The sequence below is a fragment of the Streptomyces fungicidicus genome (assembly GCF_003665435.1).
Taxonomy (GTDB): domain Bacteria; phylum Actinomycetota; class Actinomycetes; order Streptomycetales; family Streptomycetaceae; genus Streptomyces; species Streptomyces fungicidicus.
The window spans coordinates 2034757-2091495 of sequence record NZ_CP023407.1; the positions used below are offsets into that span (position 1 = coordinate 2034757).

The following is a 56739-nucleotide window of genomic DNA, read 5'->3' on the forward strand; positions in this document are numbered from 1 at the left end:
GGGCGACACCGCCACCCACGAGGTCGGCCACTGGATGGGCCTGTACCACACCTTCCAGGGGGGCTGTAACGGCAGCGGCGACTACGTCGACGACACCCCGGCCGAGAAGAGCGCCGCCTACGAGTGCCCCGAAGGCCGCGACACCTGCACCCGCAAGGCGGGCGCCGACCCGATCCACAACTTCATGGACTACACGTACGACGCGTGCATGTACCAGTTCACCGCGGGCCAGGTGACGCGCATGCAGCAGAGCTGGACCGCCTACCGCGCCGGCTGATCCCCTTCCAGCGAGTCGAGGAAGCCGAGCGCCACCCGCCAGGTGGCCTCGGCGGCCTCCTCGTCCCAGTCCGGGAGGTCGGGGTCGGTGTAGAGGTGACCGGCGCCGGCGTACCGGTACACCTCGACGTCGGCGCCGGCCCGGCCCATCTGCAGGTACCAGGCGCTGAGCCAGTCGTCGGTCTCGAACGCGTCCGGCTCGGCGACGTGCAGCTGCACCGGCAGTCCGTCCACCGAGGCGTTCGCCGCGATGTCCGACGTGCCGTGCAGGAGCAGCAGTCCGCGCGCCCTGCCGTCGCCCAGCGCGAGCGTCTGCGCCACGGAGGCGCCGAAGGAGAAACCGGCGTACACCAGTCCCCGCTCCGAGTAGGGCGCGGCGGCCAGCACGGCCCGCTTCAGCAGCTCGTCCTTGCCGGTGCCGTCCTTGTACGCCATGCCCTCCTCGACCGTGTCGAACGTGCGGCCCTCGAAGAGGTCGGGCGTCCAGACCTCGTGTCCGGCCGCGCGCAGCCGGTCCGCGGCCCGGTGCACCGCGGGCCTCAGGCCGTAGGTCGAGTGGAAGAGCATGATGTTCATGCGGTCCATGGTGCCAGCCGGTGTGACGGCACCGGATCGCGGCACTACCCGGGATCGTGCGGAAGTCACATGTTCATGCGCCCCCGGAGCCGGTTAGGTTCGGTGGCATGGATGACGTGCTCCGCCCATTGATCGTGGTCGGCGGCTCGGTCGTGCTCACGTTGACGCTCGGCTGGGTCACCGACCTGCTGCTCCGCAAGGCCGACGAACGCCACCACGAGACACCGCTGTGGGGGCTGCTGCGCCGTGCCCGGGTCCCGTACCAGCTGGTGCTGTGCGCGGCGCTGCTGAGAGGCTCGTACGACGAGGCGGAACTGCTGCAGGACCACAAGGTCGGTATCGGCAGGCTGCTGACGCTGGTGCTGATCGGGTCGGCCGCCTGGCTGGCGATCCGCATCGCGGCCGCGGTCGTCGAGGCCACGTACACCCGCTACGCCAGCGCCCATCGCGAGCGCGACCCCGCCCGGGTGCGCCGGGTGCGCACCCAGGTGACGCTGATCCGGCGGGTGGTCACCGCGGTCGTCGGGGTGGTGGCGGTGGCCGCGATGCTGCTGACCTTCCCGGCGATGCGCGCGGCCGGCGCCTCGCTGCTGGCCTCGGCGGGCATCCTCGGCATCGTCGCCGGTGTGGCCGCCCAGTCCACGCTGGGCAACCTGTTCGCCGGACTGCAGATCGCCTTCGGCGACATGGTGCGCATCGGCGACACGGTGGTCGTGGACGGCGAGTGGGGCACGGTCGAGGAGATCACGCTGACCTTCCTGACCGTGCGCACCTGGGACGAGCGCCGGATCACCATGCCCGTGTCGTACTTCACGTCCCAGCCGTTCGAGAACTGGTCGCGCGGGACGCCGCAGATGACGGGCACCGTGTTCTGGCACCTCGACCACTCGGCGCCGCTGGACGCGATGCGCGAGCGGCTCCGCGACATCCTCCGGGAGTGCCCGGCGTGGGACGGCCGTGCCTTCAACCTGACCGTGACGGACAGCACTCCGAGCACCATGGAGGTGCGTGCCCTGGTGACGGCGAGGGACGCGGACGACATCTGGACGGTGCGGGTCGCGGTCCGCGAGCAGATGCTCCGCTGGCTGGCCGCCGAGCACCCCTACGCCATGCCCCGGGTCAACGCCGCCGACGCGGTGCTGCCGCCCGGCCACCACGCTCGCCGCGCGCCGGACGGCATACCGGCGGCCCGCAGGGTGCACAACCACCCCAGGGAGCGCTGAGCGGGCCTCAGTGCCCGCGCTCGGCACCACCGTTGACCTGGATGATCTGCGAGGTGAGGTGTCCGGCGCCCGGGGAGGCGAGCCAGTGCAGGGTCGCGGCGACGTCGCCGGGCGTCCCGGCGCGCTTGTCGGACGTCTCGGCGACGAGCCGGGCCCGCCGCTCCTCGTCCATGCCGTCGCCGAAGAACCCGGTGTCCTCGATGTAGCCGGGGGCGACCACGTTCACGGTGATGCCGTGCGGCCCCAGTTCCCGTGCCAGGTCGTGCGCGTAGGGGTGCAGCGCCGCCTTGGCCGCCGCGTACGAGACGCGGCCGGAGCCCCGGTAGGCGGCGATGGAGCTGAGGAACAGCACCCGCCCGCCGGGCTCCGCGAGCCGTTCCCGCAGCGCCTCGGTGAGCAGTACGGCGGTCAGTGTGTTGAGCCGGAAGTTGACCGTCCAGTCACGGGCCACCGCGTCGAGCGGATCGTCGCCGCCGACCGGGGGTTCGAGGAGTCCGTTGCCGCCGGCGCAGTGGACCAGCACGTCCACGGCGCCGAACTCCCGGCCCACGAAACCGGCCACGCCGCGCACCGCCTCCGGGTCGGCCAGGTCCGCGGCGTAGGTCAGGGCGCCCGGCACGTCCGCTCCCTCCAGGACGTCCCGGCGCCGCCCGATCAGCAGCACCTGGTCCCCGTCGGCGGCGAACGCCCGCGCGGTGGCCAGTCCGATCCCGGTGCCGCCTCCACTGATCACAACGTTGCGAGTCATGGGAGCGACCTTACGGAACACCGGGCCGCCCGGGCCGTGAAGCTCACCGCAGGCTGCGTACATCCAGGTGCCGCAGCACCCGGTCCACGACCTCCGGGTCCGCCCCCGCCTCGCTGCGCGCCGCCAGCACCTCGTGCCGCGCGGCGCTCAGCATCTCCCGCTGGATCCCGCGCACCCGCTTCAGCCGCCGCGCCCGCTGCCGGTGCGCCTCCCGCCGTTCGTCGTCGGCGAGGTCCGGGCTGATCCGCACCCCGATGTCGAAGGCGCTGCGCAGCATCTGCTCGGAGAGTTCCTCGGGCAGGTCCTCGACCTCCTCGATCTCCCGGAGCCTGCGCTTCGCCGCCCCGGCCGCCCGGACCGCGAGGTCGTGCTCGAACCGCTTCTCGCGGTCGGTGTCGGCCCGTACCCCGAGCCGTCCCACCAGCCACGGCAGGCTCAGCCCCTGGACCAGCAGGGTCGCCATGATCACACCGAACGCGATGAAGATGATCTCGCTCCGCCCGGGGAAGTCGCCCCCGGAGTCGGTCTCCAGCGGAATCGCCAGCGCCAGTGCGACGGAGGCGACGCCGCGCATTCCGGACCACCACATCACCACGGTCTCGCGCCAGCTCACCGGGATCTCCTCGGCGGTGTCCCGCGCGGCGTGCAGCCGCTGCGTCAGCCAGGTCGCCGGCAGCAGCCACACGAGCCGGACCAGGACGACCACGCCGACGATCACCGCGGCCCAGGTGAGCAGTTCGCCCCAGTGTCCGGCCGCGGTCCGCACCGCGTTGTGCAGTTCGAGTCCGACCAGTCCGAACGCGACCCCGGTGACCAGGGTGTCGACGATGTCCCAGAAGGCGTGCCCGGCGAGCCGGGTCATCACGTCGTCGGCGTCGGTGGCGTACTCGACGAGGAACAGCGCGGTGGTGAGCACGGCGAGCACGCCCGAGCCGTGCAGTTCCTCGGCGAGCACGTAGGAGGCGTACGGCACGAGCAGGCTCAGCCCGATCTGCAGGGTGGCGTCGCCGAGCAGGTCCATCAGCTTGTTGGCGCCCCAGCCCAGCGCGAGCCCGACCGCCACCGCCACCACGGCCGACAGCACCAGGTCGAGGCCGGCCGCCCAGACCGAGAAGGAACCGCTGACGGCGGCGGCGATCGCCACGTTGTAGAGCACGATCGCCGTGACGTCGTTGAACAGCCCTTCGCCCTCCAGGATCGACACCAGCCGGCGCGGCAGCCCCAGCTTCCCGGCGACGGCGGTCGCCGCGACCGGGTCGGGCGGTGCGACCAGCGCGCCGAGGGCCACGGCGGCGGCCAGCGGCAGCCCCGGCACGATCGCGTGGGCGACGGCGGCCACGCAGAGGGTGGTGACGAAGACCAGTGCCACCGCCAGCAGGAGGATCGGTCTGACGTTCGCGGCGAACTGGCGCCAGGAGGTCCGGCGTACGGCGGCGTAGAGCAGGGGCGGCAGCAGCAGCGGCAGGATCAGGTCCGGCGGGACGTCGATGTTCGGCACGAACTCCAGCAGCGCCAGGACGATCCCGAGGACCGTCATCAGCACCGGCGCCGGCAGCCTCAGCCGCTCCCCGACCGGGACGCTCACCACTGCCCCGAGCAGCAGCGCGAACAGCAGGGTCAACTGATTCACGGTCGGCACTCCGGGCGGATCGGCGAGCGGAAGGCGGACCTCCACCCTGCCACGCCGCCACCCTCACCCGGCTGTGCGCGGCCCCCGGCTACAGAACGCGCCGCATGGCCCGGTGCGGCATCCCCGCGTCCGGGAACTCGGGTCCGTAGGCCTCGTAGCCCAGCCGCTCGTAGAAGCCGAGGGCGTGGGTCTGCGCGTGCAGGTCGACGGCGGTGAGCCCCTTCTCACGGGCCGCCTCCTCGACGGCCCGCACCAGCGCGGCGCCGACGCCGAGGCCCCGCGCCCGCCGGGTCACCGCGAGCCGTCCCAGCGAGCCGACCGCCGGGTCGCCGCCGTTCTTCGCCGCGGCGGCCGCGCCGTGCAGCAGCCGGCCGGTGCCGAGCGGTGTGCCGTCCTGCCCGACCGCCAGCACGTGCACGGCGCCGGCGTCGTAGGAGTCGTACTCGACGTCCTCGGGGACGCCCTGCTCGGCGACGAAGACCTCCTTGCGGACCGCGAAGCACGCCTCCCGGTCGGCGGGTCCCTCCGCCACCCGGACCACGGGGGAGCCGCTCACGCGTAGGTCTCCTCGCGGACCTGGTCCAGGGCCTTCTGCAGGTCCTCCGGGTAGTCGCAGGAGAACTCCGCCCACTGCCCGTCGCCCGGGTGCTCGAAGCCCAGCCGTACGGCGTGCAGCCACTGGCGGGTGAGGTGGAGCCGCTTGGCGAGCGTCGGGTCGGCGCCGTAGGTCAGGTCGCCGACGCAGGGGTGCCGGTGGGCGGCCATGTGGACGCGGATCTGGTGGGTGCGGCCGGTCTCCAGCTTGACGTCCAGGAGGGAGGCGGCGCGGAAGGCCTCGATGAGGTCGTAGTGCGTGACGGACGGCTTGCCCTCGGCGGTGACCGCCCACTTGTAGTCGTGCTGCGGGTGCCGGCCGATGGGGGCGTCGATGGTGCCGCTGGTGGGGTCGGGGTGGCCCTGGACGAGCGTGTGGTAGCGCTTGTCGACCGTGCGCTCCTTGAACTGGCGCTTCAGCGACGTGTACGCGTACTCCGACTTGGCGACGACCATCAGGCCCGAGGTGCCGACGTCGAGGCGGTGCACGATGCCCTGGCGCTCGGCGGCGCCGGAGGTCGAGATGCGGTACCCCGCGGCGGCCAGCCCGCCGATCACGGTCGGGCCGGTCCAGCCCGGCGAGGGGTGGGCGGCGACGCCGACGGGCTTGACGATCACGACCACGTCGTCGTCGTCGTGCACGATCTCCATGCCCTCGACCGGTTCGGCGACGATCCGCACCGGCGCGGGGGCGCCCGGCATCTCCACCTCGAGCCAGGCGCCGCCGCTGACCCGCTCGGACTTGCCGACCACCGACCCGTCGACCGTGACCTTCCCCGCGGCGGCGAGCTCGGCCGCCTTGGTGCGGGAGAAGCCGAACATGCGGGAGATGGCGGCGTCGACGCGCTCGCCCTCCAGGCCGTCGGGCACGGGCAGGGTACGGATCTCGGGAATCGTGCTCACCCGTCGAGTATGCCGGACGGGCCGGGCGGCGCCGTACGCGCGTTCAGTCCTTGTGGACGGTGCCGTCCGGGTCCAGGCCCCGGAACGACAGCAGCACGATCAGGATGCCGCCGCACACGATCGCCGAGTCCGCCAGGTTGAACACGGCGAAGTGCTTGGGCGCGATGAAGTCGACCACCGCGCCCTCGAAGACGCCCGGGGAGCGGAAGATCCGGTCGGTGAGGTTGCCCAGGGCGCCGCCGAGCAGCAGGCCCAGCGCGATCGCCCAGGGCAGGCTGTAGAGCTTGCGGGCGAGGCGGATGATCACGACGATCACGACCGCGGCGATCACCGTGAAGATCACGGTGAAGGCCTCGCCGAAGCCGAAGGCCGCGCCCGCGTTGCGGATCGCCTCGAAGCGCAGCCAGTCCCCGACGATCTCGATGGGCTCCTGGTGCTCCAGCTCGGCCACCACGATCATCTTGCTGATCAGATCGAGGGCGTACGCGATCACGGCGACGGCGAACAGCACGGCGATCCGCCGCTTGCCGCGGGGCCCACCGGCCTCCTCCGCCGTCGCCCCGGTGCCGGTCCGCTCCTGCTCCTCCCGGTCCGCGTCCGGGGTGTCCGGCGTACCGATGATGCGCTCCGCCTCTGCCACGTGAGTCCCTCAACCTAGGTACCTGACTGAGCACGAGGGTACGGCACGCCCCGCGCGCCCGACGATCAGTACCGCCGCTCCTGCTTCTGCTTGCACTCGACGCAGAGGGTGGCCCTCGGGAAGGCCTGCATCCGGGCCTTGCCGATGGGGTTGCCGCAGTTCTCGCAGAGGCCGTAGGTCCCCGCGTCGAGGCGCTGCAGGGCGCGTTCGGACTGGGTGAGCATCTCGCGTGCGTTGGCGGCGAGCGCCAGCTCGTGCTCGCGGGTGATGTTCTTGGTGCCGGTGTCGGCGTCGTCGTCGCCCGCGCCGTCGCCGGAGTCCCGCATCAGGCCGGCCAGCGACTGCTCGGAGGAGGTGATCTCCTCGCCCAGCCGCAGCACCTCCGACATCAGCTCGGCCCGTGCCTCCTCGACCTCTTCCGTGGTCCAGGGCTCCTCGCCCGGACGCACCGCGAGCTCGCCCGGCTCCGCCGCGCCGATCCGGGCCTTGGGTACGGCGTTCTTCGCCGCCGTGGCCGTGCCAGGGGTCTTCTTCGCACCCACCGTGGTCACTCCCGTCTGCGCCGCGGCGTCGGCCGCGTCCGCGTCATCGGCCGCGCTGCGCCCGGCCACATCCTGAGGGGCCCCACCGGCCCCGACCGCGCCGTCCCCCGCTTCCCCGGCCGCCCGGCCCGCCGCCTTTCCGGCGGACGCGCGCCCGGTGGCCGCCTTCCGTGCGGCAGCCTTCTTCGCGGGTGTCCTCTTCGTCGTGGTCTTCCTGGCCGGTGCCTTCCCCGGCGGCGTGGACGCGGGTGTCTCGTCGTGGGGCGCGGCCTCGCCGGCCGGCGCCGTCTTCCGCGTCCGCTTCGCCGCGGCCGGCTTCTTCACGGCCGGGTTCGCCGTCGTGGGGTCCGGGTCCGCCGGATGCCCGCCGGATGCCGCCCGCGTCGCCGCGCTCCGCGCGGATCCCTGCCCGGCGCCACCGGCGGAAGCCGTTCCGGGTGTGCCGGACCGCGCCGAGTGCTGTACGGCGGTCTTCTTCGCCACCATGGCCGCGGCCCCTTCACATATTGAGATCTTGTACGCGAATCGTGCTGGGACGATAAATCGACTCGCGTCCCGCGGCAACGGGGCACACCGTCCGATTCCTCGCCCCGCGGACACCGCGCGGCGAACCTGCCTGCGTTGTGCCCAGCTCCCCGCCGGGTATGCCACCGGGGCCGAGGTACCCGAACGCGAGTCCGCACAGGGGGCCATTCGGGTCATGTCCGGACATAAAGGGGTCAACGGAAATCCGGTCGGCCGCCGTCCCCGCCGCGCCGTACACTGGGCGGAGCGAAAAGCGTGGATGGGGACGAGTAGCGGCGTACGCGGCCGAGAGCGACCCGGGGACGGTGTGAGCCCGGGGGCGAGCGCGACGTGAAGATCACCCCGGAGCCGCCGGAGGAAAGCCGCGGCAGCGGCGAGTAGAACCGGCATCGCGACCCCAATGAGGGGGCTCACCGGAGCACACGACGCACCGGGGGGCCAAGGAGGGTGGTACCGCGGGAGCGCGCCGAAGACGGCGCAGGGATCGACACAGCTCTCGTCCCTCCGGACGGAAGGCAGCAAGTCCGCCGGAGGAAGCCCGCTGATGACAACGCCGACGTACCGCCAGGTACCCGCCCAGGTCGACCTGCCCGCCCTCGAGCACGCCGTGCTCGAGTTCTGGCGCGAGCAGAAGATCTTCGCCAAGAGCCTGGAGCAGTCCGAGGGCCGCCCCGAATGGGTGTTCTACGAGGGCCCGCCCACCGCCAACGGCATGCCCGGCGCCCACCACATCGAGGCCCGCGTCTTCAAGGACGTCTTCCCCCGCTTCCGCACCATGCGCGGCTACCACGTGGCCCGCAAGGCGGGCTGGGACTGCCACGGCCTCCCGGTGGAGCTGGCCGTCGAGAAGGAGCTCGGCTTCTCCGGCAAGCAGGACATCGAGGCGTACGGCATCGCCGAGTTCAACGCCAGGTGCCGCGAGTCGGTGACCCGGCACACCGACGCCTTCGAAGAGCTCACCACCCGGATGGGCTACTGGGCCGACCTCCAGGACCCGTACCGGACGATGGACCCCGAGTACATCGAGTCCGTCTGGTGGTCGCTGAAGGAGATCTTCGGCAAGGGCCTGCTGGTCCAGGACCACCGCGTCGCCCCCTGGTGCCCCCGCTGCGGCACCGGCCTGTCCGACCACGAGCTGGCGCAGGGCTACGAGACGGTCGTCGACCCGTCCGTCTACGTCCGCTTCCCGCTCACCTCCGGCCCGCTGGCCGGCGAGGCCGCGCTGCTGGTGTGGACGACCACCCCGTGGACCCTGGTCTCCAACACGGCGGTCGCCGCGCACCCCGAGGTCACCTACGTCGTCGCCACCGACGGCCGGGAGAAGATCGTCGTCGCCGAGCCGCTCGTCGCCAAGGCGCTCGGCGAGGGCTGGGAGACCACCGGCCAGTCCTTCACCGGCGCGGAGATGGAGCGCTGGACGTACCGGCGGCCGTTCGAGCTGGTGGAGTTCCCCGCCGAGGCCCACTACGTGGTGAACGCCGAGTACGTCACCACCGAGGACGGCACGGGTCTGGTCCACCAGTCCCCCGCCTTCGGTGAGGACGACCTCAAGGTCTGCCGCTCCTACGGCCTGCCCGTCGTCAACCCGGTCCGCCCCGACGGCACCTTCGAGGAGGACGTGCCCCTGGTCGGCGGCGTCTTCTTCAAGAAGGCCGACGAGAAGCTCACCGCCGACCTCGACGCGCGCGGCCTGCTCTTCCGGCACGTCCCGTACGAGCACAGCTACCCGCACTGCTGGCGCTGCCACACGGCGCTGCTGTACTACGCGCAGCCGTCCTGGTACATCCGCACCACCGCGGTCAAGGACCGTCTGCTCGAGGAGAACGAGAACACCAACTGGTTCCCCGACACGGTCAAGCACGGCCGCTACGGCGACTGGCTGAACAACAACATCGACTGGGCGCTGTCCCGCAACCGCTACTGGGGCACCCCGCTGCCGATCTGGCGCTGCGAGGACGACCACCTCACCTGCGTCGGCTCGCTCACCGAGCTGACCGAGCTGACCGGGTCCGACCAGTCGGGCCTCGACCCGCACCGCCCGTACATCGACGAGGTCACCTTCGCCTGCCCGCAGGACGGCTGCGGCCGCACGGCCACCCGTGTGCCCGAGGTCATCGACGCCTGGTACGACTCGGGTTCGATGCCGTTCGCGCAGTGGGGCTACCCGTACAAGAACAAGGAGCTCTTCGAGGCCCGCTACCCGGCGCAGTTCATCTGCGAGGCCATCGACCAGACCCGCGGCTGGTTCTACACGCTGATGGCGGTCGGCACCCTGGTCTTCGACAAGTCGTCGTACGAGAACGTGGTCTGCCTCGGCCACATCCTCGCCGAGGACGGCCGCAAGATGTCCAAGCACCTGGGCAACATCCTGCAGCCGATCCCGCTGATGGACCAGCACGGCGCGGACGCGGTGCGCTGGTTCATGGCGGCCGGCGGCTCCCCGTGGGCGGCCCGCAGGGTGGGCCACGGCACCATCCAGGAGGTCGTCCGCAAGACGCTGCTGACGTACTGGAACACGGTCGCCTTCCAGGCCCTGTACGCCCGCACCTCGGACTGGGCGCCGAGCGCGGCCGACCCGGCCCCGGCCGACCGTCCGGTGCTCGACCGCTGGCTCCTGTCCGAACTGCACGCGCTCACCGACCAGGTGACCCGGGCACTGGACTCCTACGACACCCAGCGCGCCGGCAAGCTGCTCTCCGCGTTCGTCGACGACCTGTCCAACTGGTACGTCCGCCGCTCGCGCCGCCGCTTCTGGCAGGGCGACAAGGCCGCGCTGCGCACCCTGCACGAGGTCGTGGAGACGGTGACCAAGCTGATGGCGCCGCTCACCCCGTTCATCACCGAGCGGGTGTGGCAGGACCTGATCGTCCCGGTCACCCCGGGCGCCCCGGAGTCGGTGCACCTGTCCTCCTGGCCGGAGGCGGACCTGTCCGCGATCGACCCGGAGCTGTCGAAGCAGATGGTGCTGGTCCGCCGGCTCGTGGAGCTGGGCCGCGCCACGCGCGCGGAGTCGGGGGTGAAGACCCGCCAGCCGCTGAGGCGCGCGCTGATCGCGGCGGGCGGTTTCGGCACCCTCGACGCCGAACTGCACGCGCAGATCACGGAGGAGCTGAACGTCGAGTCGCTGGCGTCGCTGTCCGAGGTGGGCGGTTCGCTGGTGGACACCACGGCGAAGGCCAACTTCCGCGCGCTCGGCAAGCGGTTCGGCAAGCGCGTCCAGGACGTGGCGAAGGCGATCGCGAACGCGGACGCCGCCGCGCTGTCCCTGGCACTGCGCGAGGGCACGGCCTCGGTGGAGGTCGACGGCGAGACGATCACCCTCGCCCCGGACGAGGTGATCGTCACGGAGACCCCGCGCGAGGGCTGGTCGGTGGCGTCCGACGCCGGTGCGACGGTCGCCCTGGACCTGGAGATCACCGAGGAGCTGCGCCGCGCGGGCCTGGCCCGTGACGCGATCCGGCTGATCCAGGAGGCCCGCAAGAACAGCGGCCTCGACGTGGCCGACCGGATCGCCCTGCGCTGGACCGCCACCGACCCGGCGGCCATCGCCGCCCTGGCGGAACACGCGGAACTGATCGCCGACGAGGTACTGGCGACGGACTTCGCCCAGGGCGAGGCGGACGACACCTACGGCGCCCCGTTCTCGGACGAGGGCCTGTCCCTGACGTTCCGCCTGCGCAAGGCGTAGGGCACGGGGCCGGGAGGCCCTTCCCCGCACGAAGGCCCGGGTCCGCCAAGACGCTTGGCGGACCCGGGCCTTCGGCGTCGCGGGCGCCGGACATCACGCCCAGGTGCGAACAAGCAGCGCATATACCGTGAACACGCGTAGCGAAAGGGCGGGGCCCCGGGTTGGTGAACCCGGGGCCCCGCCCTGAACGCTGCCGACCGCTACGCCGTACTCATGGCCACAGGGCCGTCAGTTGTCGTCCTCGTCGATGAGGAACCCGCGCATCGGCGAGGGCGCCTGCCCCATCGGGGACGGCCCCTGCGGACGCACCGGCGCCATCGGCTGGGTCATCGCCGGCTGCATCTGCTGCTGGCCGCCGTAGGACGGACCGGACGGGCCGCCGGGACCGCCACCCATGCCCTGGTTGCCGCCGTAGGACGGCGCACCGGCACCGGCCGGAGCCATCGAGGGCGCCGGGGACGGCGGCAGCGACGGAGCGGCGCTCGCGGGCTGGCGCGGCGGGGCGAGCGAGTCGTCCGCCTGGGTCTCCAGCTGACGCAGCTGCGACTCCAGGTAGGACTTCAGCCGCGTGCGGTACTCGCGCTCGAAGCCGCGCAGGTCCTCGACCTTGCGCTCCAGCGTGGCGCGGGCGGACTCCAGGGAGCCCATCGCGACGCGGTGCTTCTCCTGCGCGTCCCGCTCCAGGGCGTCGGCCTTGGCACGGGCGTCCCGCTCGAGACCCTCGGCACGCGAACGCGCCTCGCCCACGATCTTGTTGGCCTCGGAACGGGCCTCCGCGATCGCCTGGTCGGCGGTCTGCTGGGCCAGCGACAGAACGCGCGCGGCGCTGTCGCCACCGGGACCGCCCTGACCGGGGCCGCCCATCGGGCCACCCTGACCGGGACCGCCCATGGGGCCGCCCATCGGACCGCCCATCGGGCCGCCGGGGCCCATCTGCCCCTGCATCGGGCCGCCCTGGCCCATCGGGCCGGGACCCTGACCCATCGGCCCGGGACCCTGGCCCATGGGGCCGGGACCCTGCGGGCCGCCCTGTCCGCCGGGGCCGGCGGGCAGCTGGGGAGCACCGCTCGGCAGCTGGGGCGGGCCACCCATGGGGCCACCCATCTGCTGCTGCGGCGGGCCCGATATGCCGGCGGGCACCGGAGCGCCGGGACCTCGCATGCCCTGCTGGGGCATCCCCTGCTGGGGCATGCCCTGGGGCGGGCCCTGCTGTTGCTGCTGGTCCTGTGGCTCAGGAGGCTTGCGCATGTTCTGCTGGTTCTGGGCGGCGGCGCGCGTGGCCGCGGCCAGCTTGGCGCGCAGGTCCTCGTTCTCGCGCAGCAGGCGCGTCAGTTCGGCTTCGACCTCGTCGAGGAAGGCATCGACCTCGTCCTCGTCATAGCCTTCTCGGAGGCGGACGGTCGTGAACTGCTTGTTCCGCACGTCCTCGGGGGTCAACGGCATCTCTTCACCTCAACGTAGTCATCGGCAGTCGGCAAGACCGTATCGTCCACAGTCACCTCGCGAGATTGCCCACGATCGAGATCAGGATGTAGACGATGATCATCAGGACGAAGAAGGACAGGTCGAGCGCCACGCCCCCGAGACGCAGCGGCGGGATGAACCGCCGCAGAAGCTTCAGCGGTGGATCGGTGACAGTGTAGGTGGCCTCCAGGACGACCACCATCGCCTTGCCGGGTTGCCACGAGCGGGCGAACTGGAACACGTAATCCATGACCAAACGGAAGATCAGCACGATGAGGAACACCATCAGCGCGATGTAGATCACCTGCGCGAACACGCTCATGGTCTGTTTTTCCCTCTCCCCTGTACCGCTCTTGATCCGGTCCTGCGTCTCAGCTCTGGTTGAAGAACCCGCCCTCTGCGATGCGGGCCTTGTCCTCCGCCGTGACATCGACGTTAGCAGGAGACAGCAGGAACACCTTCTGCGTCACCCGCTCGATGCTGCCGTGGAGACCGAACACCAGACCGGCCGCAAAGTCGACAAGTCGCTTCGCGTCCGTGTCGTCCATCTCGGTCAGATTCATGATCACCGGAGTGCCCTCACGGAAGTGTTCCCCGATGGTACGGGCCTCGTTGTAGGTCCGGGGGTGAAGCGTGGTGATCCGGTAAGGCTCTCGTTCCGACACGACCTTGGGCATGATCACCGGTGCGTTCTTCTCCAGGCTGGCGCGTTCTTGTGTGATGGATGCCACGGGCGCGATGCGCGCCGGGCGCGGCGATTCCGCGGGGAGCGAAGCGGCTCGGGCGACCGGCTCGCGCGGCGCGGGAGGATGTGCGACTCGTACCTCTTCGTCCCTTTGGGACTGATGTGATCCATGTGACTGGTGCGGCGGCTCGTGCCGCCGGTGGTCCCGCTCGGGCTCCGGGTCGAGTTCGGGTTCGAAGTCGTCGTCTGGGTCGAATCCGCGGCCGTCGTACCCGTCGTCCTCCACGAGGCCGAGGTAGACCGCCATCTTGCGCATCGCGCCGGCCATGCTCCTAGTCCTCCGCTCTGTGGTGGATCCGCTGACGACCGCCAAGTGCCCGCGATCCACTAGGTCTTTATGTCCGCTGTTCGGCGGAACTGACCATATTTTCTGCTGTGGTCCGACTTCCTGGCGACGTTACCCGAGCCTGGGGCGGACTCCGAGTACCGCACTGCCGACGCGCACATGTGTCGCTCCGGCGGCCACGGCCTGTTCGAGGTCCGCACTCATGCCTGCCGAGACCATGTTCGCAGTCGGATGGGTCCGGCGCAGGTCGGTCGACAAATCCATCAACCGCCCGAACGCCGCCTGTTCGCGCCCCGCGTACTCGCCGGTCAGCGGGGCTACGGTCATCAGCCCGCCGAGCCGCAGCCCCTCGGAGCGCGCGATCAGCCCGGCCAACTCCGCGACGCCGCCGGGCGCCACGCCTCCGCGCTCGCCCCTGCCGCCCTCGCCGGCGTCGAGCGCCACCTGGATCAGACAGCCGATCTCGCGGCCGGCCCGCACGGCCTCCTTGGAGAGGGCCGTCACCAGCCGGGAACGGTCGACGGACTGCACGAAGTCGGCGTAACCGACCACCGAACGGACCTTGTTGGTCTGAAGTTGACCGACGAAGTGCCAGGTGAGCGGCAGATCCGCGCAGGCGGCGGCCTTGGGGGCGGCGTCCTGGTCGCGGTTCTCGGCGACATGGCGCACCCCGAGTTCCGCCAGGGCGCGCACGTCGTCCGCGGGGTAGGTCTTGGTGACCACGACGAGGGTGACCTCCTCGCGCGCGCGTCCTGCGGCGGCGCACGCGGCGGCGATCCGCTCCTCCACTCTCGCCAGGTTCGCGGCGAGTTCGTCCTTACGGTCCGTCATGCCCCATCAGTCCAGCCACACATAGCCCGCGAGCCGCCCGGTGGTGCGGTCGCGGCGGTACGAGAAGTGATCCGCCGACTCCAGCGTGCACACCGGCGACTGCTGCCGGTCGCGCACCCCGAGCCGTTCCAGCTGCGCCCGCACGCCCGCGCCCACGTCGACCGACGGGGTGCCCCAGCCGGTCTCGGCGTGCGCCGCCGGCTCGACGGCGGCCACCTCGGCGCGCATCGTCTCCGGCACCTCGTAGCAACGGCCGCAGACGGCGGGCCCGGTACGGGCGACGATCCTGGCCGGGTCGGCGCCGAGCCCGGTCATGGCCCGTACGGCGGCCGGGACCACCCCGGCCACCAGCCCGGGCCGGCCCGCGTGGGCCGCGGCGACGACCCCGGCGACGGGGTCGGCGAGCAGCACCGGCACGCAGTCGGCGGTGAGCACGGCGAGGGCGAGCCCGCGCCGCGCGGTGACGATCGCGTCCACCTCGGGGACCGGGTTCCCGCCCCAGGGTTCGTCGACGACGACCGCGTCGGCCCCGTGCACCTGGTTCATCCAGACCACCCGGGCCGGGTCCACGCCGAGTGACGTGGCGGCGAGTTCGCGGTTGGCGCGTACGGCGCCTGGCTCGTCGCCGACGGCTCCGCCGAGGTTGAGCTCCGCATAAGGAGCGGCGCTCACCCCGCCCCACCGGTCGGTGAAGGCGAAGTGCGCGCCGCTCACGCTCTCGCGCTGTCCTATCACTTCAGGAAGTCCGGTACGTCCAGTTCCTCGGCCGCGCTGTCGTAGGTCCGCGACGGCGGGACCGGGGGCTGGGGGGCCGGGATTTCGCGCACCGGCTCCGGCGCCACCGGCTCCGGGTCCTCCTTCGGCGTGACGCTGCCGAGCGAGCCGAAGGACGGACGGCTCTCCGGCTGGCGGGCCGGGGCGGGCTCCTCGCGCTTGGCCGAGGAGGAGCCGAGGACGTTGTCCCGCTTGGAGGGCGGCTGGCCGCCGTCGAAGCCGGCGGCGATCACGGTGACCCGCACCTCGTCGCCGAGGGCGTCGTCGATCACCGCGCCGAAGATGATGTTGGCCTCGGGGTGGGCGGCCTCGCTGACCAGCTGTGCGGCCTCGTTGATCTCGAACAGACCGAGGTCGGAACCGCCGGAGATGGAGAGCAGCACGCCGCGGGCGCCGTCGATGGAGGCTTCGAGCAGCGGCGAGGAGATGGCCATCTCGGCCGCCGCCACCGCGCGGTCGTCGCCGCGGGCGGAACCGATGCCCATGAGGGCCGAACCGGCCTCGGACATGACCGACTTGACGTCGGCGAAGTCCAGGTTGATCAGGCCGGGCGTGGTGATCAGGTCGGTGATGCCCTGCACACCGGAGAGCAGCACCTGGTCCGCCGACTTGAAGGCGTCGAGAACCGAGACCTGGCGGTCCGAGATGGACAGCAGCCGGTCGTTCGGGATCACGATGAGGGTGTCGACCTCTTCGCGGAGCTCGGCGATGCCGTCCTCGGCCTGGTTGGCGCGGCGCCGGCCCTCGAAGGTGAACGGGCGGGTGACCACACCGATGGTGAGGGCGCCGAGCGAGCGGGCGATGTTGGCCACCACGGGCGCGCCGCCGGTGCCGGTGCCGCCGCCCTCGCCGGCCGTGACGAAGACCATGTCGGCCCCCTTGAGGACCTCCTCGATCTCCTCGCGGTGGTCCTCGGCGGCCTTGCGGCCGACGGCCGGGTTGGCTCCGGCGCCGAGTCCGCGGGTGAGTTCCCGGCCGACGTCGAGCTTGACGTCGGCGTCGCTCATCAACAGGGCTTGCGCGTCGGTGTTGATGGCGATGAACTCGACGCCCTTGAGACCGACCTCGATCATCCGGTTGATGGCATTGACACCACCGCCGCCGACACCGATGACTTTGATGACTGCGAGGTAGTTCTGCGGTGCTGCCACGTCGAAGGCCTCTCGCCTCGAGTTACGTGTCGCCCGACCGCTGAAGCACTGATGCCTTCGCGATCCGACGACTGATGCCGAATGGGACGGTCCGTAGCGCCGACCCGAACCCTAACGTTGAAGTTTAGGGTTACCAGTGTGTCTGTTCCCTGGAGTCTTCTGAACAGGACACTAAGTCGACAAGTGGCGCCCGTTCAACGAACACGCCGAACCTCCCGTTTTTCTTTTCACCCTATGTGATCAGCCATAGCGGTGCCCAACCAGGGTGCTGGCCTGCGCTGATGTGCGTCAACTCCCTGATGACGCCGGGGCCGTGGGAACGCTGACGTCGAAGTGTCGCGCGCCGGGCTCCGCTTTCATCAGCGCGGTGAGAGTACGGCTCTTCCGGGCGCCCTTCTCACTGCTTCCCCAGGCGACCGTGCGGCCGTCGGCCAACTCCAGCGAGATGTCGTCATAGGAACGGACCTTGACGCTGCGGGTGGCCCGCGCCACGGTGGCCGGAATCGCGCCGGCCACCCGCACCGCCTCACGCGTCAGCCGGTCCTCGTCGAAGCGGCGCAGACTCGCCGCCGCGGAGCCGGTGCGGGAGACGGTCAATTCAAGAGCGGGCACGCCTTTCGGCGCCTTGGAGACCGTGGCGAACCGGACACCGTCGTCGTCCACTTCGACGAACTTCCCGCCTTTGCGGACGAGGAGAACCGGGGTCCGTTCCGTCACCTTCAAGGTGATCTCGTGCGGCCAGTCGCGCACCACGTCGACCGTGTCGATGCGGGGCAGGGCGGCGGAAAGCCGCGCCTCGATCGCATCGGTGTCGACCGAAACCAGCTGTTCTCCCAGGGGGACCTCGGCGGCCCGGCGCACCTGTTCGGCGGTCAGCACGCCGGTTCCGGACACCGACACGCGCTCCACCCGCACCAGGTCCGACCCGTAGAGCAGCCAGAAGGCGCCGCTGCCGAGGAACACCAGGGCGACGGCCAGAACGATGATCAGACGAAGTTGTCGTCGTTTGAACCGCCGGGCGGGCGGCGGGCCGGACGACTCCCGCTTGCGTTCACCACGCTCGGCGGTGGTCGATCCGGCCATGCTGCCTGCCCTCCGTCATGCGCCTCTAGCGGTGCGTACGGGCGGCGATCGCCTCGTACACCATGCCGACGAGCAGGTCGTCGGCGTCCCGGCGGCCGAACTCGGCGGCGGCGCGGGACATCTCGTACAGCCGGTGCGGATCGGCGAGCACGGGCAGCACGTTCTGCTGCACCCACTCGGGCGTCAGCTCCGCGTCGTCGACCAGCAGTCCGCCGCCGGCCTTGACCACCGGCTGGGCGTTGAGCCGCTGTTCGCCGTTGCCGATGGGCAGCGGGACGTAGGCGGCCGGGAGCCCGACGGCGGAGAGTTCGGCGACGGTCATCGCGCCCGCGCGGCAGAGCATCATGTCGGCCGCGGCGTACGCGAGGTCCATCCGGTCCAGGTAACTTACCGGGATGTACGGGGGCATCCCCGGCATCTGGTGCACCTGCGGCAGTTCGTTCTTCGGGCCGACCGCGTGCAGGATCTGGATCCCGGCCTGCTGCAGCCACGGAGCGACCTGCTGGACGACCTCGTTGAGCCGCCGGGCGCCCTGCGAGCCGCCGGAGACCAGCAGCGTGGGCAGGTTGGGGTCGAGGCCGAACGCGGCGCGGGCCTCGGGGCGTACGGCGGCCCGGTCGAGGGTGGAGACGGAGCGGCGCAGCGGGATGCCGATGTAGCGGGAGTTGCGCAGCTTGCTGTCGGGCGTGGAGACGGCGACCTGCGCGGCGTACCGGGAGCCGATCTTGTTGGCCAGTCCGGGCCGGGCGTTGGCCTCGTGGATCACGATCGGCACACCGAGCCGCTTGGCCGCGAGATAGCCGGGCAGGGCCACATAGCCGCCGAAGCCGACCACGGCGTCCGCCTTGGTGCGCTCCAGGATCTGCTCGGCCGCCTTGATGGTGCCGCGCAGCCGGCCCGGGACGGTGATCAGCTCGGGGGTGGGCTTGCGTGGCAGCGGCACGGCGGGGATCAGCGCCAGTTCGTACCCGCGCTCGGGTACGAGACGGGTCTCCAGGCCTCGCTCCGTCCCCAGGGCCGTGATGCCCACGGTCGGATCCTGCCTGCGCAGGGCGTCCGCGAGGGCGAGCGCGGGCTCGATGTGGCCCGCGGTTCCTCCGCCGGCGAGTACGACATGCACCGAAATTCACCGCTCTCCGGACGAACGCGCCACCGGGGCGCGCCGTCGCATCGTGTTCCATCTCCGGGGCCGCTGTGAACCCCCGTTCCGCTTTTTACCAAAGCGGGGTTGCCGCATGGCAAGCGCCATCCGTGCAGCGGGGTCCTCACGCGCGAAGGCGATCAGCAGCCCGATGGCGAACATGGTCGGCAGCAGGGCGGATCCCCCGTAGGAGAACAGCGGGAGCGGGACTCCGGCGATCGGCAGCAAGCCGAGCACCGCACCGATGTTGATCACGGCCTGGGCCGTGATCCAGGTGGTCACGCCTCCCGCGGCATACCTGACGAAGGGGTCCTCCGTGCGTCCGGCCACGCGGATACCCGCATAGCCTAGAGCCGCGAACAGGGCGAGCACCGACAGCGTCCCCGCCAGACCCAGTTCCTCACCGGTGACGGCGAAGATGAAGTCCGTGTGCGCTTCCGGGAGTTGGCCCCATTTCTCCACACTCGCCCCGAGTCCGGATCCGAAGATGCCGCCGGAGGCGAGGGCGTAGATCCCGTGCACGGCCTGCCAGCAGTCGACCGGCCCCGACTGGGGTTCGGTGGCGCCGAGGCAGGCGAGCCGGGCCATGCGGTTGGGGCTGGTGCGGATCAGGAACACGCCGATCAGCGCGGCGACCGAGAGCACCCCCACGAACAGCCGCGTGGGCGCCCCCGCGAGCCACAGCAGGCCGAACAGGATCGCCGTGAGGATGATCGCCGTACCCATGTCGCCGCCGAGCATGATCAGGCCGAGCAGCATCAGGGCGGCCGGGACCAGCGGCACCAGCATGTGCTTCCACTGGGAGAGCAGCCGTCTGTCCTGTTTGCGGGCGAGCAGATCGGCGCCCCACAGCACCAGCGCCAGCTTGCCGAACTCGCTGGGCTGGATCTGGAAGGAGCCGCCGAGGGCGATCCAGTTCTGGTTTCCGTTGACCGCCACCCCTATCCCCGGCACCTGCACCAGGGCCATCAGGAAGACGGCGCCCGCGAGGATCGGGTAGGCCAGCGCGCGGTGCAGCCTCACCGGCATCCGGGAGGCCGCCAGCAGCAGTACGCCGCCGATCGCGGCGGCCAGCAACTGTTTGCGGAAGAAGTACGAGCCCGGCAGCGACATCTGCAGCGCCGTGATCTGGGAGGCCGAGTAGACCATCACCAGACCGAGCACGGTGATCAGCAGACTGCCGCCGAGGATCAGGTAGTACGCGGTCAGCGGCCGGTCCCAAGCCTTGCGCGCCCGGATGTACAGGGTGCGCACGGGGTTGTCGCGGGGCCCGGGCACGGCGGGACCGCGCACGGCCCGCCGCACGGGCGGGCGGCCGGTACGGCTACTGGGCATCCGGGCCTCCGCTGTACGCCGTCGACGGTCCCACGCGTCCCTCCCAAGGTCGCCCGGCACCAGGCGGTCCGGGGTCAGGCGCCGAGCTCGCGCACCGCCTGGGCGAACGCGTCACCGCGCTTGTTGTAGTTGGCGAACATGTCCATCGAGGCGCAGGCCGGGGCCAGCAGCACCGTGTCGCCGGGCCGTGCCAGCCGCTGGGCCTCCTGGACTGCCTGGAGCATCGCCCCAGTGTCGGTCCGGTCGAGGTCGACGACGGGTACCTCCGGGGCGTGTCGCGCGAGGGCTTCGCGGATCAGGGCCCGGTCCCGGCCGATCAGCACGGCGCCGCGCAGCCGCTTCGCCGCGCCGCCGACCAGCTCGTCGAAGGTGGCGCCCTTGGCGAGCCCGCCGGCGATCCACACGATCGAGTCGTAGGCGGCCAACGAGGCTTCCGCGGCGTGGGTGTTGGTGGCCTTGGAGTCGTCGATCCACGTGACGCCGTCCACGTCGGCGACGTGCGCGATGCGATGGGCGTCCGGGGTGAAGGCCCGCAGGCCGTCCCGTACGGCGCTCGCCGGCACCCCGTAGGCCCGCGCGAGGGCCGCCGCGGCAAGGGCGTTGGCGATGTTGTGCGGGGCGGGCGGGTTCACGTCCGAGACCTCGGCGAGCTCCTGGGCGTTGCGCTGCCGGTTCTCGACGAAGGCGCGGTCGACCAGGATGCCCTCCACGACGCCGAGTTGGGAGGGGCCCGGGGCGCCGAGGGTGAAGCCCACGGCGCGGCAGCCCTCCTCCACGTCGGCTTCGCGGACCAGGTCCTCGGTGGAGGGCTTGCCGGTGGCGTCCGCGTTGTAGACGCAGGCGACGCGGTTGCCCTCGTAGACGCGGCCCTTGTCCCTGGCGTACGCCTCCATGGAGCCGTGCCAGTCGAGGTGGTCGGGGGCGAGGTTCAGCACGGCCGCCGAGTGGGCGCGCAGGGACGGCGCCCAGTGGAGCTGGTAGCTGGACAGCTCCACGGCGAGCACGTCGTACGGCTCCTCGCCGAGCACCGCGTCGAGGAGGGAGACGCCGATGTTGCCGACGGCGGCGGTGCGCAGTCCGGCCGCCTCCAGGATGGAGGCGAGCATCTGGACGGTCGTGGTCTTGCCGTTGGTGCCGGTGACCGCGAGCCACGGGGCCGCGTCGGGGCCGCGCAGCCGCCAGGCGAGTTCGACGTCGCCCCACACCGGCACCCCGGCCCGGTCCGCCGCGGCGAACAGCGGCTTGTCAGGCCTCCAGCCGGGGGCCGTGACGATCAGCTCGGTGCCGTCGGGCAGGGTTTCGCCGTCACCGAGGCGGACGGTGACGCCGAGCGCCTCCAGTTCGGCGGCCTGCTCGCGCGCCCGCGCGTCGTCGCCGTCGTTGACGACGGTGACCTCCGCGCCGAGCCCGTGCAGCGCCCTGGCCGCCGGTACGCCGGAGACGCCGAGTCCGGCGACGGTGACGTGCTTGCCCTGCCAGTCGGTCACTTGTCCGCTGCCCATCCCGCGTAGAAGAGACCCAGTCCGACGATCACACAGATGCCCTGGATGATCCAGAAGCGGACCACCACAAGGACTTCGGACCAGCCTTTGAGTTCGAAGTGATGCTGGAGCGGCGCCATCCGGAAGACCCGCTTCCCGGTGAGCCGGAAGGAGCCGACCTGGATGACCACCGACATGGTGATGAGGACGAACAGACCGCCCAGGATGGCGAGCAGCAGCTCGGTGCGGGAGCAGATCGCGAGGCCCGCGAGCACGCCGCCGAGCGCCAGCGAACCGGTGTCGCCCATGAAGATCTTGGCCGGGGAGGTGTTCCACCACAGGAAGCCGAGGCAGGAACCCATCAGCGCGGAGGCGACGACCGCGAGGTCCAGCGGGTCGCGCACCTCGTAACAGGCGCCCGGGTTGGTCAGGGTGTCGCCGTTGGCGCAGGACTCCTGGAACTGCCAGACGCCGATGAAGGTGTAGGCGCCGAAGACGAGCACGGAGGCGCCGGTGGCGAGGCCGTCCAGACCGTCGGTCAGGTTCACGCCGTTCGACATGGCGAGGATCATGAACAGCGCCCAGACGACGAACAGCACCGGGCCGATGGTCCAGCCGAAGTCCGTGATGAACGACAGCTTCGTGGAGGCCGGGGTCTGCCCGCGGGAGTCCGCGAACTGGAGCGACAGCACCGCGAAGCCGATGCCGACGATCAGCTGGCCGGCCATCTTCGCCTTGGCCCGCAGACCCAGCGAACGCCGCTTGACGATCTTGATGTAGTCGTCCAGGAAGCCGACCATGCCCATGCCGACCATGAGGCCGAGCACCAACAGCCCGGAGAAGGTCGGGGGTTTACCGGTGATGACCTTGGACAGGAAGTAGGCGGCGAGCGTCGCCAGGATGAAGGCGATGCCACCCATCGTCGGCGTACCGCGCTTGCTGGCGTGCTCGCGCGGGCCGTCGTCGCGGATGTACTGCCCGTACCCCTTGCGGGCGAGCAGTTTGATCAGCAGCGGAGTGCCGATCAGGGTGAGGAAGAGACCAATGACTCCTGCGAACAGGATCTGATTCATCATCGGGCGGCGACCTCACCCTCGGCACCGGTCTCGAGCAGCGCCTGCGCCACGCTCTCGAGCCCGACCGAACGGGATGCCTTCACGAGTACGACATCCCCCGGGCGCAATTCGCTGCGCAACAGGTCGACCGCCGCCTGTGCGTCGGACACGTGCACCGACTCCTCACCCCACGAACCCTCGTTATATGCGCCCAGTTGCAGCCAGGCGGCTTCCCTGCCCCCGACCGCGACGAGCTTGCTGACGTTGAGCCGGACGGCGAGCCGTCCGACCGCGTCGTGCTCGGCGAGCGCCTCGTCCCCGAGCTCGGCCATCTTGCCGAGCACCGCCCACGTACGACGCCCCTTGCCCATGGCCACCAGCGCGCGCAGCGCTGCCTTCATGGATTCGGGGTTCGCGTTGTAGGCGTCGTTGACGACCGTCACGCCGTCCGGCCGCTCGGTGACCTCCATGCGCCAGCGGGAGAGGGAGCCCGCCTCGGAGAGCGCGCGGGCGATCTCGTCTGCGGACATGCCCAACTCGTGGGCGACGGCGGCCGCGGCGAGCGCGTTCGACACGTGATGCTCACCGTACAGGCGCATGGTCACATCGGATGCACCGGAGGGTGTGTGAAGCCTGAAGGAAGGCTGTCCGCTGTCCGTGAGTCGCACGTTCTCGGCCCGAACGTCCGCTTCGCCGGACTCTCCGAAAAGGATCACCTTCGCCTTCGTACGGGACGCCATGGCCCTTACGAGGGGGTCGTCCGCGTTGAGGACCGCGGCGCCGCCCTCCTCGGCCGGCGGCAGCGACTCCACCAACTCGCCCTTGGCCTGGGCGATCTGCTCCCGGCCGCCGAACTCGCCGATGTGGGCGGAGCCGACGTTCAGGACCAGGCCGACCTTCGGCGGGGTCAGACCGGTGAGGTAGCGGATGTGGCCGATTCCGCGCGCTCCCATCTCCAGCACGAGGAACTTCGTCTCCTCGGTGGCGGTGAGCGCGGTGAGCGGCAGCCCGATCTCGTTGTTGAGCGAGCCGGGGGTGAAGACGGTCGGCGCGGCCCGCTGCAGGACCTGCGCGATGAGGTCCTTGGTGCTGGTCTTGCCGGCCGAGCCGGTGAGCGCGACGAGCGTGGTCCCGAGCCTGCCGACGACGTACCGGGCGAGGGCCCCGAGGGCCGCCTGGACGTCCTCCACGACGATCGCGGGCACCCCCACGGGCCGCGAGGCGAGCACGGCGACCGCGCCCGCCCCGACGACCCGGGCCGCGAAGTCGTGGCCGTCCACGCGCTCGCCGACGAAGGCGACGAACAGGCTGCCCGGACCCGCCTCCCGCGAGTCCCTGACGACCGGTCCGGTGACCTGGACGGACGGGTCCGGTATGTCGTGCGTCTGCCCGCCGACGACTTCTGCGATCTCGGCGAGGGAGAGGGCGATCACAAGTTCATCCCTGGGTCTTCTTGATGGCTTCCCGAAGCACCTGGCGGTCGTCGAAGGGACGCACCACCCCGGCGATGTCCTGGCCCTGCTCGTGGCCCTTGCCGGCGACCAGCACGGTGTCGCCGGGCTGCGCCCGGGCGACGGCGGCGGCGATCGCGGCGGCCCGGTCCTCGAAGACCTGCACCTCGCCGCGCTCGTGGGCGGGCACGGTGGCGGCGCCGTGGAGCATGGTGGCGAGGATCGACAGGGGGTCCTCGGAGCGGGGGTTGTCGGAGGTCAGTACGGCGGTGTCGGCGAGCCGCGCGGCGGCGGCGCCCATGGGCGCCCGCTTGGTCTTGTCCCGGTCGCCGCCGCAGCCGAGCACCACGTGCACCCGGCCCTCGGTGACCTTGCGCAGGGCGCGCAGCACGGACTCCACGGCGTCGGTCTTGTGGGCGTAGTCCACCACCGCCAGGTACGGCTGCCCGGCGTCCACCCGCTCCAGCCTGCCCGGCACGCCCGGCACGGCGGCGACGCCGTCGGCGGCGGCCTGCGGGTCGAGTCCGGCGACGGCCAGGGCGACGATCGCGGCCAGGGTGTTGGCCACGTTGAACGGGCCCGGCAGCGGCGACCGGGCGGCGATCCGCTCGCCCTTGGGGCCGACCACGGTGAACGTCGAGTCCATCGTGCCGACCTCGACGTCCTCGGCGCGCCAGTCGGCGTCGGGGTGGCCCTCGGCGGAGTAGGTGACGACCGGGACGCCGGCCTCCTTGGCGAGCCGGCGGCCGTACTCGTCGTCGGCGTTGACCACGCCGAGTCTGCCGCGTTCCGGCGTGAACAGCTGCGCCTTGGCCCGGAAGTAGTCCTCCATGTCGGAGTGGAACTCCATGTGTTCCGGGCTGAGGTTGGTGAAGACGCCGATGTCGAAGACGCAGCCGTCGACCCGGCCGAGGACCAGGGCGTGGCTGGAGACCTCCATGGCGACCGCGTCGGTGCCGCGCTCGCGCATGACGGCGAACAGGGCCTGCAGGTCGGTGGCCTCGGGCGTGGTGCGCTCGGACTTGATGCGCTCGTCGCCGATGCGCATCTCCACCGTGCCGATGAGTCCCGTGCTGTGGACGGTCCGCAGACCGCCCTCGACGAGGTAGGCGGTGGTGGTCTTGCCGGAGGTGCCGGTGATGCCGATCTGGAGCAGGTCGCGGCCCGGGTGGCCGTAGATGGTCGCCGCCAGTTCACCCATCCGCGCGCGCGGGTCGTCGACCACCAGCGCCGGCAGCCCGGCCGCGGCGACGCGTTCGGCGCCTGCCGGGTCGGTCAGCACCGCGACGGCGCCGAGGCCGGCGGCCTGGGTGACGAAGTCGGCGCCGTGGGCGCGGGCGCCCGGGAGGGCGGCGTACAGGTCACCGGGGCGGACGGCGCGCGAGTCATGGGTGATGCCCGTGACCTCGGCCGTCTGCTCCGGCGCGGCGACACCCAGCTGACCGGAGAGTTCCGCGAGCGGTGTGGCGGAGACCTGGACCGGCCGGGGCGGTCCCGGATATGTCACGGGGTGGCCCTTCTGAGTGGTTTGGGGCTGATCAGCTTGTGGCACGGCGGTGAGCGTACCGGGCGTACCGGCCCGGGGGCCAAGTGAGGTGCGGGGGGCGCTGTGGTTCCCGGGATCGGGGGTGATCGTTGTCACGGGGTGGTTCCTGGTGGCTCGGTGCTCGGTACTTGTCAGGGTTTGAAGGTGACCGGGAGGGCGGCGGGTGCGGCGCCGGTCGGCGGCACCTGGAGGGTCTTCAGGGCGAACTCCATGACCTGCTTGTACACGGGTCCGCAGATCTGGCCGCCGAAGTAGCTGCCCTCGGTGGCGTTCTGGATGGCGCAGTAGACGGTGATCCTGGGCTTGTCGGCGGGGGCGAAACCGGCGAAGGACGAGGTGTAGCCGTGGTACTTGCCGGTGGCCGGATCCACCCGGTTCGCCGTACCCGTCTTGCCCGCCACCCGGTAGCCCGGGATGCGCGCCTTGGTGCCGGTGCCCTCCTCGTCGTCGACGACCGACTCCAGCATCCTGGCGAGCGTCTTCGCCGTCTTCTCGCTGACGACCCGGGTCCTCTCCGGCTCCGGGGCGGGTGTGAAGCGTCCGTCGGGACCCTTGGAGCCGCGCACCAGGGTGGGTTCGACGCGGACGCCGCCGTTGGCGATGGTGGAGTACACGGACGCGGCCTGCATGGCGTTGATGGAGACGCCCTGGCCGAAAGGGATCGTGTACTGCTGCGAGGTGGACCAGTCGCCCGGCGCCGCGAGGATGCCCTTGGTCTCCCCGGGGAAGCCGAGCCCGGTCTGGCTGCCGAGGCCGAACCTGCGCAGGTAGTCGTAGAGCACCTTGTTGGCCTGGGCCTGGGTCTTGCCGAGCTGGCCGGTGGCGAGGATGGTGCCGATGTTGCTGGACTTGGCGAGTACGCCGTTGAGCGTCAGGTACCAGGTCGGGTGGTCGATGTCGTCCTTGAACAGCCGGTCGCCGCGGTGCAGCCGGTTGGGCACGACGACGTGCGTCCCGGGGGTGGCGGCGTTCTCCTCGAGGACCGCCGCCATGGACAGCACCTTGGCGGTGGAGCCGGGCTCGAAGGCGTCCTGCAGGGCCGCGTTGCCGAGCGCCTCCGGGTCGGCCTCGGACAGGTCGTTGGGGTCGAAGCCGGGCGCGTTGGCCATGGCGAGGACCTCGCCGGTGCGGGTGTCCTGGACGATGACGTAGCCGCGGTCCGCCCGGGACTCCTCCACCTGCTCGCTGATGGCGTTCTGCGCGGCCCACTGGATGTCGCGGTCGATGGTGAGCTCGACGTCGCTGCCGGGCACGGCCGGGGTCCCGCTGGAGCCCGCGGTCGGCACGAGACGGCCGCCGGACTGGGCGTAGCGGATCTTGCCGTCCTCGCCGGCCAGCCGCTTCTCGAGCTGGAGCTCGACGCCGCCGCCGCCCCGGCCCTCGGCGTTGACCCAGCCCAGTATCCCGGCGGCGAGCTCGCTGTTCGGGTACACCCGCTTGCTGGTGGGCACGGCGAGGACGCCGGCCAGGACGTTGGCGGTGGCCCCCTCGGCCCCGGACTGCTTGGCGAGCGTGGCCTTCAGGTCCTTGATCTGCTTCCACACCTGCGGCGTCTGGCGGCCGGCCAGCTTGACGTAGCGCAGCGCCTCGTTCTCCGGCCGCAGCTTCCTGACCAGATCGTCCTGGTCCTGCCCGAGGATCGGGGCGAGGAGGGCGGCGGCCTGCTCGGGGCCGTCGGGGATCTTCAGCTCGTCCGGGGCGAACAGGGTGGGGTCGGCGGTGATGTCGTAGGCGTCCTCGCTGGTCGCCAGGGCCACGCCGTGGCGGTCGGTGATCTCACCGCGTTCGGCGGCCAGCACCTGGCCGACGTAGCGGTTCTGGTCGGCCTTGGCGGCGTAGGTGCTCGCGTCGACGGCCTGCACCTGGAACAGGCGTACGACGAAGGCGAGCATGACCAGGGTGAGGGCGAACCCGATCAGGCGCAGCCGGGGGCGCGGACTGCCCAGCCGGATGACCTTCGGCGGCGCGGGCCGGGGGCCGGCGGGCCTCCGGGCCGGGCGGGCGCCGGGGCCGGGGCGCTGTCCGGTGCCCGGGCGGACGGGCCTGGCGGGGCCGGGCACCCGGCGACGGGGCGGTTCCCTGTCGGACACTTCCGTCACCTGCCGGGGGTCGACGCGGAGGAGGGCGTGGGGGCGGCGTCCGCCGGGTCCGGCGCTGTGGTGGGCGGCGGGACGGTCGCGGTGGCCAGCGCCTCGGGGGCGAGGACCAGGGGGGCGCGGACGGCGGCGGCCGGGCTGGGGACGCCCTTGACCTTGCCGTCGGGGCCGAGGAAGGCGGGGTCGCCGCCGGGCACCATGCCGAGCTCGCGGGCGCGGCGCTGGAGGGCGTCGGGCGCGGCGTAGGCGTCGATGTCCCGCTGCAGGGCCTGTTCCTCGTCGGTGAGGTTCTTGGTCTCCTGCTGGAGGTCGTCGAGCTGGAAGGCGCCCTCGCTGAGGGCGGAGTTCAGCACCAGGAGGCCGATCAGACCGCCGCCGAGGAGCACGACGACGAGCAGGACGAAGGGGGTGCGCGCCGCCTGGGCCCGCCCGGTGGGCAGCAGCCTGGCGAGCCGGGCCGCCCTCCCCCTCAGCTCGGGTCGCCCCTTCAGTTCGGGTTTCCTACTCACTCACGCTCCCCTGAGTTCGCTCGTCCCACCCGTACGCCCGGCCGGTCACCGGCTCACCCGACGTCCTCCCGGATCCGCTCGGCGCCGCGCAGCCGCGCGGGGGCCGCGCGCCGGTTCTCGGCGATCTCCTCCTCGGTGGGAAGTTCGGCACCGCGCGTGAGCAGCTTGAGCCGGGGCTGGTACTGCTCGGGAACGACCGGGAGGCCGGGCGGGGCGGTGGTGGCGGCGCCCGCCGCGAACACCTGCTTGACGAGCCGGTCCTCCAGGGAGTGGTACGACAGCACGGCGATCCGCCCGCCGACGCCGAGGGCCTTCACGGCCGCCGGGATCGCCCGCTCCAGCACCGACAGTTCGCCGTTGACCTCGATCCGCAGCGCCTGGAAGGTGCGCTTGGCCGGGTTGCCGCCGGTGCGCTTGGCGGCCTGCGGCAGCGCGTCGCGGATCAGCTCGACCAGGCGGGCGCTGTTGGTGAACGGCTCCTTCTCGCGTTCGCGCACGATCGCGGACACGATGCGCTTGGCCTGCTTCTCCTCGCCGTAGGCGCGCAGGATGCGGACGAGTTCGCCGGGCGGGTAGGTGTTGAGGACCTCGGCGGCGCTGACACCGGTCGTCTGGTCCATGCGCATGTCGAGGGGGGCGTCCTGGGCGTAGGCGAAGCCGCGGCCGGCCTCGTCGAGCTGCATGGAGGACACCCCGAGGTCGAACAGGACGCCCTGCGCGCGGGCGATGCCGAGCCGGCCGAGCACGTCGGGGAGCTCGTCGTAGACGGCGTGCACCAGGGTGGCCCGGTCGCCGAAGGGTGCGAGCCGCTCGCCGGACAGGCGCAGCGCCTCCTTGTCGCGGTCCAGGGCGACGAGCCGCGCCTCGGGGAACCGCCGGAGCAGGGCCTCGCTGTGGCCGCCGAGACCGAGGGTGCAGTCGACCACCACCGCTCCGGGCCCCTCCAGGGCGGGCGCCAGCAGGTCCAGACACCGCTGGAGCATCACCGGAACGTGTCGACTCTGGCTCAACTGGCCCTCTCAGGTCCGGCACGGCGTCGGCGCACCGCCGGGTTCCCGCCCTCCCCGGTGAAGGGGCGGTCGCGCCGGAGGCGCCGGCGGACCGGCGGCGGGAGGGGCCTGGCCGTGCGTACGCGCCGCGCACGCGGAGACCCCCGGGCCGTCGCCGGGGTCTCCGGGGGGAAATCAGTGCGGCGGGCGGCCTCGCCTCCCGCTTCGCGTCACTTTAGTCCACGGTGTCGCGCGGTCAATCAACCGGCCTGCGCGTCGCGGCCCGCACGGCGGGTCAAGGGGCGCGAGGGGCGAATCACCCGTGGGAGGGGGTTCACACCACCCCTGTGGGTTACCTCACACCAAGCATCACTGACGTTCTTTGTCGTCTCTCACAACGCGCCTGGCGCCCTTGTGACCAGTACCGTCATGCCTATGACGACTTCCGCATCGGTTCCCACCGGCCCCGACAACGCGACCAACGGCCCCGGCACGGTCACCGACCGTCTGGTCGACGCCAACGAGCGGTACGCAGCCGCCTTCACCGACCCCGGAATGGACGCCCGCCCGGTGCTCCACGTCGCCGTGGTGGCCTGCATGGACGCGCGTCTCGACCTGCACGCCGCCCTCGGCCTCGAACTGGGCGACTGCCACACCATCCGCAACGCGGGCGGTGTGGTCACCGACGACGTGATCCGCTCGCTGACCATCAGCCAGCGCGCCCTGGGCACCCGCAGCGTGGTGCTCATCCACCACACCGGGTGCGGCCTGGAGTCCATCACCGAGGAGTTCCGGCACGACCTGGAGATGGAGGTCGGCCAGCGCCCCAACTGGGCCGTGGAGGCCTTCCGGGACGTCGACCAGGACGTACGGCAGTCGATGCAGCGCGTGCGCACCTCGCCGTTCCTGCTGCACACCGACAACGTGCGCGGCTTCGTCTTCGACGTGAAGACGGGCCTGCTGCGCGAGATCGACCCCGCCTGACCTGCCGTCCGCCCCGGGGACGACCCGCGCTCCGGAAGCCGGCACGGACCACGGAACGGTCGTAAGACCTGACATATCGCTGTCAGTTGTCCACAGGCGAGTGACACGAATCGGTAACGGCGGCAAGAATGCGGGAGTGGTGTCACGCGGAACTTTTCCCGCGTGGCGTCCGTGATTCGGGGTGGGCCGGTCCGCACGGCGATGCGTCGGCCCGGAACATTTGGGGCCCCGCTCCTCCGGGAGCGCGGGGAAAGGCCGAGGAGGGCCGGGTGACGACCTATGACGATCGAGCGAGCCTCACTGACTTGACCGCCGTGGTGGAACGCGTGCGGGGTTCGGTGGAAGGCGTGATCGAGGGAAAGCCCGAGGTCGTACGGCTCTCGCTGACCGTGCTGCTAGCCGAGGGGCATCTGCTCATCGAGGATGTCCCGGGAGTCGGCAAGACCATGCTGGCCAAGGCGCTGGCGCGGTCGATCGACTGCTCGGTGCGGCGGATCCAGTTCACCCCGGACCTGCTGCCCTCGGACATCACCGGTGTGTCCATCTGGGACCAGCAGCGCCGTGACTTCGAGTTCAAGCCGGGCGCGATCTTCGCGCAGGTGGTGATCGGCGACGAGATCAACCGCGCGTCGCCGAAGACCCAGTCGGCGCTCCTCGAGTCGATGGAGGAGCGCCAGGTCACCATCGACGGCAAGACCTACGAACTGCCCAGCCCGTTCATGGTCGTGGCGACGCAGAACCCGGTCGAGATGGAGGGCACCTACCCGCTGCCGGAGGCCCAGCGCGACCGTTTCATGGCCCGTGTCTCGGTCGGCTACCCGAGCGCGGAGGCCGAACTGCGGATGCTGGACGTGCACGGCGGCGTCTCCCCGCTGGAGGACCTCCAGCCGGTGGCGCACGCGCACGAGATCCTGAAGCTGATCGAGGCGGTGCGCGACGTGTACGTGGCCGAACCGGTCCGCCGGTACGCCGTGGACCTGGTCGCCGCCACCCGCACGCACCCCGATCTCAGACTCGGCGCCTCGCCGCGCGCGACCCTGCACCTGCTGCGCGCGGCGAAGGCGTCGGCGGCCCTCGGCGGCCGGGAGTACGCGCTGCCGGACGACGTGCAGGCGCTCGCCGTGGCCGTCCTCGCCCACCGGCTGCTGCCCACCGCCCAGGCCCAGCTCAACCGCCGCACCGCCGAGCAGGTGGTGCAGGAGATCCTCCAGAGCACCGCGGTGCCCGCGGAGCGCGCCCCCCGGGGCCTGTGATGACCACCGCGGGCGCCGTCCACGCCGAGGGCGACCGGGGCGACCGCAGCGGTGTCAGGACGGCGCTGGCGGGACTCACCACCCGCGGGCGCTCCTTCCTCGCCGCCGGTGTGGCGGCCGCGGTCTGCTCGTACGTGCTCGGGCAGAGCGACCTGCTGCGGGTCGGGCTGCTCCTCGCGGTGCTGCCGCTGGTGTGCGCGGCGGTGCTCTACCGCACCCGCTACCGGGTCGCCGGCAGCCGCCGGCTCTCCCCCGGGCGGGTGCCGGCGGGCTCCGAGGCGCGGGTGCACCTGCGGATGGAGAACGTCTCGCGGCTGCCCACGGGCCTGCTGATGCTCCAGGACCGGGTGCCCTACGTGCTCGGTCCACGCCCGCGGTTCGTGCTGGACCGGGTGGAGGCGGGCGGGCGCCGCGAGGTGTCCTACCGGGTCCGTTCCGATCTGCGCGGCCGCTATCCGCTGGGCCCGCTCCAGCTGCGGCTTTCCGACCCGTTCGGGATGTGCGAGCTGACCCGGTCCTTCTCGACCCACGACACCCTGACGGTGGTCCCGCGGGTGGTGCCGCTGCCGCCGGTGCGGCTGAGCGGCGAGGCCAAGGGGTACGGCGACGGACGGCATCGCGCCCTGGCGCTGGCCGGCGAGGACGACGTGATCCCCCGCGGGTACCGCTACGGCGACGACCTGCGACGGGTGCACTGGCGCTCCACCGCCCGCTACGGCGAGCTGATGGTGCGCCGCGAGGAGCAGCCGCAGCGCGCCCGCTGCACGGTGCTGCTGGACACCCGGGCCATCGCCTACGAGGGCGCCGGACCGGACTCGGCGTTCGAATGGGCGGTGTCGGGCGCGGCGTCCGTGCTGGTGCACATGCTGGAGCGGGGCTTCTCGGTGCGGCTGCTGACCGACACCGGCAACGCGGTGCCGGGCGAGGGGTCCGACGGGTTCGCGGGCGCCGGCCAGGAGTCGGCGGACGCGGCCGGGCTGATGATGGACACCCTCGCCGTGGTGGACCACTCCGACGACGAGGGGCTGTCCCGCGCCTACGACGTGCTGCGCGGCGGGAACGAGGGGCTGCTGGTGGCGTTCCTCGGCGACCTGGACGAGGACCAGGCCGCGGTGCTCGCCCGGATGCGGCAGCGCAGCGGGGGCGCCGTGGCCTTCCTGCTGGACAGCGCGGCCTGGCTGCGGGAGCCGGCGGACGTGCCGGACGCGTCGGACCGGGCCGGGGACCGGCTGCGGATGCTGCGTGAGGCGGGATGGACCGCCCTCGGCGTGCCGCGGGGCGCGGCACTGGAAGAACTGTGGCGGCAGGCGGACCGGGAGCGTTCGGGCCTGACCGCGGCGAGCGGCGGGGAGGGACCGTGATCAGCGGGCGGGCGAGGCTGGCGCTGTGCGCGTGGGCGGCCACACTGATGGCGGCGTGCGCGCTGCTGCCGCTGGTCGAACCGTCGGTCTGGTTCGTCCAGGCGGCGTTCCTGCTGGCGGTGCAGTCGGGGGTGGGCGCCGCGGCCCGGCGGGTGCCGCTGGCACGTCCGCTGACCGTGGTGGCGCAGGTCGTCGTCACGCTGGTGCTGCTGACCCTGGCGTTCGCGCGTGAGCACGCCGTGGCCGGGCTCATACCCGGACCGGACGCCCTCCGGTTCTTCGCCGGCCTGCTGGACCAGGGCGGCAACGACGTCAGCCGGTACGCGATCCCGGCGCCGCTGTCCGACGGCATCCGGCTGATGCTGATCGGCGGCGTGCTGGTGATCGGGCTGCTGGTGGACACCATCGCGGTGACCTTCCGCAGCGCGGCCCCCGCCGGACTTCCGCTGCTCGCCCTGTACTCGGTGGCCGCGGGCCTGTCCGACAACGGCGTGGACTGGCTGTGGTTCCTGCTGGCGGCGGCCGGCTATCTGATGCTGCTGCTCGCCGAGGGACGCGACCGGCTCTCCCAGTGGGGGCGCGTGTTCGGCGGGGTGCCGGGGCCGGGCGGGGACTCGCCCGGCGCCGTCGCGCCGGTGCGCACCGGGCGGCGGATCGGCGCGGTCGCGCTGGGCATCGCCCTGGTGGTGCCGCTCGCGCTGCCCGCGATGAACGGCGGCCTGCTGGGCCCCTCCGGCACGGGCGTCGGCTCGGGCTCTGGCGGGGGCGGCACCATCTCCGCGGTGAACCCGCTGGTGTCGCTGCGCGACTCGCTGAACGTGGACGAGGACCGCCAGGTGCTGTCGGTGCGCTCCGAGCTGACGGACACGTCGGACCTGTATCTGCGGATCGTGTCCCTGGACGACTTCGACGGCACCAGCTGGAAGCCCTCGAAGCGGTCCATCACCACCGTTCCGGACGGCACGTTCCCGACGCCGCCCGGCCTCGGTCCCGACATCGGGCGCACGGAGATCGGCACCACGATCTCGACCGCCGACTGGTACGCCCAGGACTGGCTGCCGATGCCGTACCCGCCGAGCGGGGTGGCCATCCGCGGCAACTGGCGCTACGAGCCCGTCGGCATGACCCTGGTCGGCGACCACGGCCAGAACACCCGCGGTCTGTCGTACGAGGTGCGCAGCCTCTACGTGCAGCCCACGGCGGAGCAGCTGGCCGACGCGCCGGACCCGGCGCCCGCGCTGCAGCGGGAGTACACCGGGCTGCCGGACTCGCTGCCGGACGTGGTCTCCCGCACCGCCCGCGAGGTCACCGAGGGCGCGGACAACGACTACGACCGGGCGGTGAAGCTGCAGGAGTACTTCACGCTGAACGGCGGCTTCGAGTACGACACCGAGGTGGACGTCGGCAGCGGCTCGCAGGCCATCGCCCGTTTCCTGCGGGACAAGCAGGGCTTCTGCGTGCACTTCTCGTTCGCGATGGCGTCGATGGCCCGTTCGCTGGGCATACCGGCGCGGGTCGCGGTGGGCTTCGCGCCCGGCACCCCGCAGGCGGACGGCACGGTCTCGGTCGGGCTGCGGGACGCGCACGCCTGGCCGGAACTGTACTTCGAGGGGGTGGGCTGGACCCGTTTCGAGCCGACCCCGACGCGTGGTTCGACGCCCGCGTACACCGTGCCGGACGCCGCGGACAGCACGGTGCCCGACCCCGCGCGGCCCTCGCAGGCGGAGCCCTCGGAGCCGTCCGGGGACCCCTCGCAGAGCGAGAGCTGCTCGGCGGAGCGCAGGAAGCTGGACGGCTGCGGGAGCGAGTCGCCGCAGGCGGTGCTGCCCGCCGGTGACGACGGGCCGAAGTGGTCCGCGCTGCTGCTGTGGGCGCTGGCCGGGCTGGTCGTGCTGGTGCTGCCGCTGACGCCGATGCTGTCGCGGGCGAGGACCCGGGCGGTGCGGCTCGGCGGGCACGGCCGGTCGGAGGCGGACGCGGCGCCGTACATCCTGGGCGTCTGGGACGAGCTGACCGACACGGCGTGGGACCACGGGATCGCACCGGACGAGTCACTGTCCCCGCGCGGGGCGGCGGACCGCATCGTGCGGGTCGGCAGGCTCGACTCGGGGGCGGCGGCGTCGGTGCACCGGGTGGCCGACGCGGTGGAGCAGGTGCTGTACGCGCCCCGGCCGCGGCCGGTGGCGGGGCTGACGGACGACGTCCGGCGGGTGAGTACGGCGCTGCGGGACACCGCGGGACGGGGGGCGCGGCTGCGGGCGGTGTTCGCTCCGCGGTCCACCGTGCGGGTGGTGTGGGCGGCGTCGGCCCGGTGGAGCGGGGTGCGGGGGCGCGTGCTCGCGATGCGGCCCGCCTGGCGGGGGCCGTTCCGGCAGCAGGGGTGACCCCGCGGGTCCGCTGCGCGGGTGCCCGGCGTGGGGGTGGGCCGGGGGCGGTCGCGCGGCCCGGCGCTCACGGGGCGCCGCCGCGCCCACCCGTGCCGCCCTGGGGTGCCTCCCAGGCCCTTGAGGCACTGGGGGAGGCACGACTGCCCGCGGGAACGAACGGCTGGGCGGCGGGACAGCGAGAGGGGGACCACCGTGTCGGTGGTCCCCCTCTGGTGCTTCGGGGTGGGGCGGGGTGCTAGTGGCCGCCCTGTTCGTCACGGCGGCGCTGCCAGCGCTGCTCGATGCGGTCCATCACGGACCGGCGTTGTCTGGTCTGGCGGCCTGCCTGGGGCGCGCCCTGCGCACCGGCGGCCTGCTCACCCGGTTTGGGCGCCTTGCGCCAGCCGGTCACGGCGAGCACCGCGCACCCCAGCATCACGAGGAACCCCACGACGCTGAGCCAGACCTGCTGGGCGACCATACCGGCCATGAGGAGCGCAATACCCACGAGGAAGCCCGCGACCGCCTGGTAGACCCGTCGCCGGGTGTACGTACGCAGCCCGCTTCCCTCGAGCGCCGTCGCGAACTTGGGATCTTCGGCGTACAGCGCTCGCTCCATTTGCTCGAGCATGCGCTGCTCGTGCTCCGAGAGCGGCACGGAGTCCTCCTCATCGTGCAGTCGCCGGGGCGGCGACCCGGGGGGGGGTCCCTTCAGGATAGGCAGGGAATCGCCCCCGTGAAACCCGCCCCTCTGCGCCAATTGGCCAACCGGTACCCGCCATCACGTCCCGGCCCGTCGAGGCTTCTCATTCCCCGGCGGCCGACCCGTCATGCCGGGCGGTCTCCCTCGATCATACGGTGCCCAGCCGCCATTCGGGGGGCCTGTGGCGCACTCCATGCACACGGGCGGCCGCGGAGCGCGCCGCTGATCAGCGGCGCGTCACAGAAGGCGACTCAGGCCCCCGCGGCCTCCTCCGTCTCACCGAGCACATGGAGTTGCGTGGCCACGGAGTGGAAGGCGGGGAGCTCGGCCGCCGCGGCCTCCAGCTTCAGCAGTGCGTCCAGGGCCCCGGACTCGGTGTCGACGAGCACGCCGGGGACGAGGTCGGCGAAGACCCGCACGCCGTGCACGGCGCCGACCCGCAGGCCCGCGCCCTCCACGAGGGCGGTGAGCTGTTCGGCGGTGAAACGGCGCGGTACGGGGTCACCGGCGCCCCATCGGCCGTTCGGGTCGTCGAGGGCCTGCCGGGCCTCCGTGAAGTGGCCGGCGAGGGCGCGGGCGAGCACGGCGCCGCCGAGGCCGGCGGCGAGCAGGCTGAGGACGCCGTCGGGGCGCAGGGCGGCCACCACGTTGCGGACGCCCTCGGCGGGGTCGTCGACGTACTCCAGGACGCCGTGGCAGAGCACGGCGTCGTAGCCGCCGCGCTCGGCCACCTCGAAGAGGCCGTGGGCGTCGCCCTGGACGCCCCGGACCCGGTCGGCGACGCCGGCCTCGGCGGCGCGGCGCTCCAGGGCGAACAGCGCGTTGGGGCTCGGGTCGACGACGGTGACCCGGTGGCCGAGCAGGGCGAGGGGCACCGCGAAGTTGCCGCTGCCGCCGCCGGTGTCCAGGACGTCCAGTGACTGCCGCCCGGTCGCCTTGACCCGGCGTTCCAGGGCGTCCTGGAGGACCTCCCAGACCACGGCGGTACGGAGGGCGGCGCGGGGTCGTTGCGGGTCCGGCACGGTGGTTGACTCCTCGGCGCGGCGCCGCCTCTTCGTCGGCGGAGCGATCGGGTTCCGGGCGGTGTCCACCCTATGGCCTGCGCCGTGGTGGCCGGGCACCTGGCCGGGGCCTAGGGGACGGCTTCGCCCCCGGGCCCCCCGCGTGCGGCTCCCCGCGTCCCCGGGGAGGGCGGCTGCTGGGGCAGGACCGGCTGGAGCACCAGCATGCGCTCGACCAGGCGGAGGAAGGCCGACACGTCGCGCAGCAGGTCGTCGGCGTCCCGGGCGGTGGCCGCGCCCCGGATGCCGGCCTCGGCACGGGCACGGCGCCCGGCCCCGGAGGCGAACAGCGCGCTCCACTCGGTGAGCTCGGGCGCGATCTCGGGGAGCACTTCCCAGGCGCTCCGTATTCTCGCCCGGGCCCGGGGGGAGGTCTCGGGCCGGCCGCGTGCGGCGAGCACGGCGGCGGCCGTGCGCAGGGCGGCGAGGTGGGCCGTCGCATAGCGCTCGTTGGGTGTGGTGAGGACGGTGGCCTCGTCGACTCCGGCACGGGCCTGGGCGAGCAGGTCGAGGGCGGCGGGCGGGGCGGAGGCGCGGCGCAGCACGGGGTGGACGTCGCTCGCCGGGCCGTTCAGTGAGGGGGCAGGGCCGGCTGCGCGGCGCCGACGGGCGGCGGCTGCGGACGAGTTGGCCATGACGAACCTCCTGTCGTCTTCGTGACGGCTCCCCTACCACGGGGTGCCGTATGTGCACATCGTGGGGTATGGCACTGACAATCCGTTCCGACCTGGGCTTTTGCCCCGGCCGAAAGTTCGGGCTACGTTTTGCACTGACCAGTCAGTTCAAAACAGGGGGACTCGGTGGACGGTCCGACGGGATTCGCCGTCACGGCCCGCGACCTCGGCCTGAAGGGACCGCGGGGCTGGGCGTTCCGCGGTGTCACGGCCGACGCGGAGCCCGGCTCGCTGATCGCGGTGGAGGGGCCCTCCGGGTCCGGCCGCACCTGCCTGCTGCTCGCGCTCACCGGCCGGATGCGTCCCACGGAGGGCACGGCCGCCGTCGGAGGGCTGGAACTGCCCCGGCGGATGGCCGCGGTCCGCCGGTCCGCCGCACTCGCCCACGTCGCCGGGGTGACCGATCTCGAGCCCGCCCTCACCGTCGGCGAGCACCTGCGCGAACAGGCCCTGCTGCAGCGCCGTTTCGGCGACCGGCCGTACTTCGGGCCACCGCGCCCGCGCGCCCGGCGGGCCGACGCGGAGCGCCGGCGGGTCGACACCGCCCTGGCCACCGCGGGACTGGACCTCGCTGCCCTGCCCAAGGGCGCGCGGACCGCCGTGCGGGACCTGGAGCGGGTGGAGGCGCTGCGGCTGTCGCTCGCGCTGGCGCTGCTGGGACGCCCCCGGCTGCTCGGTGTGGACGACACCGATCTGAAGCTCTCGTCCGCCGAACGGGCCGAGGTCTGGGCGCTCCTGAAGTCGGTCACCGACACCGGCACCACCGTGCTGGCCGTGTGCAGCGAGGCGCCGGGCGGCGCGACGGCCGTGCGCACCGGAACCGGCCCGCACGACGAGACGAAGGAGGCCGACGATGCGCTCGCCGGCACTGGCCGCTCTTGAACTCCGGCGCTTCGGCCGGGGCAGACTGCCGCGCGCGGCCCTGGTCGCCCTGCTGGTGCTGCCGCTGCTGTACGGGGCGCTGTACCTGTGGTCGTTCTGGGACCCCTACGGCCGTCTGGACCGGATCCCCGTGGCGCTCGTGAACGACGACGAGGGGGCTACCGCCGACGGGAGGCGGATCACCGCGGGCGACGACCTCACCGAGGGCCTGCGCGACAGCGGCACGTTCGACTGGCGGGAGGTGAGCGCGGCCGAGGCCCGCCGGGGCGTGGAGGACGGCACGTACTACCTGTCGCTGACCCTGCCCGCCGACTTCAGCCGCCGTATCGCCTCCAGTTCCGGCGACTCCCCCGAGACCGGCGCCCTCCAGGTGCGGACGAACGACGCCAACAACTACATCGTCGGGCAGATCTCCCGGACGGTCTTCGGCGAGGTGCGCCGGGCCGCGTCCACCAAGACCTCGCGCTCCTTCCTGGACCGGATCTTCGTCTCGTTCTCCGGCATCCACGGCGAGACGGTGAAGGCGGCGAAGGGGGCCGACAAGCTGAGCGGCGGCATCGGGAAGGCGGAGAAGGGCTCCCAGGACCTCGCCGACGGTCTGGCGGACGCCCGCAAGGGCAGCGGCAAGCTGTCCAAGGGCCTCAAGGACCTCCACAAGGGCTCGGGCGGCCTGGCGGACGGCTCGAGGAAGGTCGCGGACGGCACCCGGACGCTCGCCGCCAAGGTGAACGCGGTGGACGCCCGGGTGGGGCCCTTCCTGGAGGACAACGGGAAGACCATCGGCGAGACCGCGCGGTTCGTCGCCGACTCGGCCGGCCGGCTCCGCGACGACCTCGACACGCTGCGGGAGAAGGCCCCGGCGGCGGCGAAGGACGCCCGCGCGGCGTCCGGCACCGTGGACGGCATCCACAAGGCGCGCTGCGAGGACCCCGTCCTGCCCGATCCCGCCTGCCCGGACCTGGAGAAGGCCAGGGACGCGGTGGCCACCGCCGCGACCGTGGCCGGGGACGTCAGCGCCCTGGTCACCGGTCACCGCGACGAGCTGAAGGAGCTCGACGGGGACCTGGGCGCCCTGGAGAAGCAGGCCCGGGCGCTCGCCGCCCGCGCCCCGCACCTCTCCGAGGACCTGGACGACGCCGTCACCCGGATCAACAAGCTCGACTCCGGTGCCGCCCGGGTGGCCGCCGGGGCGAAGAAGCTGGACAAGGGACTGGGCACCGCCGAGACCGGCGCCCGTGACCTGGACAAGGGCGTCGGCGAGCTGAAGACCGGCGCGGACGACCTGAACGGCGGCCTCTACAAGCTCGTCGACGGCTCCGGCGAACTCGCCGGCGGCCTGCACGACGGAGCCGGGAAGATCCCCGACTACGACGAGCGGGACCGCGACCGGCGCACCGAGGTGATGGCCGACCCGGTCCGGCTCGTCTCCCGCGACCTGCACAAGGCGCCCGACTACGGCACCGGCTTCGCCCCGTACTTCATCCCGCTGTCGCTGTGGGTCGGCGCGATGGTGGCGTACATGCTGATCGCGCCGATGAACCGGCGGGCGCTCGCGGCGGGCGCCCCGGCCTGGCGGATCGCGCTCGCCGGATGGCTGCCGGTGGTGGCGATCGGGGTGCTGCAGACGGCGGCGCTGATGGCGGTGCTGCACTGGGCGCTCGGGCTGCAGATGGCGCGGGCGGCCGGCACGGTGGGCTTCCTGTTCCTGGTGACGGCGTGCTTCGCGGCGCTCGTGCAGTGGCTGAACGCGCGCTTCGGCGCGGCCGGCCGGATCCTCGTCCTCGCGCTGCTGATGCTCCAGCTGACCTCGGCGGGCGGCACGTACCCCGTGCAGACCAGCCCGGGCTTCTTCAACGCGCTGCACCCGTTCCTGCCGATGAGCCACGTCGTGGAGGCGCTCCGGCGGCTGATCACGGGCGGCGGTCTCGGACCGGTGTGGCAGGCATGCGCCGTGTTGACCGCCTTCACCGCCGGCGCCCTGGCGCTGACCGCGCTGTCCGCCCGGCGCCGCCAGGTGTGGACCCTGGACCGGCTGCATCCGGAGCTGAGCCTGTGAACGGACGGGCGGGCGTTCCTGTGAGAATCAGGGCCATGGAACGCAGCAGCACCACGCCGGGCGGCAGTGCCCGCCGCGAGGCCACCCGGCAGAAGCTCTACGAGGCGGCCGTCACCCTCATCGCCGAACAGGGCTTCTCCGCCACCACGGTGGACGAGATCGCCGAGCGGGCGGGGGTCGCGAAGGGCACGGTCTACTACAACTTCGCGAGCAAGTCGGTCCTCTTCGAGGAGCTGCTGCGGCACGGGGTCGGCCTGCTCACCGCCTCGCTCCGGGAGGCGGCCGAGAGGACGGCCGGGGAGGGCGGCGGCAAGGTCGACGCCCTGGACGCGATGATCCGCGCGGGGCTCGTCTTCATCGACCGCTACCCGGCCTTCACCCAGCTGTACGTGGCGGAGCTGTGGCGCACCAACCGGGCCTGGCAGTCCACCCTGATGGTGGTGCGGCAGCAGGCTGTGGCGGTGGTCGAGGGCGTGCTGCGCGAGGGCGTGGCCGACGGCGAGCTCAGCGAGGAGATCGACGTCCCGCTGACGGCGGCGGCGCTCGTCGGCATGGTGCTGGTGGCCGCGCTGGACTGGCAGTCCTTCCAGCCGGAGCGCTCCCTCGACGACGTGCACGCGGCGCTGTCCCGGCTGCTGCAGGGACGGGTCGCCGGCCACCGCTGAGCCCTCCACGGCACACGTAAGGCGCCGGTCCGACGGTGGCCGCGTCCCCCGCGGGCCACCGGCGGACCGGCGCCTTACGTGCTCCCCCGTACGTCCCCCCGCGGAACCCCTCACGGTCGTCCCCCGGGTTCCCCCGTGCCTCGCTCCCGCCGACCGGGCCGGCGGAAGGAGCGGATCGCGGGCCCGCGCCGTTCCGGCGCCCCGTGCCGCCGGTTCCGGGAGCCGAGCCCCTCTCCGTGGTCTCCACTCTCTCGTTCCCGCAGGTCGGCGCCCATCCGTGCCCGTACTCAAGTCGGCCTCTAGGTACGGATACTCAGGGCTGCGTGCCGCCGCCCACGGGCCGCTGCCGCCGGCTGGTGCCCGGCGCGGGGGCGCGGGTACTCGGGGACGGGCCGCGTGCGGCGGCGGATAAAGTCCCTGGCATGGCACGGATTGCGGTGATCGGCGCCGGGATGGGCGCGCTGGCGGCCGCCGCCCGGCTGGCCGTCGCGGGCCACCGGGTGGCGGTGTACGAGCGGACGGAGACGTACGGCGGCGCGCTGCGCCGTGTGGAGCGCGACGGGTTCTCCTTCGACACCGGGCCGGGCCTGCTGCCGCTGCCCGCGGTCTACCGCGACCTGTTCCTGAAGACGGGCCGGGAGCCGCTGGAGGAGTGCGTCGAGCTGGTCCAGGTCGATCCGTCGTCGCGGCACGTGTTCCCGGACGGCACACGCGTGTCGCTGCCGAACACCTCCCGCGCGGGCGTCGTCTCGGCGCTGGAGGACGGTCTCGGGCCGGCCGCCGCCCGGCGCTGGGGGGACTTCCTGGTGCGGGCCCGGGAGGCCTGGGACCGGTCGCGGCGGCCGCTCCTCGAGGAGCCGCTGTGGCCCAACTGGCAGGTGCTGGCGGAGCGTGAGCCGTACCCGGCGGTCCCCCACCGGAAGCTGCTGCGCACGCGCACGGCGGGCACGCTCGCCGAGGTCGGCGCGTGGGAGCTGCGCGATCCCCGGCTCACCGCCCTGCTGGAGAGCCACGCGCTGGCGTACGGCCTCGATCCCCGGCGGACCCCGGCGAGCGCGGCGGTGCTGCCGTACATGGAGCACGCCTTCGGCACCTGGTACGTGCGGGGCGGCATGCGGGAGCTGGCGCGGGCGGTGTACGAGCGGTGCCTGGCCCGCCGGGTGGAGTTCCACTTCGGCGCGGAGGCCGTCGGGGTCCTGGAGAAGGACGGCCGGGCGGCGGGGCTGAAGCTCGCCGACGGTTCGGTGGCGGAGGCCGACCTGGTGGTCGCCGGGGTGGCTCCCGGGGTGCTGGACCGGCTGGCCCGGGGGACGCGGCCGCGCGGCGACGGCGGGGTTCCGGCCCAGCGGGGGGCGGCGAGCCGGCTGACGGTGCTGCTGGCGCTGCGGGGCGGGCGTCCGGAGGGGACCGCGCACCGTACGGTCGTGCACACCGAGGACCGGGCGGCGGAGCTGGAGTCGCTGTTCGGCGCCGCCGGGGGCCTGCCGGCCCGGCCCACGGTGACGGTCCTGCGGCCGGACGACCCGGCGCTGGTCCCGGACGCCGGCCACGAGGCGGTCACGGTCACGTCGGTGGTGCCGGCGGGGGCCGAGGGTCCCTGGGACGCGTACGCCGAGACCCTGATCACCGCCGCCGGGCGGGCGGTACCGGACCTGCGCGGCCGGCTGGTCCGGCACGAGGTGCGCACCCCGGCCGACATCGCCGGGGAGACGGGTGCGGAGGGCGGCGCGGTGCCGGCGCCGGCGCTGGCCGCGGCGGGCGGGCGGCTGCTGCACCCGTCCAACGGCACGGCGCTGCCGGGGCTGTTCACGGTCGGCGGCTGGTCCCACCCCGGCGGCGGGCTGCCGCACGCCGGGATGTCGGGGGCGCTGGTCGCCGGGCTGATCGTGGAGGGGCCGGAGTTCCGCGGCTCGCAGTGACCGCGGTCAGAAGCGGTACTGCTCGTCGTACCCGTTGCCCTGACCCTGGCCCTGGCCGCTGCCGTGGGACTGTCCGTCGCCCTGGTACGGGTACTGCTGCTCCGGCGGGAGCTCACCGCCGTACGTGTCGTCGGCGCTGCGCTGCTGCGGGACCCAGAGGCCGCCCGCCGGGGTCTCCCCGCCGTAGGAGCCGGCGTAGGGGTCCTGGGTGTAGCCCTGCTGGGCGTACTGCTGCTGGTCGGCGTAGCCCGTGTCGTACGAGGTGTCGCCATAGGCCGTGTTGCCGATGTACGGGTCGGAGTACGCGGCGTACTGCTGCTGGCCCGTGGTGTCGTAGCCCTGCTGCTGGCCGTAACCGGAGTAGTCGTAGGCGTAGTTCTGGTCGGCGGCCTGTGCGGCCCCCGCGTACTGGTCCTGGGACGGGGCCGCGTACCCGGTGTCGCCGTAGACGCCGTAGGAGCCGGTGTCGTCGGGCATGGGCTGCGGTTCGTAGACGGCGGTGGTCTCGGCGGCGGCCATCTGGTCGGGGCGCGCGGCGGGGGTGAAGACGTCGTCGCGGTCGTAGTCGTCGTCCGCGGTGTATCCGGCCCGCTCGCGGTGGCCGTCGCCCTCGTCGCCGTGGCCGGTGGGCGTCTCGGGGCCGGAGACCTCCAGGGCGGGGTCCTTGCGCCCGCGTTCGCCGCGGTGGCCCGTGGCGGCGGCCAGCAGCGGCGCGTTGACCGCCCAGCCGGCCGCGAAGCCGCGGCGGAACGACAGGGTGACGTAGGTCTGGCCGATCGCGAAGGCGGCGGCGCCCAGCCCGATGACGGGCACGGACGGGATCAGCACACCGAGCACGACGCCGAGGAACCCGGCGAAGGCGAGCAGCCGCCAGCGCAGCCGCGCCTTGTACTGCAGCAGCACCTCACCGAGCAACCACAGCGCGACGATACCGAACGCGATGTAGAGGACCGTCCAGCCCATGTACGCCCCTCTCCCAGTGGCCGCTACGCAGTGTGTCGTAAATCCGTGCGACCGGTCTAGGCCCGCGGCGGGTGGTGCAGGCCCAGGTTCTCGTAGATTTCCAGAGTCGCCGTGGAGTTGTTGAGCGTGATGAAGTGCAGTCCGGGCACTCCCTCGGCCAGCAGCCGGGCACAGAACTCCGTGGCGAACTCGATACCGATGGAGCGTACCGCCGCCGGATCGTCCTTCGCTGTGAGGATCCGCTCTTTGAGGGCCTCCGGGAACGAGGCGTTACTGAGCTTTGGCAACCTCTCCAGCATCTTCACGCTGGTCACGGGCATGACCTCGGGAATCACCGGGGTCGCGCAGCCCGCGGCGTCGACTCGGTCACGCAGCCGCAGATAGGACTCGGGCTGGAAGAACATCTGGGTGATCGCGTAGTCGGCGCCTGCCCGGCACTTGTCGACGAAGTGGGAGACGTCGGTGTCCCAGTCGGCCGAGCGCGGGTGCATCTCGGGGAAGGCGGCGACGCCGACGCAGAAGTCGCCCGACTCCTTGATGAGGCGGACGAGTTCGGCGGCGTAGGTCAGCCCCTGCGGGTGCGCCACCCAGTCGCCCATCGGGTCGCCGGGCGGGTCGCCGCGCACGGCGAGCATGTTGCGGATCCCGGCGTCGGCGTACTGGCCGATGATGTTGCGCAGCTCGGCGATGGAGTGGTCGACCGCGGTGAGGTGGGCCACCGGGGTGAGGGTGGTGTCGGCGACGATCTGCTCGGTCTCCCTGACCGTGCCGGCCCGGGTGGAACCGCCCGCGCCGTAGGTCACGGAGACGAAGTCCGGCGCGACCGCCTCGACCCTGCGCAGCGCACTCCACAGGTTCCGCTCGCCCTTGGGAGTTTTCGGCGCCGAGAACTCGAAGGAGTACGTCTTCTTGCCGGCGGCGAGGATGTCACGCACGGTGCGCGCGCGATCAGTCCTGGTGGATGCGGTTCCGAGGGCCATACCGGCAGGTTAGCCAGGGGCGGGCGGTCACCCAACCGGACCGAGGGGATTTGCCCGGATTGCCGGTTCACTGTCCACCCCTTGGACAATCGGGGACGGGCGGGTCCCCTCAGGCGCGGACGGGCTCCGCCTGCCGCAGCCGCTTCGCGAACTCGGCCGCCACCGCGCCCGGGTCGTCCGCCTCCGTGAGGGCCCGTACGACGACGACCCGGCGGGCGCCGGCGTCCAGCACCTCGTCGAGGTTGCCGAGGTCGATGCCGCCGATGGCGAACCAGGGGCGTTCGGGAGCGAGGGCCGCGGTGTACCGGACGAGGTCGAGGCCGGGGGCGTGGCGGCCGGGCTTGGTGGGGGTGGGCCAGCAGGGGCCGGTGCAGAAGTAGTCCACGCCCGGCTGGACGGCCGCGGCGGCGGCCTCGGACTCCGCGTGGGTGGAGCGGCCGATCAGGACGCCGTCGCCCAGCAGGGCGCGGGCGGCGGGGACGGGGAGGTCGCCCTGGCCCAGGTGGAGGACGTCGGCGCCGGCGGCGTGGGCGACGTCCGCGCGGTCGTTGACCGCGAGCAGCCTGCCGTGCCGGGCGCAGGCGTCAGCGAGGACGGCCAGGTGCTCCAGCTCCTCGCCGGCCTCCATGCCCTTGTCCCGCAGCTGCACGATGTCGACCCCGCCGGCCAGGACCGCGTCCAGGAACTCCGCGAGGTCGCCCTGCCGCCTGCGGGCGTCGGTGCACAGGTACACCCGCGCGTCGGCGAGCCGGGCACGGGCGGTGTCGGCGGCGGTGGTGTCGGGCATGCGGGTGACCCCCGGGGGTGTGGACGGCGTACGGACCCGGCGGGCGCTCGCGACGGTCACGGGCGGAGCGCACACCGCAACGGACCCTATGCCGCCGCGCCGGCGCCCGCGAGAGGCCCCCGGCGCCCGGTGCGCACGGGTCCGTCCGGGCCCGCTCCGGGAGGCTCCCGGAGCGGGCCCGGCGGGCGTCACCCCGGCGCGTCGCCCGGCCGGGTGCGGGTCAGACCGCGAGCGCCTGGGCCCGGCGCTTCACCTCCGTGCCACGGTTCTCGCTCAGCGCCTGGGCAGGGGTGCCCGGCAGCGAGGGGTCGGGGGTGAACAGCCACTCCAGCATTTCCTCGTCCGTGAAGCCGTCGTCCCGCAGGAGCGTCAGGGTGCCGGTCAGGCCCTTGACGATCTTGTCCCCGTCGATGAAGGCGGCGGGGACGTGCAGTGCGCGGTTCTCACCTCGGCGTACGGCGATGAGCTGGCCCTCCTTGACCAGCTGCCGGACACGCGTCACCTCGATGCCGAACTCCTCGGCGATCTCGGGGAGGGTGAGCCATGCGGGGACGAGAGCATCGATCTTTGCGTCAATCTCGGTCACGGGACAAGCCTGCCACCTGCCACTGACAGGAGGAAGTCGGCCCCGCCCACCTGGGCGGACGCGCCGCGCCCGAACCTCACACGGTCGCCGACTTCAGCGGACGCGCCGGGTCCGCGAGCAGCTCCGGGTCCAGTGCCGTGCCCGCCTCGATCAGCCGGCGTCCCTGCGCCAGGTCCCGGGGCCGCCCCACCGCCAGCAGCGCCACCAGGCGGGACCCCCGCAGCCAGCAGATGCTCCAGGACGACTCGGCGGGGTCCCCGCGCCACACGGTCCGGTCGGCGTGCGCGTGGTGCCCCGCGTACTGCACGAAGCGCCCGAACTGCTCGGACCAGAAGTACGGCACCGGGTCGTAGACCGCCGGTGCCCGCCCGGCGGGCGCGCCGAGGATGTTCGCCGCGACCGTGCGGGGCCCCTGCAGCGCGTTGTCCCAGTGGTGGACGAGGAGCCGCTCGCCGTAGCGCCCGGACGGGAAGGACGCGCAGTCGCCGACCGCGTACACATCCGGCGCGGAGGTCGCCAGACGCCGGTCGGCGAGGACCTCGCCGTGCGCGCCGAGCGCGAGCCCGGAGCCCGCCAGCCAGGCGGTGGCGGGCCGGGCGCCGATGCCGACGACCACGGCGCCCGCGGGCAGCCGCGAGCCGTCGTCCAGCACCACCGCTCCGGGCTCGACACGCGCCACGCGCGCCCGTGTGCGCAGCCCGACACCGGCCTCGGCGTACCAGGCGGCCATCGGGGCGGCCACCTCGGCGGGCAGCGTGCCGGTCAGCGGGCGCTCCTCGGCCTCCACGACGGTGACCGCGCAGCCCGCCTCGCGGGCCGCGGTGGCGAACTCCGCGCCGATCCAGCCGGCGCCGACCACCACGACGTCGTGCTGCCGCGCGAGCACCGGCCGCAGCCGTTCGGCGTCGTCCAGGGTGCGCAGCAGATGGACGCCGGGCACGCCCTCGGTGCCCGGCAGCCGCACCGGTTCCGCGCCGGTGGCGACCACCAGCACGTCGTACGGGACCGGCCCGGCCCCGGTGTCCAGTTCGTGGTCCCCGGGGCGCAGCCCGAGCACCTCGCAGCCGAGCCGCAGTTCGATGCCGAGTTCCTCGAAGTCGACGTCGAAGGCGGAGTCCTCGGCCTTGCCGAGCAGTACCGCCTTGGACAACGGCGGCCTGTCGTAGGGCTGGTGGGGCTCCGCGCCGATCAGGGTCACGGTGCCGGTGAAACCCTGATCGCGCAGGGCGACCGCGGTCTGCACGCCGGCCATGCCCGCGCCCGCGACCACCACCCGCCGCGGCTCGGGCCGTCCCGGTTGCCGCGTCCGCTCGCTCACCTGATCACCCCAGACATCCGACAGGCCGTCAGTCGGCCGGTCATCCGAGCCCCGGCAGCTGTTCCACCACGCTCGTCCCGCTGCCCCGCTGCGACTCCCACTCCCAGCTCTCCTCCAGCCGGACCCGCCCGTCGGGCAGGTCCACGACCGTCGACACGCAGTGCCCCGAGGAGGTCGTGCCGTCCTGCTTGAGCTGCACGTACCGGAAGTCCAGCCGGTCCTCCGTACGGGTGCCCACCAGGTACCCGCGTACGACGTCGCCGCCCGCGTACTCGGCCCACACCTCGCCGTCCCGCTGGTGGTAGGCGAACCGGGTACGGGTCCCGACCTGGCCCGGAGCCTGGTCGGCCACGGGGGCGAGGACGAGTCCGTCGAGCGATCGTGCCACGCGGGGTCTCCCTTTCGAACGCGTTGCTAGGGTGGCCAACGTACAAGCACTCGCGGGAGCCCGGACGCACCGGGCTGAGAGGGAGGCTGGCGGCCTCCGACCGTACGAACCTGATCCGGGTCATGCCGGCGAAGGGAGGGGCTGGACGCCCATGTCGCCCACGCGTACGCCGGACGTCCTCGTCGTCGGGGGCGGGATCATCGGTCTGGTCACGGCCTGGCGGGCCGCGCAGCGCGGTCTCGCCACGGCACTGGCGGACCCCGAGCCGGGCGGCGGCGCCGCCCGGGTGGCCGCCGGGATGCTGGCCGCCGTCACCGAACTGCACCACGGCGAGGAGGACCTGCTCGGCCTGAACCTCGCCTCCGCGCGGCGGTATCCGGACTTCGCCGCCGAGCTGACCGAGCTGACCGGCCGGGACCTCGGCTACCGGGGCTGCGGCACGCTCGCCGTGGCGCTGGACGCCGACGACCGCGCCCTGCTGCGGGAGCTGCACGCGCTGCAGCAGCGGTCGGGGCTGGATTCGCAGTGGCTGTCGGGCCGGGAGTGCCGGCGGCTGGAGCCGATGCTCGCGCCCGGTGTGCGGGGCGGGCTGCGGGTGGACGGCGACCACCAGATCGATCCGCGGCGGCTGGCGGCCGCACTGCTGACCGCCTGCGAGCGCGCCGGCGTGACCGTCCACCGCACGCGGGCCGAGCGGCTCGTCGTCACCGGGGACCGGGCGACGGGCGTCGTCACCTCCGACGGCACCGGGCTGGACGCCGGGCAGGTGGTGCTCGCGGCGGGCAGCCTCAGCGGGCGCCTCGCGGGCGTCCCCGCGGACGTGCTGCCGCCCGTGCGTCCCGTGAAGGGGCAGGTGGTGCGGCTGACGATGCCCGCGCGGCACGGCCCCTTCCTGAACCGGACGGTGCGGGCCGTGGTGCGCGGCAGCCACGTCTACCTGGTGCCGCGCGAGAACGGGGAGCTGGTGATCGGGGCGACCAGCGAGGAGATGGGCTGGGACACCACGGTCACCGCGGGCGGCGTGTACGAGCTGCTGCGCGACGCCCACGAACTCGCCCCCGGCATCACCGAGCTGCCGCTGACCGAGACCACGGCGGGACTGCGCCCCGGCTCCCCCGACAACGCGCCGCTGCTCGGCCCGACCGCGCTGGACGGGCTGCTGCTGGCCACCGGCCACTACCGCAACGGGGTCCTGCTGACCCCGGTCACCGGCGACGTCATGGCGCACGTCCTGACCACCGGCGCACTCCCTGAAGTGGCCCGCCCGTTCACCCCCCGGCGCTTCGGCGCCGCCGTCCGCACGGAGCAGCCCGCATGAACGTCTCGGTCAACGGGGAGCGTCGGGAGTACGCGCCCGGCACCGCTCTCGACCTCGTGGTGAGGTCGCTCACCGCGGCGCCCTCGGGGGTCGCCGCCGCCCTCAACGAAACCGTCGTCCCGCGCGCGCAGTGGTCCGCCACCGCCCTCTCCGAGGGTGACCGCGTGGAAGTGCTGACCGCCGTCCAGGGAGGCTGACCATGGCCGACGATCCGTTCCTCCTCGGCGGTACGTCCTACACGTCCCGCCTGATCATGGGCACCGGCGGGGCGCCCAGCCTCGATGTGCTGGAGCGGGCGCTCGTGGCGTCCGGGACCGAGCTGACGACCGTCGCGATGCGGCGGGTGGACCCGTCGGTGCACGGGTCCGTGCTGTCGGTCCTGGAGAAGCTGGGCGTCCGGGTGCTGCCGAACACGGCGGGGTGCTTCACCGCCGGTGAGGCCGTCCTCACCGCGCGGCTCGCCCGGGAGGCGCTCGGCACCGATCTGGTCAAGCTGGAGGTCATCGCCGACGAGCGGACCCTGCTGCCCGATCCGGTGGAGCTGCTGGACGCGGCGGAGACGCTGGTCGACGACGGGTTCACGGTGCTGCCGTACACCAACGACGATCCGGTGCTGGCGCGCAAGCTGGAGGAGGTGGGGTGTGCGGCGGTGATGCCGCTGGGGTCGCCGATCGGGTCGGGGCTGGGGATCCGCAACCCGCACAACTTCGAGTTGATCGTGGAGCGGGCGGGGGTGCCGGTGATCCTGGACGCGGGGGCGGGGACGGCGTCGGACGTGGCGCTGGCGATGGAGCTGGGGTGTGCGGGGGTGATGCTGGCGTCGGCGGTGACGCGGGCGCGGGAACCCGTGCTGATGGCTTCCGCGATGCGTGGTGCGGTGGAGGCGGGGCGGCTGGCGCGGCGGGCGGGGCGGATTCCGCGGCGGTGGTTCGCCTCGGCGTCGTCTCCTGCGGAGGGCTTGGCGGAGCTGGATCCGGAGCGGCCTGCGTTCTAGGCGGGGGGTGCCTTGGCTGGGCGGGGCTGGGTTTCGCCGGCCGGCGCTTGCCGGGTGCCTCCCCCAGAGGGGGTACCCCCAGCGCCCACCCGTGCCGCCCAGGCGGCACGACTGCCCGCAGCTGCGGCTGCGTAGCTGCGTTGGGTAACGCGCGTCACAGGTCCGCTCCAACGGGGGCGGAAGGGGGCGGGAGTGTCGGCGCGGGCTCGTAGACTCGCTGCGTGGATACGACCCTTCAGGACCCCCTGGTCGGGCAGGTGCTCGACGGCCGGTATCGCGTCGAGGCGCGGATCGCGGTCGGCGGTATGGCCACGGTCTACCGGGCCGTGGACACCCGTCTGGACCGCGTCCTCGCGCTCAAGGTGATGCACCCCTCCCTCGCCGCGGACCGCTCGTTCGTCGAGCGCTTCATCCGCGAGGCGAAGTCCGTCGCCCGTCTGGCCCACCCGAACGTGGTGCAGGTCTTCGACCAGGGCACCGAGGGGACGTACGTCTATCTGGCGATGGAGTACATCGCCGGCTGCACCCTGCGCGACGTGCTGCGCGAGCGCGGCGCGCTCCAGCCGCGGGCCGCGCTGGACATCCTGGAGCCGGTGCTCGCCGCGCTCGGCGCCGCGCACCGGGCGGGCTTCGTGCACCGGGACATGAAGCCCGAGAACGTGCTGATCGGGGACGACGGCCGGGTCAAGGTCGCCGACTTCGGTCTGGTCCGCGCCGTGGACACGGTGACGAACACGACGGGCACCGTGCTGGGCACGGTCTCGTACCTGGCCCCGGAGCAGATCGAGAACGGCATCGCCGACCCCCGCGTGGACGTCTACGCCTGCGGCATCCTGCTGTACGAGATGCTGACCGGCGAGAAGCCGCACGACGGCGACTCCCCCGCGATCGTGCTCTACAAGCATCTCCACGAGGACGTGCCGGCCCCGTCGGCCGCCGTGCCCGGCATGGCGTACGAACTGGACGAGCTGGTCGCGTCGGCGACCGCCCGCAACCCCGCGATCCGCCCGCAGGACGCGGTGGCGCTGCTCGCCCAGGTCCGCGCGGGGCGCGCCCGGCTCACCGCGGAGCAGCTCGACGCGGTGCCGCCGCAGGCGCTGACGTCGGAGCACGACAACGCGGAGGACCGCACGAGCGTCATCCCTCGCGCGCTGACGGTGCCGCGCCCGCTGCCCGTCGACGAGGAGGGCGAGGGCGCGGGCTCCCCGCAGCACACCAGCCGTCTGCAGTCGCCGCCGCCGCTGCCGCCCCGGCGCCGGACGGGGCTGCGGCGCGGCCCGATGGCCGTCGTCGTGGCCGTGCTCCTGGCGCTGGGCGTCGGCACGGGCATCTGGTACATCAACTCCGGCCAGTTCACCAAGGTCCCGCCGCTGCTGGCGAAGACCGAGAAGGAGGCCCGGGACCGGCTGGCGACGGCCGGGCTGGACGTGGGCGAGGTGAACGAGGCGTTCAGCGACACGGTCGAGCGGGGCACGGTGATCAGCACCGATCCGAAGGCGGGGGCCCGCATCCGCAGCCACGACCCGGTGGCGCTGACCCTCTCCAAGGGTCCGGAGACCGTGCGGCTGCCCGACCTCGACGGCTACCCGCTGGACAGGGCGCGGGACGTGCTGAAGGACGAGGGCCTGGAGCCCGGCATGGTCACCCGTGAGTTCAGCGACGGCGTGCCCCGGGGCTCGGTGATCTCCACGAAGCCCGGCAAGGGCACCAAGGTCCGCGCGGGCTCGGCGGTGGCGCTGACCGTGAGCAAGGGCAGCCCGGTGGACGTGCCCGATGTGACCGGCGACGACCTGGCGGACGCCCGCGCCGGGCTGGAGGAGGCCGGCCTCAAGGTGAAGATCGCCCCCGAGCGGGTCAACTCCGAGCACGATGCCGGCCAGGTGGCCCGGCAGAACCCGGGCGAGGGCCGTCAGGTCGCCGAGGGCGACACCGTGACGCTGACGCTGTCCAAGGGCCCGGAGATGGTCGAGGTGCCGGACGTGGTCGGCGACAGCGTCGACGACGCCAGGTCGCGGCTGGAGGGCGCCGGGTTCCGGGTGAAGGAGGACCGCGGACTGCTCGGCCTGTTCGGCGACACCGTCCGGAGCCAGTCCGTGGACGGCGGGGACACCGCGCCCAGGGGTTCGACGATCACCATCGAGATCCGCTGACGGACCGCCCCGGCGCTCATGACACCCTTGACGGGTGAAGAGTCACCTGTCCGGCCCCGCCCGCAACCCGGTCGGCGGCCATGTCCCGGTGGCCGGCGGCCTGCACTCCGTCGGCCTGTCCTACGCCCGTGAGCTGAACGCCGAGACCGTGCAGGTCTTCGTGGCCAACCCGCGCGGCTGGGCCACCCCGTCCGGCAGTCCGAAGCAGGACGAGGCGTTCCGCGAGGCGTGCGCGGCCGGGTCGATCCCGGCCTATGTGCACGCCCCGTACCTGATCAACTTCGGGTCGCACACCGAGGCGACCGTCGAGCGGTCCGTGGAGTCGCTGCGGCACTCGCTGCGGCGCGGCCGGGAGATCGGCGCGCTGGGCGTGGTGGTGCACACGGGCAGCGCGACCGGCGGGCGGGAGCGGCCGGTGGCGCTGCGGCAGGTGCGGGAACACCTGCTGCCGCTGCTCGACGAGCTCACCCATGACGACGACCCGTTCCTGCTGCTGGAGTCGACGGCCGGCCAGGGCGCCTCGCTGTGCTCGCGGACCTGGGACTTCGGGCCGTACTTCGAGGCGCTGGACGCCCATCCGAAGCTGGGCGTCTGCCTGGACACCTGCCATGTCTTCGCGGCCGGGCACGACCTGGCCGAGCCCGGCGGGATGCACCGGACGCTGGATCTGCTGGTGGACACCGTCGGCGAGGGACGGCTGAAGCTGATCCACGCCAACGACTCCCTGGATGTGGCCGGCGCGCACAAGGACCGTCACGCGAACATCGGCGCCGGACACATCGGCGAGGACCCGTTCCGGGCGCTGATGACGCACCCGGCGACCGAGGGCGTGCCGCTGGTCATCGAGACGCCCGGCGGCAAGGAGGGACATGCGGCGGACGTGGAGCGGCTGAAGAAGCTGCGCGACGGCTGACCGGCCCGGCGGGCGCTCAGAGCTCGGGGCCGTCCCCGGGCTCCTCCTGGTAGGAGTAGCGCTGCTCGCTCCAGGGGTCGCCGATGTTGTGGTAGCCGCGCTCCTCCCAGAAGCCCCGGCGGTCGGCGGTCATGTACTCCACTCCGCGGACCCACTTGGGGCCCTTCCACGCGTACAGATGGGGGACGACCAGGCGCAGCGGGAAGCCGTGCTCGGCGGTGAGCAGCTCGCCGTCCTTGTGGGTGGCGAAGAGGGCGCGCTCGGAGGTGAAGTCGGCGAGCCGCAGGTTGGAGCTGAAGCCGTACTCCGCCCAGACCATCACATGGGTGACGTCCGGCGCGGGCGGGGCGATGTCCACGATGGTGCGCGCCGGGATGCCGCCCCACTCGGCGCCGACCATGCTGAACTTGGTGACGCAGTGCAGGTCGGCCACGACGGTGGTGTACGGCAGGGCCGTGAACTCCTCGTGGTTCCAGCAGTGCTTCTCACCGTCGGCGGTGGCGCCGAAGACCCGGAAGTCCCAGCGTTCGGGCCGGAACTTGGGGACCGGCCCGTAGTGCGTGACCGGCCAGCCCCGCTGCAGCCGCTGCCCCGGCGGGAGCTCGGATCGCGCCGCTCCTTCTGATGCGCGCTCCCCCGATTCGCGTTCCGCCGGCTGACCCATGTCCCCATCCTGACAGACCGGTGACGATGCCCCTGAACCGGGCCCCGCAGATTCGGTCAAACAGGCACATATGGCACCCAGTGCGGACTTACTTACTAAGTGAAGACTTACTGGACGATCTTCCCCGCCGGTGGAATCATGCGCCCCATCCTTGCCTGTCCCCCCGCACGGAAGGAGCCCATGCGATGCAGGGCGACCCCGAGGTCATCGAGTTCCTGAACGAGCAGCTGACCGCCGAGCTCACGGCGATCAACCAGTACTTCCTGCACTCGAAACTGCAGGACCACAAGGGCTGGACGAAACTCGCCGAGTACACGCGCGCCGAGTCGTTCGACGAGATGCGCCACGCCGAGGTGCTCACCGACCGCATCCTGCTGATCGACGGCCTGCCGAACTACCAGCGGCTGTTCCACGTCCGGGTCGGCCAGACGGTGACCGAGATGTTCCAGGCGGACCGCGAGGTCGAACTCGAGGCGATCGACCGGCTGCGCCGCGGGGTGGACGTCATGCGCACCAAGGGCGACATCACGTCGGCCAACATCTTCGAGGCGATCCTGGCCGACGAGGAGCACCACATCGACTACCTGGAGACCCAGCTGGACCTGATCGAGAAGCTGGGCGAGTCGCTGTACCTGTCGACGGTCGTCGAGCAGTCCCAGCCCGACCCGTCGGGCCCGGGGACCAGCGGCTTCTCGACGCGGTAGCGGAAGGGGCTAGGCGGCCTTCGGGAGCTCCGCCGTGAGCGGCGCCTCGCCCTGGTCGACGAGCTGACGGCGCGGGCAGGAACCGCGGCCCAGCAGCGCCTGGATGCGCCGCACGCAGCCGCCGCAGTCGGTGCCGGCCTTGCAGGCGGAGGCGATCTGCCGGGGCGTGCACGCTCCGGCGTCCGCGTGACTCTTCACCTGTTCCTCGGTCACACCGAAGCAACTGCAGACGAACACGCGGTTCACCTCCCGAAAGGGTACTGGCCGAGCCTGCCCCGACCCCTGATCGGTGAGGCTAACCTAACCTTACCTGCCGCCCCCGACCCACAGAAGAGGGGTGGGACGCGCTCCGCTGTGATACGCGCCCCACCCCGCGCCGGTCTCACCGGCGGATCCCGCTACTGGTCGCGGTACATCTCCGCGACGAGGAACGCCAGGTCGAGCGACTGGCTGCGGTTGAGCCGCGGGTCGCAGGCCGTCTCGTAGCGCTGGTGCAGATCGTCGACGAAGATCTCGTCGCCGCCGCCCACGCACTCGGTGACGTCGTCGCCGGTCAGCTCCACATGGATGCCGCCCGGGTGGGTGCCCAGACCCTTGTGGACCTCGAAGAAGCCCTTGACCTCGTCGAGCACGTCGTCGAAGCGGCGCGTCTTGTGGCCGGAGGCCGCCTCGAAGGTGTTGCCGTGCATCGGGTCGGTCACCCACGCCACGGTCGCGCCGGACGCCGTGACCTTCTCCACCAGCTCGGGGAGCTTGTCGCGGATCTTGTCCGCGCCCATCCGGACGATGAAGGTCAGCCGGCCGGGCTCACGCTCGGGGTCGAGGCGCTCGATGTACTGCAGCGCCTCCTCGGCCGTGGTGGACGGGCCGAGCTTGATGCCGACCGGGTTGCGGATCTTCGAGGCGAACTCGATGTGCGCGTGGTCCAGCTGCCGGGTGCGCTCGCCGATCCACACCATGTGGCCGGAGACGTCGTACAGCTGACCGGTGCGCGAGTCGACACGGGTGAGGGCCGACTCGTAGTCGAGCAGCAGCGCCTCGTGCGAGGAGAAGAACTCGACGGTCTTGAACTCCTCCGGGTCGGTGCCGCAGGCCCGCATGAAGTTCAGCGCGTTGTCGATCTCCCGGGCGAGCTGCTCGTAGCGCTGGCCGGACGGGGACGACTTCACGAAGTCCTGGTTCCAGGCGTGCACCTGGCGCAGGTCGGCGTAGCCGCCGGTGGTGAAGGCGCGCACCAGGTTCAGCGTGGAGGCCGAGGCGTGGTACATGCGCTTCAGCCGCTCGGGGTCCGGGATCCGGTCCTCTTCGGTGAAGGCGAAGCCGTTGACGGAGTCGCCCCGGTAGGTCGGCAGCGTCACGCCGTCACGCGTCTCGGTGGGCTTGGAGCGCGGCTTGGAGTACTGCCCCGCGATCCGCCCCACCTTCACGACCGGCACGGACGCGGCGTACGTGAGCACGGCGCCCATCTGCAGGAGCGTCTTGAGCTTGTTGCGGATGTGGTCGGCGGACACGGCGTCGAAGGCCTCGGCGCAGTCGCCGCCCTGGAGGAGGAACGCCTCTCCCTTGGCGACGGACGCCATCCGGGCGCGCAGCTGGTCGCACTCGCCCGCGAAGACGAGCGGCGGATACGACTCGAGGTCCGCGATCACATCGCGCAGAGCCTCGGCATCGGGGTACTCGGGCTGCTGCGCCGCGGGAAGGTCTCGCCAGGTGTTGCCAGCGCTCGCGCTGGTCTTAGCGTTCACGGTCACGCCCTCAACATTACGGG

Annotated in this window: 52 protein-coding genes and 1 riboswitch (1 of these 53 only partly in view); of the genes, 17 read left to right on the top strand and 35 right to left on the bottom strand. The window is 72.6% G+C overall.

The genetic code is table 11. The features are described from left to right. Window positions 1-277, top strand: the final stretch of a protein-coding gene (locus tag CNQ36_RS09235) for a zinc metalloprotease (protein ID WP_004932375.1). The gene continues 704 nt to the left of window position 1, outside the view; only the last 277 of its 981 coding nucleotides appear in the window; its start codon lies off the left edge, out of view; it ends in the stop codon at window positions 275-277. Here the strand turns inward: CNQ36_RS09235 and CNQ36_RS09240 are convergent. Next, the gene (locus CNQ36_RS09240; RefSeq protein ID WP_240659420.1) at window positions 262-852 is read right to left on the bottom strand and encodes a dienelactone hydrolase family protein; all 591 of its coding nucleotides are present in this window, start codon (window positions 850-852) and stop codon (window positions 262-264) included. The two genes, CNQ36_RS09235 and CNQ36_RS09240, sit on opposite strands and share 16 nt — an antisense overlap. 107 nt (window positions 853-959) lie before the next feature. Between CNQ36_RS09240 and CNQ36_RS09245 the strand changes: the two genes are divergently transcribed. Beyond that, window positions 960-2075 carry a mechanosensitive ion channel family protein gene (locus CNQ36_RS09245; RefSeq protein WP_004932369.1) on the top strand — a complete coding sequence of 372 codons (1116 nt, stop codon included), beginning with the start codon at window positions 960-962 and terminating at the stop codon, window positions 2073-2075. Between the two features lie 7 nt (window positions 2076-2082). On the opposite strand, the gene CNQ36_RS09250 is transcribed toward CNQ36_RS09245, so the two are convergent. The 6 genes from CNQ36_RS09250 to CNQ36_RS09275 all read right to left on the bottom strand — a co-directional run bounded on the left by CNQ36_RS09250 (window position 2083) and on the right by CNQ36_RS09275 (window position 7618). Beyond that, window positions 2083-2823, bottom strand: coding sequence for an SDR family NAD(P)-dependent oxidoreductase (locus CNQ36_RS09250; RefSeq protein WP_004932363.1), 741 nt, complete (start codon window positions 2821-2823; stop codon window positions 2083-2085). Window positions 2824-2866: 43 nt separating this feature from the next. Beyond that, window positions 2867-4453 carry a Na+/H+ antiporter gene (locus CNQ36_RS09255; RefSeq protein ID WP_040908786.1) on the bottom strand — a complete coding sequence of 529 codons (1587 nt, stop codon included), beginning with the start codon at window positions 4451-4453 and terminating at the stop codon, window positions 2867-2869. Between the two features lie 88 nt (window positions 4454-4541). Continuing rightward, complete coding sequence (locus CNQ36_RS09260) at window positions 4542-5009, bottom strand: GNAT family N-acetyltransferase (RefSeq protein ID WP_004932355.1); 468 nt, start codon at window positions 5007-5009, stop codon at window positions 4542-4544. Further along, window positions 5006-5950, bottom strand: coding sequence for an RluA family pseudouridine synthase (locus CNQ36_RS09265; RefSeq protein WP_004932353.1), 945 nt, complete (start codon window positions 5948-5950; stop codon window positions 5006-5008). Before CNQ36_RS09265 ends, CNQ36_RS09260 begins: the two co-directional genes overlap by 4 nt. Window positions 5951-5993: 43 nt before the next feature. After that, window positions 5994-6590 carry a signal peptidase II gene (gene lspA, locus CNQ36_RS09270; RefSeq protein ID WP_121545632.1) on the bottom strand — a complete coding sequence of 199 codons (597 nt, stop codon included), beginning with the start codon at window positions 6588-6590 and terminating at the stop codon, window positions 5994-5996. A 65-nt stretch (window positions 6591-6655) separates the two neighbouring features. After that, window positions 6656-7618 carry a TraR/DksA family transcriptional regulator gene (locus tag CNQ36_RS09275; RefSeq protein WP_163013224.1) on the bottom strand — a complete coding sequence of 321 codons (963 nt, stop codon included), beginning with the start codon at window positions 7616-7618 and terminating at the stop codon, window positions 6656-6658. Window positions 7619-8201: 583 nt separating this feature from the next. On the opposite strand from CNQ36_RS09275, the gene ileS reads away from it, so the two are divergent. Continuing rightward, the gene (gene ileS, locus CNQ36_RS09285) at window positions 8202-11345 is read left to right on the top strand and encodes an isoleucine--tRNA ligase (protein ID WP_121545633.1); all 3144 of its coding nucleotides are present in this window, start codon (window positions 8202-8204) and stop codon (window positions 11343-11345) included. Window positions 11346-11573: 228 nt separating this feature from the next. Here the strand turns inward: ileS and CNQ36_RS09290 are convergent, their stop codons facing one another. From CNQ36_RS09290 to rsmH, 16 genes are all read right to left on the bottom strand, one after another. Next, complete coding sequence (locus CNQ36_RS09290) at window positions 11574-12788, bottom strand: DivIVA domain-containing protein (RefSeq protein WP_004932340.1); 1215 nt, start codon at window positions 12786-12788, stop codon at window positions 11574-11576. Between the two features lie 52 nt (window positions 12789-12840). Further along, complete coding sequence (locus tag CNQ36_RS09295) at window positions 12841-13131, bottom strand: YggT family protein (protein WP_004932337.1); 291 nt, start codon at window positions 13129-13131, stop codon at window positions 12841-12843. Between the two features lie 49 nt (window positions 13132-13180). Next, complete coding sequence (locus tag CNQ36_RS09300) at window positions 13181-13822, bottom strand: cell division protein SepF (protein WP_004932332.1); 642 nt, start codon at window positions 13820-13822, stop codon at window positions 13181-13183. A gap of 129 nt (window positions 13823-13951) precedes the next feature. Beyond that, a complete protein-coding gene (locus CNQ36_RS09305; protein ID WP_004932330.1) occupies window positions 13952-14671 on the bottom strand; it encodes a YggS family pyridoxal phosphate-dependent enzyme in 720 nt (239 codons plus the stop codon). A 6-nt stretch (window positions 14672-14677) separates the two neighbouring features. After that, entirely contained in the window at window positions 14678-15406 is a 729-nt protein-coding gene (gene pgeF, locus CNQ36_RS09310) for a peptidoglycan editing factor PgeF (RefSeq protein ID WP_121545634.1), read from the bottom strand. Continuing rightward, window positions 15403-16596, bottom strand: coding sequence for a cell division protein FtsZ (gene ftsZ / locus CNQ36_RS09315; RefSeq protein WP_121545635.1), 1194 nt, complete (start codon window positions 16594-16596; stop codon window positions 15403-15405). The genes pgeF and ftsZ overlap by 4 nt, the downstream gene beginning before the upstream one ends. 288 nt (window positions 16597-16884) lie before the next feature. Continuing rightward, window positions 16885-17679: a cell division protein FtsQ/DivIB gene (locus tag CNQ36_RS09320; RefSeq protein ID WP_121545636.1), complete on the bottom strand. Its 795-nt coding sequence runs from the start codon at window positions 17677-17679 to the stop codon at window positions 16885-16887. 25 nt (window positions 17680-17704) lie between these two features. Next, a complete protein-coding gene (gene murG, locus CNQ36_RS09325; protein WP_004932316.1) occupies window positions 17705-18799 on the bottom strand; it encodes an undecaprenyldiphospho-muramoylpentapeptide beta-N-acetylglucosaminyltransferase in 1095 nt (364 codons plus the stop codon). Window positions 18800-18805: 6 nt separating this feature from the next. Beyond that, window positions 18806-20155 (bottom strand): putative lipid II flippase FtsW, encoded by a 1350-nt coding sequence (gene ftsW, locus CNQ36_RS09330; protein ID WP_004932313.1) that lies wholly within the window; start codon window positions 20153-20155, stop codon window positions 18806-18808. A 74-nt stretch (window positions 20156-20229) separates the two neighbouring features. Continuing rightward, window positions 20230-21657: a UDP-N-acetylmuramoyl-L-alanine--D-glutamate ligase gene (murD, locus tag CNQ36_RS09335; protein WP_121545637.1), complete on the bottom strand. Its 1428-nt coding sequence runs from the start codon at window positions 21655-21657 to the stop codon at window positions 20230-20232. Next, the gene (gene mraY, locus CNQ36_RS09340) at window positions 21639-22712 is read right to left on the bottom strand and encodes a phospho-N-acetylmuramoyl-pentapeptide-transferase (protein ID WP_004932308.1); all 1074 of its coding nucleotides are present in this window, start codon (window positions 22710-22712) and stop codon (window positions 21639-21641) included. Before mraY ends, murD begins: the two co-directional genes overlap by 19 nt. Further along, complete coding sequence (locus CNQ36_RS09345) at window positions 22709-24124, bottom strand: UDP-N-acetylmuramoyl-tripeptide--D-alanyl-D-alanine ligase (RefSeq protein ID WP_121545638.1); 1416 nt, start codon at window positions 24122-24124, stop codon at window positions 22709-22711. The genes mraY and CNQ36_RS09345 overlap by 4 nt, the downstream gene beginning before the upstream one ends. Before the next feature lie 4 nt (window positions 24125-24128). Then, on the bottom strand, window positions 24129-25649 hold the full coding sequence (locus tag CNQ36_RS09350) for a UDP-N-acetylmuramoyl-L-alanyl-D-glutamate--2,6-diaminopimelate ligase (RefSeq protein WP_121545639.1): 1521 nt from the start codon (window positions 25647-25649) through the stop codon (window positions 24129-24131). A gap of 170 nt (window positions 25650-25819) precedes the next feature. Next, window positions 25820-27778 (bottom strand): peptidoglycan D,D-transpeptidase FtsI family protein, encoded by a 1959-nt coding sequence (locus tag CNQ36_RS09355; RefSeq protein ID WP_276315068.1) that lies wholly within the window; start codon window positions 27776-27778, stop codon window positions 25820-25822. Between the two features lie 5 nt (window positions 27779-27783). Beyond that, window positions 27784-28293 carry a cell division protein FtsL gene (ftsL, locus tag CNQ36_RS09360; protein ID WP_228312936.1) on the bottom strand — a complete coding sequence of 170 codons (510 nt, stop codon included), beginning with the start codon at window positions 28291-28293 and terminating at the stop codon, window positions 27784-27786. Between the two features lie 53 nt (window positions 28294-28346). After that, complete coding sequence (gene rsmH / locus CNQ36_RS09365) at window positions 28347-29303, bottom strand: 16S rRNA (cytosine(1402)-N(4))-methyltransferase RsmH (protein ID WP_121545641.1); 957 nt, start codon at window positions 29301-29303, stop codon at window positions 28347-28349. 414 nt (window positions 29304-29717) lie between these two features. On the opposite strand from rsmH, the gene CNQ36_RS09370 reads away from it, so the two are divergent. The 4 genes from CNQ36_RS09370 (at window position 29718) to CNQ36_RS09385 (ending at window position 35264) form a co-directional block, all read left to right on the top strand. Then, window positions 29718-30266, top strand: a complete 549-nt coding sequence (locus CNQ36_RS09370) for a beta-class carbonic anhydrase (protein WP_004932291.1) — start codon at window positions 29718-29720, stop codon at window positions 30264-30266. Between the two features lie 269 nt (window positions 30267-30535). After that, window positions 30536-31519: an AAA family ATPase gene (locus tag CNQ36_RS09375; protein WP_121545642.1), complete on the top strand. Its 984-nt coding sequence runs from the start codon at window positions 30536-30538 to the stop codon at window positions 31517-31519. Beyond that, the gene (locus CNQ36_RS09380; protein ID WP_121545643.1) at window positions 31519-32880 is read left to right on the top strand and encodes a DUF58 domain-containing protein; all 1362 of its coding nucleotides are present in this window, start codon (window positions 31519-31521) and stop codon (window positions 32878-32880) included. The genes CNQ36_RS09375 and CNQ36_RS09380 overlap by 1 nt, the downstream gene beginning before the upstream one ends. A 47-nt stretch (window positions 32881-32927) precedes the next feature. After that, complete coding sequence (locus tag CNQ36_RS09385; RefSeq protein WP_206278557.1) at window positions 32928-35264, top strand: transglutaminase TgpA family protein; 2337 nt, start codon at window positions 32928-32930, stop codon at window positions 35262-35264. A gap of 238 nt (window positions 35265-35502) precedes the next feature. Here CNQ36_RS09385 and CNQ36_RS09390 read toward each other — a convergent pair whose 3' ends face one another. The 3 genes from CNQ36_RS09390 to CNQ36_RS09400 all read right to left on the bottom strand — a co-directional run bounded on the left by CNQ36_RS09390 (window position 35503) and on the right by CNQ36_RS09400 (window position 37645). Continuing rightward, window positions 35503-35904: a DUF3040 domain-containing protein gene (locus tag CNQ36_RS09390; RefSeq protein ID WP_004932279.1), complete on the bottom strand. Its 402-nt coding sequence runs from the start codon at window positions 35902-35904 to the stop codon at window positions 35503-35505. A 296-nt stretch (window positions 35905-36200) separates the two neighbouring features. Further along, entirely contained in the window at window positions 36201-36971 is a 771-nt protein-coding gene (locus CNQ36_RS09395) for a methyltransferase (protein WP_121548407.1), read from the bottom strand. Window positions 36972-37081: 110 nt separating this feature from the next. After that, window positions 37082-37645 (bottom strand): SAV_6107 family HEPN domain-containing protein, encoded by a 564-nt coding sequence (locus tag CNQ36_RS09400; protein WP_121545645.1) that lies wholly within the window; start codon window positions 37643-37645, stop codon window positions 37082-37084. 165 nt (window positions 37646-37810) lie between these two features. On the opposite strand from CNQ36_RS09400, the gene CNQ36_RS09405 reads away from it, so the two are divergent. The 4 genes from CNQ36_RS09405 to CNQ36_RS09420 all read left to right on the top strand — a co-directional run bounded on the left by CNQ36_RS09405 (window position 37811) and on the right by CNQ36_RS09420 (window position 43206). Then, window positions 37811-38566, top strand: a complete 756-nt coding sequence (locus CNQ36_RS09405; RefSeq protein ID WP_121545646.1) for an ATP-binding cassette domain-containing protein — start codon at window positions 37811-37813, stop codon at window positions 38564-38566. After that, entirely contained in the window at window positions 38538-40622 is a 2085-nt protein-coding gene (locus CNQ36_RS09410) for a YhgE/Pip family protein (protein WP_121545647.1), read from the top strand. Before CNQ36_RS09405 ends, CNQ36_RS09410 begins: the two co-directional genes overlap by 29 nt. Before the next feature lie 35 nt (window positions 40623-40657). Continuing rightward, complete coding sequence (locus CNQ36_RS09415) at window positions 40658-41287, top strand: TetR/AcrR family transcriptional regulator (RefSeq protein ID WP_121545648.1); 630 nt, start codon at window positions 40658-40660, stop codon at window positions 41285-41287. 422 nt (window positions 41288-41709) lie between these two features. Next, on the top strand, window positions 41710-43206 hold the full coding sequence (locus CNQ36_RS09420; RefSeq protein ID WP_121545649.1) for a phytoene desaturase family protein: 1497 nt from the start codon (window positions 41710-41712) through the stop codon (window positions 43204-43206). Between the two features lie 6 nt (window positions 43207-43212). Here the strand turns inward: CNQ36_RS09420 and CNQ36_RS09425 are convergent, their stop codons facing one another. The 6 genes from CNQ36_RS09425 to CNQ36_RS09450 form a co-directional block, all read right to left on the bottom strand. Further along, window positions 43213-44169, bottom strand: coding sequence for an SCO2102 family sporulation regulator (locus tag CNQ36_RS09425; RefSeq protein ID WP_121545650.1), 957 nt, complete (start codon window positions 44167-44169; stop codon window positions 43213-43215). Between the two features lie 56 nt (window positions 44170-44225). After that, the gene (gene metF / locus CNQ36_RS09430) at window positions 44226-45149 is read right to left on the bottom strand and encodes a methylenetetrahydrofolate reductase [NAD(P)H] (RefSeq protein ID WP_004932254.1); all 924 of its coding nucleotides are present in this window, start codon (window positions 45147-45149) and stop codon (window positions 44226-44228) included. Between the two features lie 109 nt (window positions 45150-45258). Continuing rightward, window positions 45259-45936 (bottom strand): thiamine phosphate synthase, encoded by a 678-nt coding sequence (thiE, locus tag CNQ36_RS09435; RefSeq protein ID WP_121545651.1) that lies wholly within the window; start codon window positions 45934-45936, stop codon window positions 45259-45261. A 220-nt stretch (window positions 45937-46156) separates the two neighbouring features. Continuing rightward, window positions 46157-46522 (bottom strand): Rv2175c family DNA-binding protein, encoded by a 366-nt coding sequence (locus tag CNQ36_RS09440; protein ID WP_004932242.1) that lies wholly within the window; start codon window positions 46520-46522, stop codon window positions 46157-46159. A gap of 76 nt (window positions 46523-46598) precedes the next feature. After that, on the bottom strand, window positions 46599-47840 hold the full coding sequence (locus CNQ36_RS09445; protein WP_206278445.1) for an NAD(P)/FAD-dependent oxidoreductase: 1242 nt from the start codon (window positions 47838-47840) through the stop codon (window positions 46599-46601). Window positions 47841-47880: 40 nt separating this feature from the next. Continuing rightward, entirely contained in the window at window positions 47881-48228 is a 348-nt protein-coding gene (locus tag CNQ36_RS09450; RefSeq protein WP_121545653.1) for an avidin-fold protein, read from the bottom strand. A gap of 42 nt (window positions 48229-48270) precedes the next feature. Next, window positions 48271-48382: riboswitch (TPP riboswitch) on the top strand. On the opposite strand from CNQ36_RS09450, the gene thiO reads away from it, so the two are divergent. From thiO to CNQ36_RS09475, 5 genes are all read left to right on the top strand, one after another. After that, complete coding sequence (gene thiO, locus CNQ36_RS09455; RefSeq protein ID WP_121545654.1) at window positions 48380-49546, top strand: glycine oxidase ThiO; 1167 nt, start codon at window positions 48380-48382, stop codon at window positions 49544-49546. (Overlaps the previous riboswitch by 3 nt.) Further along, a complete protein-coding gene (thiS, locus tag CNQ36_RS09460; RefSeq protein WP_004932224.1) occupies window positions 49543-49743 on the top strand; it encodes a sulfur carrier protein ThiS in 201 nt (66 codons plus the stop codon). Before thiO ends, thiS begins: the two co-directional genes overlap by 4 nt. A 2-nt stretch (window positions 49744-49745) precedes the next feature. Next, window positions 49746-50540 (top strand): thiazole synthase, encoded by a 795-nt coding sequence (locus tag CNQ36_RS09465; protein WP_004932221.1) that lies wholly within the window; start codon window positions 49746-49748, stop codon window positions 50538-50540. 221 nt (window positions 50541-50761) lie between these two features. Continuing rightward, complete coding sequence (gene pknB, locus CNQ36_RS09470; RefSeq protein ID WP_121545655.1) at window positions 50762-52690, top strand: Stk1 family PASTA domain-containing Ser/Thr kinase; 1929 nt, start codon at window positions 50762-50764, stop codon at window positions 52688-52690. A gap of 34 nt (window positions 52691-52724) precedes the next feature. Beyond that, window positions 52725-53603 (top strand): deoxyribonuclease IV, encoded by an 879-nt coding sequence (locus CNQ36_RS09475; RefSeq protein WP_121545656.1) that lies wholly within the window; start codon window positions 52725-52727, stop codon window positions 53601-53603. Between the two features lie 16 nt (window positions 53604-53619). On the opposite strand, the gene CNQ36_RS09480 is transcribed toward CNQ36_RS09475, so the two are convergent. Further along, entirely contained in the window at window positions 53620-54267 is a 648-nt protein-coding gene (locus CNQ36_RS09480) for a sulfite oxidase-like oxidoreductase (protein ID WP_121545657.1), read from the bottom strand. Window positions 54268-54452: 185 nt separating this feature from the next. On the opposite strand from CNQ36_RS09480, the gene bfr reads away from it, so the two are divergent. After that, window positions 54453-54971 (top strand): bacterioferritin, encoded by a 519-nt coding sequence (gene bfr, locus CNQ36_RS09485; protein WP_121545658.1) that lies wholly within the window; start codon window positions 54453-54455, stop codon window positions 54969-54971. A 9-nt stretch (window positions 54972-54980) separates the two neighbouring features. Here bfr and CNQ36_RS09490 read toward each other — a convergent pair whose 3' ends face one another. After that, window positions 54981-55217 (bottom strand): (2Fe-2S)-binding protein, encoded by a 237-nt coding sequence (locus CNQ36_RS09490; RefSeq protein ID WP_206278446.1) that lies wholly within the window; start codon window positions 55215-55217, stop codon window positions 54981-54983. Window positions 55218-55369: 152 nt separating this feature from the next. Continuing rightward, the gene (locus CNQ36_RS09495) at window positions 55370-56722 is read right to left on the bottom strand and encodes a class II 3-deoxy-7-phosphoheptulonate synthase (protein WP_004932203.1); all 1353 of its coding nucleotides are present in this window, start codon (window positions 56720-56722) and stop codon (window positions 55370-55372) included. Between the last annotated feature and the right edge of the window lie 17 nt (window positions 56723-56739).

Excerpts from the sequence above, each read along its gene's own strand:
- CNQ36_RS09240 (WP_240659420.1), bottom strand. The coding sequence starts at position 852 with ATGAACATCATGCTCTTCCACTCGACCTACGGCCTGAGGCCCGCGGTG.
- CNQ36_RS09245 (WP_004932369.1), top strand. The coding sequence starts at position 960 with ATGGATGACGTGCTCCGCCCATTGATCGTGGTCGGCGGCTCGGTCGTG.
- CNQ36_RS09250 (WP_004932363.1), bottom strand. The coding sequence starts at position 2,823 with ATGACTCGCAACGTTGTGATCAGTGGAGGCGGCACCGGGATCGGACTG.
- CNQ36_RS09275 (WP_163013224.1), bottom strand. The coding sequence starts at position 7,618 with ATGGTGGCGAAGAAGACCGCCGTACAGCACTCGGCGCGGTCCGGCACA.
- ileS (WP_121545633.1), top strand. The coding sequence starts at position 8,202 with ATGACAACGCCGACGTACCGCCAGGTACCCGCCCAGGTCGACCTGCCC.
- CNQ36_RS09290 (WP_004932340.1), bottom strand. The coding sequence starts at position 12,788 with ATGCCGTTGACCCCCGAGGACGTGCGGAACAAGCAGTTCACGACCGTC.
- CNQ36_RS09295 (WP_004932337.1), bottom strand. The coding sequence starts at position 13,131 with ATGAGCGTGTTCGCGCAGGTGATCTACATCGCGCTGATGGTGTTCCTC.
- CNQ36_RS09300 (WP_004932332.1), bottom strand. The coding sequence starts at position 13,822 with ATGGCCGGCGCGATGCGCAAGATGGCGGTCTACCTCGGCCTCGTGGAG.
- CNQ36_RS09305 (WP_004932330.1), bottom strand. The coding sequence starts at position 14,671 with ATGACGGACCGTAAGGACGAACTCGCCGCGAACCTGGCGAGAGTGGAG.
- CNQ36_RS09320 (WP_121545636.1), bottom strand. The coding sequence starts at position 17,679 with ATGGCCGGATCGACCACCGCCGAGCGTGGTGAACGCAAGCGGGAGTCG.
- ftsW (WP_004932313.1), bottom strand. The coding sequence starts at position 20,155 with ATGCCCAGTAGCCGTACCGGCCGCCCGCCCGTGCGGCGGGCCGTGCGC.
- murD (WP_121545637.1), bottom strand. The coding sequence starts at position 21,657 with ATGGGCAGCGGACAAGTGACCGACTGGCAGGGCAAGCACGTCACCGTC.
- mraY (WP_004932308.1), bottom strand. The coding sequence starts at position 22,712 with ATGATGAATCAGATCCTGTTCGCAGGAGTCATTGGTCTCTTCCTCACC.
- CNQ36_RS09370 (WP_004932291.1), top strand. The coding sequence starts at position 29,718 with ATGACGACTTCCGCATCGGTTCCCACCGGCCCCGACAACGCGACCAAC.
- CNQ36_RS09380 (WP_121545643.1), top strand. The coding sequence starts at position 31,519 with ATGACCACCGCGGGCGCCGTCCACGCCGAGGGCGACCGGGGCGACCGC.
- CNQ36_RS09385 (WP_206278557.1), top strand. The coding sequence starts at position 32,928 with ATGGCGGCGTGCGCGCTGCTGCCGCTGGTCGAACCGTCGGTCTGGTTC.
- CNQ36_RS09400 (WP_121545645.1), bottom strand. The coding sequence starts at position 37,645 with ATGGCCAACTCGTCCGCAGCCGCCGCCCGTCGGCGCCGCGCAGCCGGC.
- CNQ36_RS09410 (WP_121545647.1), top strand. The coding sequence starts at position 38,538 with ATGCGCTCGCCGGCACTGGCCGCTCTTGAACTCCGGCGCTTCGGCCGG.
- CNQ36_RS09415 (WP_121545648.1), top strand. The coding sequence starts at position 40,658 with ATGGAACGCAGCAGCACCACGCCGGGCGGCAGTGCCCGCCGCGAGGCC.
- CNQ36_RS09420 (WP_121545649.1), top strand. The coding sequence starts at position 41,710 with ATGGCACGGATTGCGGTGATCGGCGCCGGGATGGGCGCGCTGGCGGCC.
- CNQ36_RS09425 (WP_121545650.1), bottom strand. The coding sequence starts at position 44,169 with ATGGGCTGGACGGTCCTCTACATCGCGTTCGGTATCGTCGCGCTGTGG.
- metF (WP_004932254.1), bottom strand. The coding sequence starts at position 45,149 with ATGGCCCTCGGAACCGCATCCACCAGGACTGATCGCGCGCGCACCGTG.
- thiE (WP_121545651.1), bottom strand. The coding sequence starts at position 45,936 with ATGCCCGACACCACCGCCGCCGACACCGCCCGTGCCCGGCTCGCCGAC.
- thiO (WP_121545654.1), top strand. The coding sequence starts at position 48,380 with ATGTCGCCCACGCGTACGCCGGACGTCCTCGTCGTCGGGGGCGGGATC.
- thiS (WP_004932224.1), top strand. The coding sequence starts at position 49,543 with ATGAACGTCTCGGTCAACGGGGAGCGTCGGGAGTACGCGCCCGGCACC.
- CNQ36_RS09465 (WP_004932221.1), top strand. The coding sequence starts at position 49,746 with ATGGCCGACGATCCGTTCCTCCTCGGCGGTACGTCCTACACGTCCCGC.
- CNQ36_RS09480 (WP_121545657.1), bottom strand. The coding sequence starts at position 54,267 with ATGGGTCAGCCGGCGGAACGCGAATCGGGGGAGCGCGCATCAGAAGGA.
- bfr (WP_121545658.1), top strand. The coding sequence starts at position 54,453 with ATGCAGGGCGACCCCGAGGTCATCGAGTTCCTGAACGAGCAGCTGACC.